The following is a 57,671-nucleotide window of genomic DNA, read 5'->3' as shown; positions in this document are numbered from 1 at the left end:
AAATGCAACATATTATGCGTTAGAAAGTATGGATGCACCAACAGTTTGGATTGTTGGAGGAACAGATAAAGGTAACGACTATACAGAGTTATTTCCGTTTATAAATGAAAAAGTAAAAGCAATAATTTGTTTGGGCATAGACAATGAAAAGCTTTTAGAAAATTTCGGGAATATGGTAGATGTTATTGTAGAAACTCAGTTTATGAGCGAGGCAGTAAAAATTGCTTATAAAATTGCCGAAGCTGGAGATAATGTATTGTTATCGCCAGCATGTGCAAGTTTCGATTTGTTTGAAAATTATGAAGATAGAGGAAGACAGTTTAAAAATGCTGTAAGAAATCTGTAATTAAAATTTCTTGAATTGCCACAAAGCTTAACGCTTTTAAAAACAAAAATATAAATAGAGTGCAACAACTTTTTAATAACATAAAAGGCGATCGATTAATATGGGCAATAGCTGCTTTATTGGCTATTTTCTCATTTCTTCCTGTGTATAGTGCGGCAAGTAATTTAGCATACGTTGGTGGTAATAGTAATACCTTTGCTTTTTTTGTAAAACACTTTATGCATTTGTTTTTAGGGTTTACCATTATGTATGGAGTACATAAAATTCCATATCGTTACTTTCGTGGTTTATCTATGGTAATGATACCAATAGTATTGGTGTTATTGGTTGTTACAATCATGCAAGGTACTACAATAGAAGGTGCAAATGCCAGTCGCTGGATTCGTATCCCATTTGTAAATATGTCGTTTCAAACCTCTACGTTGGCATCCGTTGTATTAATGGTTTATGTTGCGCGATATATGTCTAAAATAAAAGATCAAAAAGTATCTTTTAAAGAGTCTATTTTGCCATTATGGTTGCCAGTATTTTTGGTGCTTATTTTAATATTGCCTTCAAACTTTTCTACTACAGCCTTAATATTTTTAATGGTTATTGTGTTGGTTTTTTTAGGCGGTTATCCTATTCGTTATTTAGCAGTAATTATTGGTTCGGGAATATTAGCATTGGTGTTATTTATACTGGTAGCAAAAGCATTTCCAGATGCTATGCCTAACCGTGTAGATACTTGGATGAGTAGAATAGAAAACTTTTCAGATGGAGGAGATACAGAAGCAGACTATCAAATAGAAAAAGCTAAAATAGCAATTGCTTCTGGAGAATTAACCGGTGTTGGTCCTGGAAAAAGTACGCAAAAAAACTTCTTGCCACAGTCGTCTTCAGATTTTATTTTTGCAATTATTATTGAAGAATATGGCTTAATTGGTGGCTTGTTTTTAATGGTAATGTACATGTGGCTACTATTTAGAATTGTTATTGTAGCTCAAAAATCAGATACACTTTTTGGTAAACTTTTAGTGCTTGGTGTTGGTTTTCCTATTGTATTTCAAGCCATGATAAATATGGCTGTTGCAGTAGAGTTGTTTCCGGTAACAGGACAAACACTTCCATTAATAAGTAGTGGTGGAACATCAATTTGGATGACCTGTTTAGCTATAGGTATTATTTTGAGCGTAAGCGCAAAAAGAGAAGAGATAAAAGGAAGAGAAGAAACTGAAAACACAGAAGATAATCCGTTAGAGATTCTATCGGAAACAATATAATAAAGTGAGTAAAAACAAAACATATAAAATAATATTAAGCGGTGGCGGTACAGGTGGGCATATCTATCCTGCAATTGCTATTGCTAACGAATTAAAATCACGTTATCCAAGTGCAGAGTTTTTGTTTGTAGGAGCAAAAGATAGAATGGAAATGGAAAAAGTACCGCAAGCTGGCTATAAAATTAAAGGCTTATGGATAACTGGAATACAAAGACAATTAACACTTAAAAACTTAATGTTTCCGTTTAAACTTATTAATAGTTTATGGAATGCAAGAAAAATAGTAAACACTTTTAAACCAGATGTTGTTATAGGAACTGGAGGTTTTGCAAGCGGACCATTATTACAAGTAGCAGCCTCAAAAGGAGTACCTAGTTTAATACAAGAGCAAAACTCATATCCAGGAATTACTAATAAATTATTATCTAAAAAAGTGCAAAAAATATGTGTTGCATACGATGGTTTAGAGCGTTTTTTTCCTAAAGATAAAATTATAAAAACAGGAAATCCTGTACGTCAGGATTTGTTAGATATTCAATCTAAAAAAGCCGAAGCAATAAAGTACTTTAATTTAGTTGAAGGAAAAAAAACACTATTAGTACTTGGAGGAAGTTTAGGAGCAAAAGCAATAAACGAGCTTTTAAAACGCGAGTTAGATTTTTTGCAAACGCAACAAGTGCAAATTATTTGGCAAACAGGAAAACTGTATTATAGTGAGTATAAAATTAATGGTGATATAAAAGACGTGCAAGTACATCAATATATTAATAATATGGATTATGCTTATGCAGCTGCAGATATTATTATTTCAAGAGCAGGAGCAGGATCTGTAAGTGAATTATGTATTGTTGGTAAACCTGTGGTTTTTGTGCCGTCACCTTATGTGGCAGAAGATCATCAAACAAAAAATGCAAAATCTATTGTAGATGAAAATGCTGCGTTAATGATTGCTCAAGAAGATTTAGAAGTAGATTTTAAAAATAAATTTTCACAATTAATGGCTTCAGAAGAAAGGCAAAAGCAATTGGGAGAAAATATTAAAAAATTAGCATTAGTTAATGCAACAAAAGAAATAGTCGATGAAGTTGAAAAACTTCTGAAGCATAAATAAAATATTAGACGTTTCTAATAAAATGAAAATGAATTTAAACAACATACATAACATCTATTTTGTAGGTATTGGCGGTATTGGTATGAGTGCTATTGCACGTTACTTTAATGCTACTGGTAAGTATGTTGCAGGTTACGATAAAACCAAAACAGATATTACAGAAGCGTTAAAAGAAATAGGTGTTAACGTTCATTTTGAAGATGCAGTAGAAAATATCGAAAGTCAGTTTTTAGATCCAGAAAAAACCTTGGTGGTTTATACGCCGGCAATCCCAAAAAACAATAAAGAGTTAAATTATTTTAACGCTAATAAATTTACAATTTTAAAACGTTCAGAAATATTAGGACTAATAACCGAAAATACATATTGCTTGGCTGTAGCAGGTACGCACGGTAAAACAACAACAACAAGCATACTTGGTCATATTATGCGAGAATGTAATGTGCCTTTAACAGCATTTTTGGGAGGCATTAGTGAAAACTATAGCTCTAATTTAATACTAAATGGAGATGAAGTAAGTGTTGTTGAGGCAGATGAGTTTGATCGTTCATTTTTAACACTATCTCCAGATCTAGCATGTATAACATCTATGGATGCAGATCATTTAGATATTTATGGAGACGCATCAGAACTAGTGAAAACATTCGAGGATTTTGCAAAAAAACTAAAACCAAACGGCAAACTCTTTGTAAAAAATGGGTTGCCTTTAAAAGGTATAACCTATGGTATTGAAGATGATGCAGATTATGCCGTTCAAAATATAAAAATAGAAAATGGTACTTATGTGTTTGATGTGAAAATGCCAAATACAATACTAAAACAAGTTAAATTTAACCTACCTGGTAGACATAATTTGTCGAATGCTTTAATAGCCCTAGCGATGGCTGTAGAATATGGTCTCCCTAAGCCGCAGCTCGCTAAGGCACTAGCATCTTATAAAGGTGTAAAACGTCGTTTTACTTATCAAATAAAAACTAATGAACTTGTTTTTATAGACGATTATGCACATCATCCCGAAGAAATAAAGGCAGTACATCAAGCCGTTAGAGAGATGTATCCAGAAGACAAAGTGCTAGTTGTGTTTCAACCGCATTTATTTTCAAGAACAAAAGATTTTGGTGTAGAGTTTGCACAAAGCCTTTCAATGTTTGACGAAATTTTATTGTTAGATATATATCCAGCACGAGAATTGCCAATAGAAGGCATAAACTCAAAATGGTTATTAAATAAAATAAATAACCCTAAAAAACAGCTAATAGAAAAGTCGGAAATTATAAATAAAATTAAAGCAAGTAAAGCAAAAATTATACTAACTCTTGGCGCTGGAGATATAGGAGCAGAAGTTAAAATTATAAAGCAGGCATTAATTAATGAAAATTAATTGGAACTATATAAAAATCAGTCTACTACTATTTATAGTAGTGTTTTTGTATGCTTTTTCATCAATAAAAAACAGTGATAGAAAAGTAGCTAAAATAACAATTGAATTTGTAGATGACCAAAAGCCATTTATAACCCATGCAAATGTTAGTAAATTGTTAATACAAAATCAACAAGCTGTTACGAGTGTGCCTAAAGAAACTTTAGATTTGAATGCTCTAGAAACTGCATTAAATGCAAATGCAATTATTGAAAAAGCCGAAGTTTTCTTGAGTGTAAATGGTGATTTTTCAGCAAAAATTAAACAAAAACAACCTATTGCAAGAGTTTTAAAATCAAGCTCTTACTATATAGATAGTAATGGTGGGTATATGCCGTTGTCATCAAATTACACAGCGAGAGTACCATTAGTTACTGGTAATGTAAGTAAAAATAAATTAGAAAATGTTTTTGCTATTGCAAGCAAAATTAATGCAGACGACTTTTTAAAAAAGAACGTTGTTGAGATTCATGAGAATGAAGATAAGTCTATAAATTTAAAGTTAAGACAATGCAAATTTGTTGTGCAATTGGGAAAACTTGAATATTTAGATAAAAAAATAAACAACCTAAAAGCCTTTTATAAAAAAGCAATTAAGGATAAAAGTTTAGGCAAATATAGCAAAGTGAATTTGCAATTTGAAAACCAAGTTGTTTGTACTAAAGTATAAGTTATGGAACAGAATTTAGCAGTTGGATTAGACATTGGGACCACAAAAATTGTGGCGATGATTGGCCGTAAAAATGAATACGGAAAAGTCGAAATTTTAGGTATTGGTAAATCTAAAAGTTTAGGTGTACATCGTGGTGTCGTTAATAATATTACCCAAACCATACAATCTATACAATTAGCAATACAAGAAGCCGAAGCTGCAGCTGCAACAAAAATAGAAGGTGTAACAGTAGGTATTGCAGGACAACATATACGAAGCTTGCAACATAGTGATTATATAACGCGTGCAGATTCTGAAACAGTAATAGATGATGATGATATTGAGCGTTTAATTAATCAAGTGCATAAACTAGTGATGCTTCCAGGAGAAGAAATTATACATGTGTTACCACAAGAATATAAAGTTGATGGTCAAGCAGAAATAAAAGAACCAATTGGAATGTACGGTGGAAGATTAGAAGCTAATTTTCATGTTGTAGTTGGTCAAGTCTCTTCAATTAGAAATATTGGGCGTTGTGTTAAAAGCGCAGGCTTGGAGTTAGAAGGTATAACGTTAGAACCTTTAGCATCTGCAAATGCAGTATTAAGTCAAGAAGAAAAAGAAGCAGGTGTAGCCTTAATTGATATAGGTGGAGGAACAACAGATTTAGCCATCTTTAGAGACGGAATAATTAGACATACAGCTGTAATTCCTTTTGGTGGAAATGTTATTACTGAAGATATAAAAGAAGGCTGTTCTATTATAGAAAAACAAGCCGAATTATTAAAAATAAAATTTGGTTCTGCATGGCCAGGTGAAAATAAAGACAATGAAATTGTTTCAATTCCAGGATTAAGAGGTAGAGACCCAAAAGAAATTACGCTTAAAAATTTGTCTAAAATTATTCATGCACGAGTAGTAGAAATTATAGAGCAAGTTTATGTAGAAATAAAAAATTACGGGCATGAAGAACAAAAGAAAAAATTAATAGCTGGTATTGTTTTAACCGGTGGAGGAAGCCAATTAAAGCACTTAAAACAGTTAGTAGAATATATTACAGGAATGGATACCAGAGTTGGTTATCCAAATGAGCATTTAGCAGGCGATAGTGATGATGCTATTACAAGTCCATTATTCGCTACAGCAGTAGGTTTGGTAATGGATGGTTTAAAACGTCAAGAAAGAGTTAAAGCAGAAGCTGTAATAGAAGAAGTAGTTGAAGATGCTCAAATTCAAGAAGAAGAAACAGAAGAAGAGCAACCAATAGAGCAACCAAAAAAACAAAAGCGTTCATTTTTAGACGCTTTAACAGAGCGTGTTAAAGATTTTTTAGACAACGCAGAATAATAAAATATTAAAAGGTATTACAATACCTAAACAATTGATCCAAATAAATAGAATTTTATGAGCAACAAAGAATTCGAAAGTATCGCCTTTGATTTACCTAAAAATCAATCCAACGTCATCAAGGTTATTGGTGTTGGTGGTGGCGGTAGCAACGCTATTAACCATATGTTTCAACAAGGTATCAAAGGAGTAGATTTTGTAATCTGCAATACAGATGCCCAAGCACTTCAAAATAGTGGAGTACCAAATAAAATCCAACTAGGTGTTAACCTCACCGAAGGACTTGGAGCTGGAGCAAATCCAGAAGTAGGTATGCAATCTGCAGTAGAGAGTTTTGAAGATATTAAATCTATGCTTGGTACAAATACTAAAATGGTATTTATAACAGCAGGAATGGGTGGAGGAACAGGTACTGGAGCAGCACCAATAATTGCTAAAATGGCTAAAGAATTAGACGTTTTAACAGTTGGTATAGTAACAATGCCATTTCAATTTGAAGGTAAAATGCGTATACAACAAGCGCAAGAAGGTATTGAGAAACTGCGTGATGAAGTCGATTCGTTAATTGTAATTAACAATAATAAATTACGTGAAGTTTACGGTAATTTAGGGTTTAAAGCAGGTTTTTCAAAAGCAGACGAAGTTTTATCTACAGCGGCAAGAGGTATTGCAGAAGTAATAACTCACCATTATACGCAAAACATTGATTTACGTGATGCTAAAACAGTACTAAGTAATAGTGGAACAGCAATAATGGGATCATCAACATCATCTGGGCAAAACCGAGCTCAAGATGCAATTGCTAAAGCATTAGATTCTCCACTTTTAAACGATAATAAAATTACAGGAGCTAAAAACGTATTGTTGCTAATCGTTTCTGGTTCTCAAGAAATTACAATTGATGAAATTGGAGAAATAAACGATCATATTCAATCTGAAGCAGGACACGGTGCTAATATAATTATGGGTGTTGGTGAAGATGAGGCTCTAGAAGAATCTATCGCAGTTACAATTATAGCTACAGGTTTTGATATTGAGCAGCAAGATGAAATTTCTAATACCGAAACTAAAAAAGTAATTCATGCGCTAGAAGAAGACCAAAGCATAGAAAAAGATTTAACACCAAACGAAGCTTCACCAGCGATTATTACACCAGACATTGTTCTAGAAAAGCCAGAACCACCTAAAGTAGTTAAACATACTTTAAACTTAGATGAAGACACAGAAGATTCTCTAAGTAAAATGGAAATGGATTTAATAAATAAACAACGTAGTGTTTCTTTAGAAGATTTAGGCATGATTCCTACAACAGAAGTTATTAAAAATATCGATGTTGTTTATGATGAAGTTGTGGCTACATTTAACACAGATCAAGAATTCACAATTACATCAACAAACACTCAAGAAAGTAAAATTGAAGTTGAGGTTGAAGAAGACGAATCAATAGAAGATAAGAAGCAAATTACTTTAAGTTTCGATATGCCTATTAATGAAGAAACTATTGAAACTGAAGAAACAAGAACCCAAACAAATATAGTTCACGACTTAAATGACATTGAAGTAAATGAACCTGTTGAGTTAATACCAATAACAGAAGTTCGTGAAGATGAGCAAGTACGTTATACATTAGAAGATTATAATGAAGCTAACGCAACTTTAAATAAAAACTCTAAACAAGTTAAAGTAGAAGAAGTTGTAGATGAAGAAATTGTATTCGAAAAGAAAGTAGTTTCACCAGAAGAAACAACAACGGTAGCCGAAGAGGATTTAGATCCTATGAATAGTTCAATTTCAGATATTTTAAAAGAAAGAGCAGATGCTAGACGTCAAAAAATGAAGTCATTTAACCATAAATTCAATACTTCAAAAATTGATGATATAGAAAAAATTCCAGCTTACAAACGTCAAGGTTTAAATCTTGATGAAACTAAACATTCTTCATCTGAAACTAATGTGTCAAAAACAAGTTTAAGTATAGATGATAATGACGATATTCAACTAAGAAACAATAATTCGTTCTTACATGATAATGTTGATTAGATAATATTGATTAACAAAATAATTTAAGTTTAATCATCCTCAACCCAAAACGGCCCTCAACGTTTTGGGTTTTTTATTTGCTAAAGGCAATTGTATTTATAGTAACTCACAACTCTTTAATGTATACTTTTTCCTATCTTCGTATTCATTAAAATTTTCAAAAATGAGTTTATCAAAAAACATAATGACAGCCTTAAAAGAGGCAATGAAAAGTAAAGACCAAACAGCCTTAACAGCTTTACGTGCAGTAAAATCTGCTATATTATTGGCGCAAACCGAAAGCGGAGCGAAAGAAGAACTTACAGAAGAACAAGAGATGAAAATTCTTCAAAAACAAGTAAAACAACGTAAAGACAGTGCAGCTATATTTATAGAGCAAGGTAGAGAAGATTTAGCTCAACCAGAATTAGCCGAAGCAAAAGTGATTTCTCAGTTTTTACCAGAAGCTATGAGTGAAGAAGAAATTGGTAAACTTGTAGAAGATGCAATTACAAAAACAGGTGCAGAAGGCATGAAAGATATGGGCAAAGTAATGGGTGTAGTTAACCAAGCTGTTGCAGGTAGGGCAGATGGTAAAACAATATCTAATATTGTAAAAAGCAAATTAGCATAATTAATAGTTAAAATCTATTGGCTGTGTAGCTCAACTGGATAGAGTACTGGATTTCGGCTCCAGCGGTTGTAGGTTCGACTCCTATCACAGTCACAAATAAAGAATATGAGTTTAAAAATACTATATGTCGTTTATTTTTTATTTAAAGAAAAAGAAGCTCCTTTAGTATTTAAAATAATCCTTATTATTTTAGGTGTAGTTACAGCACTACTTACAATAATTGTTGTGTTTAAAAGTTTCTTTGGCTTTTTTGAAATGGCAAGAGTAGAGTTTATAACTAAAAAACAATTTTTTACTCATTTTTATATTAATAGAAAAACACTTCCAAAAGCCTATAAACCTATATTAGAACAAGAATTTTTATTTTATAAAAAATTAAATCCGTTAGAACAAAAAAACTTCGATCATCGCATTCAATATTTTATAAATAATTGGGAGTTTATAGGTAAAGACGTTGAAATTACTACAAAAATGAAAGTTTTAATTGCAGCTACTGCAACAAAGCTTACTTTTGGTTTTAGAGAATATAAAATAGATGTAGTAGAAAAAATTGTAATTTACGAGAAAGCATATTTTTCTTCTATAAATAACCAATTACATAAAGGAGAGTTTAACTTGCGTTTTAATGCCTTGGTTTTCTCATGGGAAGATTTTGAAAAAGGCTACAAAATAGAAAACGACAACATAAACCTTGGAGTTCATGAATGTATACATGCTATGCACTTTACCTTTTTAAAATCCAGACGCTATAGTACAAGTGCAGCAATTTTTTTAGATTCTTTTCAAGAGTTAACCTCGCTAATTGAAAAAGATAATAGACTAAAAAATAAAATAATAAATTCAGGATATTTTAGAAATTATGCTTTTGAAAATCAATTTGAATTTATATCTGTTTTAGTAGAAAATTTTATCGAGACGCCTTCAGAGTTTAAATCTCAATTTCCAATAATATATTTAAAGGTTAAAGAAATGCTTAACTTTAACTTTGCGGGATATTAATTGCATGTAATATGAATAAAGACACACTTTTAAACGTTTACAATAATATACAAGCTTATATACATAAAACACCTGTATTAACCTCTAGATTAATAAATGAAATAGTAGGAGCAGAGTTGTATTTTAAGTGTGAAAACTTTCAAAAAATGGGGGCATTTAAAATGCGCGGTGCAACAAATGCAATCATGCAGTTAAATGAGGCCGAAAAACAAAAAGGAGTTGTAACACATTCTTCTGGTAATTTTGCTCAAGCCTTATCATTGGCAGCAAAAAGCTTAGGTGTTACAGCCAATATAGTTATGCCTAAAAATGCACCACAAGTAAAAAAGAACGCTGTTTTAGGTTATAATGGTGTAATTACAGAGTGTGATTCTACAGTTATAGCAAGAGAACGAGAAGCTGCTAAAATCTCTAAACATACGGGCGCTACTTTTGTACATCCATCTAACGATATAAATGTTATTTTAGGAAATAGTACTGCTACTATAGAGTTGCTTGAAGATTATAATAATTTAGACATAATAGTGTCTCCAGTTGGTGGTGGCGGTTTAATAGCTGGTACAGCATTAGCTGCACATTATTTTAAAAGTGATTGTGAAGTTGTTGGTGCAGAACCAATAGAAGCAGATGATGCTTACAGATCACTTATAAGTGGTAAAATTGAAACTAATGAAACGGTAAACACTATTGCCGACGGTTTAAGAACACAATTGGGAGATATAAATTTTCCTATAATACAGCAACATGTAAAACAAATTGTAAGAGTAGAAGAAACCGAAATTATTGATGCTATGCGTTTAATTTACGAACGTTTAAAGCTTGTAGTAGAAACCTCGAGTGCAACAACATTAGCAGCTATTATTAAAGAAAAACACCAATTCTCTAATAAAAAAATTGGTGTAATATTATCTGGTGGTAATGTAGATTTAAGTGCATTACCATTTTAAAAAAACGCTTAACTATTTGCTAAAGCTTTTAAATTTTTAATAGTTTCTGGTTGGTTACTACTTTTAAAAACGTGGCTTCCAGCGACAAAAACATCTGCTCCAGCGTCTACTAATTGTTTAATATTTTTATCTGTTACACCACCATCAATTTCAATTTTAGTATCTAAACCTTGCTCGTCTATCATTTTACGTAGTTTCTTTATACGTTGGTAGGTAACGTCTTCAAATTTTTGCCCGCCAAAACCTGGGTTAATAGACATTAATAATACCATATAACATTCTGGTAAAATATCTTCTAATACAGAGACAGGTGTAGTTATGTTTAAAACAACACCAGCTTTACAACCAGCATCTTTTATTTGTCTTAACGTTCTATGTAAATGTACTGTAGATTCGTGGTGAACAGTAATAATATCTGCTCCTACTTTAGCAAACTCTTCAATATATCGTTCTGGCTTTTCAATCATTAAATGAACATCTAATGGTTTTGTAGCATGTTTTTTTATTGCTTGAATAACTGGCATACCATAAGAGATGTTTGGTACAAAATGACCATCCATCACATCAATGTGAAACCAATCGGCATCACTATTATTAACCATTTCTGTATCGCGTTGTAGATTGCCAAAATCGGCAGCAAGCATCGAAGGTGCTATTAATTTTTCAGACATTTTTTTTAGTTTTGTGTTGTTTTTTCAAAACTACAACTTATTAATTTTCATACAAAAGCGATTCAATTATTTTAAAAAAGAAATCACTATTTTCTATATTATTATCTTGTAATGTTTTTACAAAACGATGTAAACTATATAGGGTTTCAGTGTCGTTTATTACTGAGTATCCAATATCAAAAGACTTAAAACATACTTGCTTTATTGGTTTGTTTAACAGCTCTGTAATTTTTGAGTGCCTATGATCTTTTTTGATTTTTTCATAAACAGCGTCTAATAGTATAGAATCGCCTTCTAAAATTTGAAAAAAGATATCATTTTTATTTACTAAAACACCGGTAATATTATTGTTATTGTTTTTCTGTTGCGTTTGGTTAAAAAGCGCTTCAAAATCAATTAGGGTAAGTACAGGATTAGTTTGACTTTTATAACAGATAGTTTTTAACATAATGTGTTAATTAGTGTGTAAATATAAAATTTTATATTGGTAGTGGTGAATTTTTGATATATAAATGAGTGAACCCAGAGTAATCAGCTCTGGGTTCTTCATCAATCAAAAAACGAACAGTTATGAATAACTGTTAGTTATTTTTCATTTTAATAAACATAATTAATTTATTAAAAAGCGTAAATAGTTTTATTACATTTTAAAATGCTTGAAAACTATCCAAGATATGTTTTTAGTATTTTACTTCTAGAAGTGTGTTTTAATCTACGTATTGCTTTTTCTTTAATTTGTCTAACACGTTCACGAGTTAAATCAAAAGTTTCACCAATTTCTTCTAAAGTCATTGGGTGTTGGTTACCTAAACCAAAGTATAAGCGTATAACGTCTGCCTCACGAGGTGTTAAAGTCTCAAGTGCACGTTCAATTTCTGTACGTAAAGATTCGTGTAAAAGTTCACGATCTGGGTTTGGTGACTCACCAGAATTCAATACATCGTAAAGGTTAGAATCTTCACCTTCTACTAAAGGCGCATCCATAGATACGTGGCGTCCAGAATTTTTCATAGATTCTTTAACGTCATTAATAGTCATATCTAACTCTTTTGCAATTTCTTCTGCACTTGGCGGACGCTCATGTGCTTGCTCAAGAAAAGCAAAAGTTTTGTTTATTTTATTAATAGATCCAATCTTGTTAAGTGGTAAACGCACAATACGAGATTGTTCTGCTAAAGCTTGTAAGATAGATTGACGAATCCACCATACAGCATAAGAGATAAATTTAAAACCACGAGTTTCATCAAAACGTTGTGCGGCTTTAATTAAACCTAAATTACCTTCGTTTATTAAATCTGGTAACGTTAAACCTTGATTTTGGTATTGCTTAGCTACCGATACAACGAAACGTAAGTTAGCTTTAGTCAACTTTTCAAGAGCAACTTGGTCGCCTGCTTTAATACGTTGTGCTAATTCTACTTCTTCGTCTGCGGTAATTAAGTCAACTTTTCCAATTTCTTGTAGGTATTTGTCTAATGACGCGGTCTCACGGTTGGTTACCTGCTTGGTAATTTTAAGTTGTCTCATTTAAATAATTATATGATTTGTGCCCAGAAAATGAGCGTGAATATTTTGCTATCAATACTTATACGCAGAAAGGTTACATTTTGTTACAAAAAATTTATTTATTTTTTTAAAATTAATTTGTTCTTACGTGTCCATCACCAAATACATAGTACTTATTTGTTACTAATTGTTTTAGTCCTAGTGGACCACGATGGTGCAATTTATCTGTACTAATTGCAAGTTCTGCACCAACTCCCATTTGTCCGCCATCTGTAAAACGGGTTGAAGCATTATGGTAAACTGCTGCACTATCTACCTGTTGCATGAATTTTTTTGCTGTAGATTCATCTTCAGTTATAATTGATGATGAATGACCGCCAGAATACGTATTAATCATATTAATGGCAGTATCTTCATTGTCTACTTCGGCTAGTAAAATTTTCATTGCTAAAAATTCTTCATACCAAATGTCTCTGTTTTCAATTTCAGTTTCATCTAAAATTTCACTTACTTTTTTGTCAACTAAAATATCTACACCTAATTTGTTAAGCATGGTTTCGAGTTCGTTAACTTTTTTCTGGTAATCTGGTATGTTTTTATCTATTAATACTTTATCTAAAGCGTTGCAACCTGAGATCTTATCGGTTTTTGCATTAATAATAACTTTTACAGCTTTAAGCCAGTCGGCGTTTTTATCGACATATAAAAAGTTGTTTCCTCTACCACTAACTAAAACAGCACATGTAGCGTGTTCTTTAACAAAACGAATTAATCGCTCGCCACCTCTTGGTACAATTAAATCTATTTTTTCTGGTGGGTTTTTTAAATACTCTTGAGTTTCTGTACGGTTAAGGTGAAGTAGTTTAATCCAGTCTTTAGAAAGGTTATTTTCTTTTAATGCTTGATGCCAGCATTTTTCAAGAAATTTGTTACTATGTATTGCTTCTTTACCACCTTTTAAAAGTATTTTATTATTGGCTTTAAATGCAAGTACAGCTGCTTCTATTGTAACATCTGGTCTAGATTCGTAAATAATTAAAATAGTACCAAATGGTGCTGTTTTATTTTTTATTTTTAAACCACTATCTAAAGTAATGTTAGATATTGTATTGTTTACTGGATCGTCTTGATCTCTAACTTCTTTAATAGCTTTTATCATACCATCTACCTTTGTAGAGTCTACAACTAATCTATCATACAAAGCTTGATCATTATTATTGAAAGCTTCTAAGTCTTTTTTGTTTTCTTCTATAATTTGTTCTCTTTTAGCTTCAATAATAGTAATCATTGAATCTAAAACGTTATTTTTTATTTCTTTTTCTAATAATTTCATTGTGTAAATTTTTAGTGAATAAATTTTGTTCCTACTTGCTTATTGTTAATAATATCAACAATTACATTTTCTCTTTTTCCTGATGCTATATAGGTAGGAATATTTTTTTTAGCGGTTACTTTTGCGATTTTTAATTTTGAAGCCATACCGCCACGACCTTCTCCTTCTTTTTTAGAGTTGGACTGTACATATTTTTCTACATTTTGGTCTACTGTGACTTCGGAAAGTTTTCTAGAGTTTTTGTCTTCTGGGTGTCCTGTATAAAGCCCATCTGTGTCTGATAAAATAATTAAGCGGTCTGCGTCTATTAACTCTGCAACTAAACTTGCTAGCTCATCATTATCTGAAAACATAGACATACTTAGTGATACTGCATCATCTTCGTTTGCTATAGGTGTAACGCCTTCGGCTAATAAACCTTCATAGCAACTAATCATGTTTTCTCTGTGTTTTCCTGGATCGAAATCTCTTTTTGTTGCTAAAATTTGTGCACAACGCATACCGTAATCATGAAACAAACTATAATAGTGCCTCATTAATCGTGGTTGCCCGACCGAAGAATAAATTTGTCGTCTAACAGATGCTTCAGTTTCTTGAATATTTCCTAAAACTTCTTTACCGGCAATAGCAGAACCTGAAGTTACAAGTACAACTTGTATATTTCTTTCGTCTAGCACAGAGATTTGCCTTACCAATTCTCGAAGTACCGGACCTAAAATACGGTTGTCTTTATTTGTTAATACGTTTGTACCAACTTTAACTACTACTCTTTTTATACTATCGTCTTTAATACTGTCGTCCATTTTATTTTTCTTTTCCTAATTCTATTGCTCTGTCAAATGCAGCGTAAGCGGCATCTTGTATAAGTTGTTTTACATTATTATCTTCCATACTGTCTATGGCTGCTTGAGTTGTTCCTCCTTTTGAAGCTACACGGTTAATCCAAGATTCTGGTGATAAATTAGATTGGTTAAAAAGTTCTATTGCACCTTCAAATGTACTGCTTACAAGGATTTTAGAATCGTAATCTGAAAAGCCCATTTTTAAAGCAGCTTCTAACATTGATTGCATGAAATAAAACACATATGCAGGACCACTACCAGAAATTCCAGTAGAGGCATCAATAAATTTTTCTGTAGTTACATGTATTGAAGTACCTGTTGTATCTAATAGAGTTCTTACCATTATGAGCTCTACTTTAGAAACTTTGTCTGACTCTGTATAAGATGTAACACCTTTACCAACTTGTGCGGGTAAATTAGGCATAGTTCTAACAACTTTTTCGGTGCTAAGTTTTTGTTGTATAGTTTCTATTGTAACACCAGCCATTAATGATACAAATATCTGGTCGTGGCTTAACATAGATGTCATAGTACTAAATAAATCGTCGCTATGGTATGGTTTTACGGCGATAAATACAATATCCGCACTTGGTAGGCAATCTTCAAGACTGTCAAAAACCTGAAATCTTGAATCTTTTTTTAGTTTTTTAATTTTCTTAGGGTCAGTGTCATAGATTTTAAGTTTGTGCTGATTTAACACAGCGCTATTTGCCATGCCTTCGGCGTATGTTAATCCCATGTTTCCTGCGCCTATTACTAATACTTTCATGTGTTTTGTTAAAGTGTTGTTTATTAATATAATACGTGTTATTATGCACAAGGATTGTACGGTAAGCCCAAAAAAAAGATTTAATTTTAAAGAATAATGAATTTGATAATTATACGCTTATATACTAACAGTATGATAATTCTATGGCTTTTACGTTGAGGTATTTTTAATTTTGAAATACTGACTTAGGTGACAAGCTGTCGGTTTTATGAGGAAATGTCAGTATTAAATTTACTGCGTGCCAAAAAAAAGCCTATTCTTTTAAGGAATAGGCTTTTTATTTTTAAACTATTTTTTATCTGCTAAACTTCGCGTTAACCAACCTCTTCGACTTGCGGTTGCAATTGCGTAAGGTGTTATCCAGAATAAACCAAAAGTATATAAAATGCTATAAGAGTAAGCCCAAATAGATTCTGAAATAGTATAACGGTATGCATAAAATATTACAGAGAAACTAGATAATACTAAAATGCTTAAGAAAGTTGAACCTAAAAATAATAAAGGATGTGTTGCTACAAATAAAAGCATGATTATAAGAAAAGGAAAACTTAATAGCATTTCTAAAAATTGGCTTATAAATAATACTCTAGTTCCAGATTTTTTACTTTTTCTAAAATTAGTAAATACATATTGAGCCATAGAAAGGTTTTCTCTCACATTGCTTCGTCCCCATCTAATAAACATTTTATATAAACCAGTATATTCTTCTGGTACATTTGTATATGCTACAGCATTTTTTTGAAACAATACATGTTTACCTTGCTTTAAAATCATGTTTGTAATTGCTCTGTCTTCTCCTATATCTGATGGTTTTCCCATAAAGGTCTGGTTAATCCATTCTGGTAAACATTTATGCACAGCAGTGCTTCTATATGCGGCTAAGGCTCCAGGAGTGCAAAGTACAGAGTTTAAACTGCTTTCTGCAGATCTTACAAACTCAAAACTTAATACAAAACTTACGTCTAGCATTTTTGGTAAAGCAGCCTTTTTATTGTTTAAAACTCTTATGTTTCCTGCAACTGCACCACAATCTTCATTCTCTACAAACGGACTTACTAAATTACGTAAGGTGTTTTTTTCTACAATAGAATCACTATCTACAGTAACAAATATTTCTCCAATGCCTAAGTTAAAGCCTCTGTAAAGTGCATGGCGTTTTCCTTTATTTTCTGGTTGTTGTAATATCGAAATTTTATTACCTAATTTGGTTTTAGCATCTTTCATCCACTCCCATGTGTCATCTTCACTACCATCATCTATAGATAAAATTTCTATTTTTTCTTGTGGATAATCACTTTTGGCTAAACTCATTAAAGTATCCCAAACTTGTTTGCCTTCATTATAAGCAGGTACAATTACTGTTACTGTTGGTAATGCCTCGTTAGAAACAGAATCTACAGGTTTATATTTATAATATCTATACAGTTTAAAAAGAAATATAGATGCTTTAAGTGCTAGTATAGTAGTAGTTGTGGTAATAAATAATTTTCCCCAAAAAGAATTTAAGTGCTCTTCATTTATTATATATAAATCGCCACTAAATACACTAAAAAAATAAATACCAAGTACAATTAAAAGAAAGGAACTAAATATTACAGAAAGGTTTAAGCGGGTTTCTTTGTCTTTTATGTCAATAAGAAAACGATTTAATATAGATTGGAGTGTTTTTGAGAGTGTATTTTTTTTTGATTTCATGAAGTAACCTAAAGTTTTGTTTGATTGTTTTTAAAAGTTACGGTCGCGACTAGAGTTTAGATTTTTTTTAATATTTATTTATGATTTTTAAATGAAACTTTAACATTTAAGGAGTTAAAATGATGCCATAAAAAAACCTCAAATAGAAATTAATCTATTTGAGGTTTTGTGCGTTGTAAGTTTAGAAATTAATCTTCCTTCTTATCTTGTCTAGGTTTTCTGTCATCACGACGGTTATCTCTACCGCGATTATCTCTACCTTTATTGTCGCGCCCGTTAGAGCGTTTATCATCTCTTGGAGGTCTTTCAACAAAACCTTCTGGTTTAGGTAAAATAGCTTTACGAGATACTTTTTCTTTACGAGTACGTTTGTCTATACCAAAGTATTTTACATCAAAAACATCACCCATGTTTACAACATCGCTAACATTTTCAGTACGTTCCCAAGCAAGTTCAGATACGTGTAATAAAACTTCATTTCCTGGAGCTTCAGTATATTCTACAACAGCACCAAAATCTAACATTTTAATTACTTTTACTTCGTATATACTACCAACCTGAGGTTTAAATAGTAAAGCATCTATTTTTGCCATAACAGCATCAATACCTTTTCTTCCAACACCTAAAATTTCAACAATACCTTCTTCTGTAACAGGATCTTCGTTAATTACAATAGTAGTATCTGTTTCTTTTTGCATTTCCTGAATTACTTTTCCACCAGGACCAATTAAGGCTCCAATAAATTCATTAGGAATACGTCTAGAAACCATTGTTGGAGCGTGATCTTTTACATCAGCATTTGGTGTTTCTATAGTTTCGGTAATTTTATCTAAAATATGTAAACGACCATCACGCGCTTGTTTTAAGGCATTAACAAGAATTTCGTAACTTAATCCTTTTACTTTAATATCCATTTGGCAAGCTGTAATTCCATCTGCAGTACCAGTTACTTTAAAATCCATATCACCTAAGTGATCTTCATCACCTAAAATATCTGATAATACAGCGTATTTTCCAGAATCTGCATCAGATATTAATCCCATTGCAATACCAGAAACTGGTTTTTTAAGTTGTACTCCAGCATCCATCATTGCCATTGTACCAGCACAAACTGTTGCCATAGAAGAAGAACCATTAGATTCTAAAATTTCTGAAACAACACGAACTGTATATGGGCAATCTTCAGGAACCATACCTTTTAATGCACGTTGTGCTAAGTTACCGTGACCAACTTCTCTACGAGATGTTCCACGAATTGGTCTTGCTTCACCTGTAGAAAAAGGAGGGAAGTTATAGTGTAAATAGAAACGCTCTTCACCTTCGTAAGATGGCATATCTATTTGGTTTGCTTCTCTTGATGTACCTAAAGTTACTGTTGCTAAAGCTTGCGTTTCTCCACGAGTAAAGATAGAAGAACCGTGTGTTGATGGTAAGTAATCTACTTCACACCAAATTGGTCTAATTTCATCTGTTTTACGACCATCAAGACGTAAACCTTCGTTTAATGTTAAATCTCTTACTGCAGCTTTTTCTGCTTTGCTGTAATATTTAGATACTAAGCTACCAAAGTCTTCTAACTCCTCATCAGAGAAAGTGGTTTTAATTTCTTCTTTAATTTCTGCGAATGCAGCGCTACGCTCGTGTTTAGCAGAACCTGCTTGTGCTACAGCATATACTTTATCGTATGCCATATCGTGAATTTTTTGTGCTAATTCTGCATCTTCACGTTCTGGTTCGTACTCACGCGTTTCTTTTTTACCAAAAGCTTCAGCTAATTTTACTTGAGCAGCACATTGTACTTTAATAGCTTCATGTGCAAACTTTATAGCTTCGGTCATTTCTTCTTCAGAAATTTCATCCATTTCACCTTCAACCATCATAACAGAATCTGCCGAAGCTCCAATCATCATATCGATATCAGATTCTTCTAACTGCGCACGTGTTGGGTTGATAATGAATTCTCCGTTTACGCGACCAACTCTAGCTTCAGAAATTGGGCATTCGAATGGGAAATCTGATAATTGAATAGCAGCAGAAGCAGCTAAACCTGCCATTGCATCTGGCATAACTTCATCGTCATGAGACATTAACTGAATCATAACTTGAGTTTCAGAGTGGTAATCTTTTGGGAATAACGGACGCAATACTCTGTCCACTAAACGCATAGTTAATACTTCGCCATCACTTGGTCTTGCTTCTCTTTTAAAGAAACCTCCAGGATAACGACCTGCGGCTGCAAATTTTTCTCTGTAATCTACAGTTAGTGGTAAGAAATCCACATCTGCTTGTTTGTAATTGGAAACAACTGTACATAATAACATACATTTTCCAGATTGTACAACAACAGAACCATGTGCCTGTTTTGCTAATTTTCCGGTTTCGATAGAAATTTCTCTTCCATCACCTAGGTCTATGACCTCTTTAAAAACTTTTGGAATCATAAATAAGTTTTAATTCTAATTACCGATGTTTTTAACATCGGATTTTTTTGGTTAAACATTGGTAGTTGTGTTGTTGTAGTAGTTGTTGTTACCAATGAAAAACTATAATTAGCTTCTTCAATTTTGAAATTTATACTCCTTCAAAAAGAGTTGTTATATATCAAAAAACCACGCTGTTAGGCGTGGTCTTTTTATTGAGATTATTTTCTTAATCCTAATTCTTTTACTATTGCACGATATCTTAAGATATCCTTTTTAGTTAAGTAGTCTAATAAAGCACGACGCTTTCCTACTAGTTTCACTAATGAACGCTCTGTGTTATAATCTTTACGATTAGTTTTTAAGTGCTCTGTTAAGTGGTTAATTCTTTCTGTAAATAAAGCAATTTGACCTTCGGCAGAACCAGTGTCTTTAGCATTTTTACCATGCTTTGCAAAAAGCTTTTCTTTGTTTTCTTTTGTTAAATACATTCTAATATTATTGTAAATGATTGTTATGTACACGAAAGCTTGTCTTTCGAGCGGCAAATATAGTTATTTTTATTGAATTCTTGAATTTATATATCTAAAACCTTTTTTTTGAATATTTCCTCATGTATTTTGTCGTAAAACTATTTTTTTATTTGATACTTAATAGTTTCTAGTTTATATTTATATTACTGTAAGTGAGTTTGTTATGAGTGTAAAGATTGAGGATGTCCAAAAAGAACTTTTTAAAACGATATTTCATGAAGCTAAAGAAGGTATATCTATTGTTAGTTTAAAGGGTGATTGGATAAAAGTTAATGAAAGTGTATTAAATACTTTAGGTTATACTAAAGAGGAACTTTATAAAATGACGTTTAAGGAGATTACTCATAAAGATGATTTAGAATTAGACTTAAATAAAATGACGTCTTTATTATCTGGAGAGATTTCTAATTATACTATGAAAAAAAGATATTTTCATAAAAAAGGTCATGTTATTTGGGCTAGACTTAGTGTATCACTAGTAAGAGATACTGTAGGTAAGCCATTATATTTTATCTCTCAAATAACCGATATTACAAATGTTATTAAAAATGAGCTTAAACTAAAAAGCATGTTAGGTATTGTAAAAACCCAAAACGAACGTTTGACGGATTTTGCAGAAATTGTTACCCATAATCTTAAAACCCACGTCTTTAATTTATCTACATTGGTGAATTTTATAGAACAAGATGTTCCTGAAATTAAACCTAATGAAGAATTTATAATGTTAAAAGATTCTGTTTTAAATTTAAATGATACGGTAAAGCACTTAACAGAAATCTCTAATATTAAGGTAGTAAATGAAAAACAACTAGAGACTCTTAGTTTATGTGACTATATAGATAAAGCAATTTATAATGTAAGTGCATTAGCTAAAAATTTTAATTGTAAAATTATTAACGAAGTAGATTCTAATTGTAATGTTAAAGCTATTCCTGCTTATTTAGATAGTATTATACTTAATTTTTTAACAAATGCTATAAAGTATAGATCTAAAGAAAGACAGTTAGTAGTAACATTAAAAAATGAAATACAAGGCGAGTATAATGTTTTAAAAATACAAGATAATGGTTTGGGTATAGATTTAAATAAATTTGGTGATAGTTTATTTAAATTATATAAAACATTTCATTATAACAAAGATGCAACAGGTGTTGGTTTATTTATAACAAAAAATCATGTTGAATTAATGGGCGGAAAAATAGAGGTTGAAAGCGAAGTAAATAAAGGTACACTATTTAAAGTTTTTTTTAAAAAGAGTATTAATTATTTAAAATAAAAAAACCTTTCAATTTTAACATTGAAAGGTTTTATATAAAAAGTAATTAATGATTAAGCTCTTAAAGGCTGATTCATTATTAAGTCTATGTATTGATTGACTTTGTTTTTAAGTTCTTTTCTATGCATGATAAAATCTAAGAAACCATGATCTAATAAAAATTCTGATGTTTGAAAGCCTTCAGGTAATTCTTGGCCTGTAGTATCTCTTACAACTCTTGGTCCTGCAAAACCAATTAATGCACCAGGTTCTGCAATATTAATATCTCCTAACATTGCAAATGACGCTGTTGTTCCACCTGTTGTAGGATCTGTACATAACGAGATGTATGGTAAGCCTTCGTCTGCTAATTGGGCTAATTTAGATGAGGTTTTTGCTAATTGCATTAAAGATAATGCTGCTTCCATCATACGTGCGCCACCAGATTTAGAGATAATCATAAATGGTAGTTTGTTTTTTAAAGCATGATCTGCAGCACGTGCTATTTTTTCTCCAACAACACTTCCCATAGAACCACCAATAAAAGCAAAATCCATACAGGCTATTACTAAGTCTTTACCTTTAGATTTCCCTACTGCACAACGTACAGCATCTTTAAGTTGTGTTTTTTCTTGAGCAGCAACTAAACGGTCTGGGTATTTTTTTTTGTCTTCAAATTTTAAAGGATCTTTAGATGTTAGGTTTGCATCTAGTTCTTTAAATTTATTATCATCAAATAATATTTCAAAGTATTCCTTACTACCAATTCTTACGTGGTAACCATCTTCTGGACTTACATAAAAGTTTTTTGCTAATTCTTCTGAATCTACAATTTTTCCTGTTGGTGACTTATACCATAAGCCTTTAGGGATATCTTTTTTTTCTTCCGTAGAAGTTTGAATTCCTTTTGTCTTTCTTTTAAACCAAGCCATAATTTATATGTTTTGAATCCTTATTATTTTGTAAGGACAGGTTTATAATTTTAGTGTTGTTTCTAAAATTAATTAGTTAGTTTATTTTTTACAAGCGTACAAAATTACTTAAATTATTATTACTACTCAAAATTAGTTGGAGCTATCTGTAGCTTGTATTTTTTTTAATAAAAAAAATCTCATTCTATATGAGTTAGAATGAGATTTGATATAAACTGTAAGTTGTTGTTTTATAAGGTGTTTACGTTGTTTAGGTCTTCAAATGCTTTTTTAAGACGCTCAACAAAAGTAATTTCACCTTTACGTAACCAAACTCTTGGGTCGTAATATTTTTTATTTGGAGATTCTGGACCGTCTGGAGAACCTATTTGAGATTGTAAATATTCCGTTTTTTCTGCCATATAATCTCTCACACCAGACATAAATGCATATTGCATATCTGTATCGATATTCATTTTAATAACACCATAACCAATAGCTTCTTGGATTTCTTCTTCTGTAGAACCAGAACCGCCATGGAAAACAAAATCGATATGATTGTGTGGTACTCCAAATTTTTCTGAAATATATTCTTGAGAATTCTTTAAAATTTTTGGAGTTAATTTTACATTTCCTGGTTTGTATACTCCATGTACGTTTCCAAATGCTGCAGCTATTGTAAATTGGTCACTTACTTTACTTAACTCTTCATAAGCATATGCTACTTCTTCTGGTTGTGTGTATAATTTAGATTCGTCTACATCACTATTGTCAACTCCATCTTCTTCACCACCAGTAATTCCTAACTCAATTTCTAAAGTCATATCCATTTTGCTCATGCGCTCAAGATATTTTTTACAAATTTCAATGTTTTCTTCAAGAGGTTCTTCACTTAAATCAATCATATGAGAACTAAAAAGAGATTTTCCAGTTTCTTTAAAGTGTATTTCACTGGCATCAAGCAGGCCATCAATCCATGGTAATAATTTTTTAGCACAATGGTCTGTATGTAAAATTACAGGAACTCCATAGGCTTCTGCCATTAAATGTACGTGTTTTGCACCTGCAATACTACCTGCAATTGCTGCTTTTTGGTTTTCGTTACTTAAACTTTTACCTGCATTAAAAACGCCACCTCCATTAGAAAATTGAATTATTACTGGAGCATTTAACGCTTTAGCTGTTTCTAAAACACCATTTATAGAATTAGATCCTACAACATTTACAGCTGGTAAGGCAAACCCTTTTTCTTTAGCTAATTTAAAAATGGCTTGAACTTCTTTACCTGTGGCAACTCCTGGTTTTATTTGGTGTGACATTTTGTGTTTTTTTTATTAAAAATTGAATTGTAAAAGTAATCAAAATTTAAATATTTTTATAAGATAAAAGTGTATAATGCCTGATAAAGCTATCTATAAAAGGTCGAAAACGTTTTAGTAAAATGTGATATAAAATTTTAAAAAGGGTAGTTAATACCAATATTGTAAGTGGCATTGGTAAAGTTATAATCGTTAAACCAACGATTTTGGTCTCCGTAAGAAGGGTCATAGGTTTTAAAGCCAATATCTCCACGAATTACGAAAAAGTTAAAGTCGTAACGTAAACCAAATCCAGAGCCTATGGCTATATCTTTTAAAGAGGCAATAGAGTTAAAGGTAGCGGCATCAAGCTCAACATCGTCTAATACATTCCAAATATTTCCTGCATCTATAAATAGTGCACCATTTAAAGCGCCAAAAATATTAAATCTGTTTTCTACACTAAATGCTAATTTTAAATTAGCTTCGTTAAATTCGTTGGTTGTTGTAGAGCTTCCAGGTCCCAAACTGTATGCAGCCCAAGCTCTATTATCGTTGGCGCCACCAGCAAAAAAACTTTTAGAAAAAGGGATGTTTTTAGAGTTGCCATAAGGTATTGCTATGCCAACGTAAGAACGCATTGCTAAAATGCTTTTATTGCCTAAATCCCAGTATTTTATATAGTCGATTTCTGGTTTAATATATTGAGAAAAAGCAACATTAAATAATTCATATCTTCTATTATCATTTTTTTCTAACCCTAAAATGTTTGATACCGCAGAAAACATATTGCCTGCAAGTTCAAGCCTTAGTCTAAGAATAGAAAAATCTGTGTCGAATAAATTATCCCGTTTATCTTTTACATAGTTAAAGTTAGACGATAGTATTAAGTTATCTTCGGTTAATCTTTCTTTTCTTTCATTTATTGAGTTAATGGTTTGAATATTATCGTTAGATAATGTTCCAACAAAATTACCACTTGTAACATCTGCTAAGAAAGTATCGGCTTGATTTGGAATACTTAAATCTTCACCATTTGTTATATATCCAGAACTAAATGCAAGACTATTTAATGTATTGTACGAGCTTCTGTATTCTCTAAAATAATTAGAGGTATTTAAATTTTTTACAAACTGAATATTAAAAAGGTCGAAACTATTGGTGACTTCTTCATTTGGAAACCATTTGTAATTAAACAAACCAGTAAAGGTTTGCTTGTCTAAACCTACATTTGTTTGACTTGTTGTAGCGACACTAATTCGTGTACTAGGAAACATAGATTTAGGTATTATTTTTTCAGTATTAAAAGGGAAAAAAAATCGTGGAATAGTAAGGTTTAAATTGGCACCAATTTCATTAATATCAAAAAATTGATCACGTTCATTTGCTCCATCTTTTGAAGCTCCAATAGACGCTGTGCCAGAAAGTTCTAAAGTTTCTGCGCCTCTAAAAACATTACGCATTAAAATTCCTGGACTTAATGAAAACCCAATTGATTGTATGTTACTTTGTGATGCTTCGGCTCTAATATCTAAACCAAACTTTTTTAATGGTGTTAAATATATATTGGCAGTTAATGTCGTGTCTTCTGTGTTTTCTATATAATCTATTTTTGGGTATTTAAAGGTCTTTAAATTACTAATTCGCCTAGAGGTTTGTGGTCTATCTTTGTCTTTAAAAATAGTGTTTGGTGTAATAAAAACTGCATCTGATAATGTTTTTGGGTTGTAGCGCAATTTCTCCTTACTGTAAATATTAAAACCGTTATAAGTTGTAGAATCTGTAATGCTTTCGTTACGTCTATTAAAATCACTGTTTGTAAAAATATTTACGTCTTTTACTTTATAAATTTTAAATGGTTCGCGTAACGTTGTGTCTTCAAGCCTAATTGCTCTTGCGCTTATTTGTACATCTATGTTTACTTTTTTTGTTTTTCCTATAGTGTCTACTTCAAAAAATACATTGTCTTCAGAAAAATGATATACTCCAGAATTTCGCATTTGTTCTGTTATACGGTCTTTCTCTGCAACAACATCAACTGTTTTATACTGTGAGTTTAATTTTATAAAAGCATTTTTTTCTTCTATTTTATATAGAGAATCTATAATTGGGGTTGCAATTTTTGTAGATAACGAGTCTATTGTATATGCTTTTCCTGTGGTCACAGTATAATCTATAGTTGCTTTTTTATTCTCGTTTCGTGTGGTTTCAAATTTAGATTCAACATCAAACCAACCGTTATTAAAATAGTAACTGTCTAACCTTTTTAAGGTTTTGTTAGATAATGTGTCGTTTACAATAACTGGAGCTTCTCCTGTACGTTTAATCCAATTGTTAAAATCTAGTTTAGATTGTTTACGTTGTTCAAATTGTTTTAAAGAGAGAAAACGTATTTGTCTAGCTGTACGTTTGGGATGTTTTTTAATTTTAGCATTTAAAATAGAATCTAAATTTGGTCTTGCAGTATTATAAATATATAACCTTAAAGGTGTACCAAGTAAAGGAATACGACTATTTGGTTTTTGGTAGATAAGGTTGTTAATAGTTTCATTATCTTCGGTTTCGCCATTTACAATAATATTTGTTTTAGTTAATAAATGCTCACCTTCTGCAACACGCTTAACAGAATTACATGAGGTTATAAAACCAATTATTATAATAAGTAGTATTTTTGAGCGCTTTTGTTTCAAATAATAAAGAAGTTACAATGAATAATTTTTTAAGTTGTACGTTTTAATTATAAAGTGAATTACTTAAAAATCAAAAATACATTTTTTAAATGCTATCAAAAAGTCAAATAAAATTAATAACGCGTTTAAAGCAAAAAAAATATAGAGTTGCTGAAGGATTTTTTGTAGCCGAAGGTATAAAGGTAATTAATGAGCTTTTAAATTCTACTTTAAAATTGCATCATTTGTTTACAACAGAGACATTTAATATTAATAAAAATGAAACTTTAATTACTCAAGCCGAATTAAAAAAAATTAGTTTTTTAACTACTCCTAATAAAGCTTTGGCAGTTTTTAAAATACCTGAAGCAGTAAAAGTTGATACCAAAGGATTAATTGTGGCGTTAGATGATGTTAGAGATCCAGGAAATTTAGGTACAATTATTCGTTTATGCGATTGGTATGGTATTGCAAACTTAGTATGTAGTATTGGTACTGTAGATTGTTACAATCCCAAAGTAATACAAGCAACAATGGGTTCTATAACAAGAGTAAATATTAGTTATTTAAATTTAAGTGATTTCTTAAAACAAAACAATAAAACGCTAATTTTAGGTGCTTTTATGGATGGTGAAAATGTTTATAAAACAAAATTACCAAATTCTGGAATCTTGGTTATGGGAAATGAAGCAAACGGAATTTCTAAAACAATAGAAGAACAAGTAACTAAACGTATTGCAATACCTAGATTTGGAACTATACAAGCAACAGAAAGCTTAAATGTAGCAACAGCTACTGCAATTTTGTTAAGTGAATTTAAACGAAACGCTTAAACGTTTGTTATCTAAAGGTAAAGTTTATAAAAATACCACGTGTTTTCATAGAGTTAATGTTTCCTGTCCATGGACTATTTGGATCGTTATCTCTAATTAACTCATCATTTATAGCAAAAACGCCACGTATAGAAGGTGTGAATTTAAACCAGTATAAATAGAAATCGATACCAAAACCTATATCGTAAAATAAGGTGTTTTTGGTGGTTCTAAATTCACCGTTACTATTATCTTCAGGATTGTTTTCGTTACTAGACAAGTTAATAGATGTCGCTATACCTAAAGTGACAAATGGTTTAAAATTATTAAAACGTTGTGTAGATAATCGCATTATAAGCGGTACATATATGTAAGTAGATTTTACTTCACGTAGTAAATCGCTAGCATTAATTTCATCTTCAAAGTTGGCAAAAAAACTTTCTGGATAAGTTATGTTTCTAGAGGCTATCACTAAACCAGGTTCTAACCTAAAGTTTATATAATCATTTGCTCTAATATCACCTACTAAACCAACATTAAAACCATAGGTTTTTTGGGTTGTTATATCACCTAAATTATCATTATAATCAAATTTGTAATCTAGGTTGTTAACACCAAAATAATATCCCCAACTTAAAGTTTGCTTATCTAGGTTTTCGTTATTTTTTACTTTTTCCTTAGTAAATAATTGCGCATAGCTTGTTTGTGCTGCAATTAAGAAGATAAATAGGGCAAAAACTCTTTTCATTAATTAATGTTTAGATGCTGTATAAATTGTCGCCACACCAAAAGTTTGTGGCAAGTCTTTAACATTAGTAAACCCAATATTACGTAAAATATTGTTTAAAGCTTCTCCATAAGGAAATTGAGAGGCAGATTCACAAAGATATTTGTAAGCTGTTTTATCTTTAGAAAAGGTTTTTCCAATTAATGGTAAAATATTTTTAGTATAAAAGTTATAGCCTTGTTTAAAAGGTGTTTTGTCTGGCATAGAAGTTTCTAAAATTACAAAAGTGCCTTTAGGTTTAAGCACACGTAAAATTTCTTTAAGACCACTTTCTAGGTTTTCAAAATTTCTAACGCCAAAAGCAACAGTAATAGCATCAAAACTATTATCATCAAAAGGCATACTTTCTCCATCACCAAGAACCATATCTATTTTTTGGTCAAGATTTTTTTTCTTTACTTTTTCTTTTCCAATTTCAAGCATTCCTGGACTAATATCGAAACCAACTATTTTTTTTGCATTAGTTTCGGCTAAATTAATTGCTAAATCACCAGTTCCAGTAGCAATATCTAAAATGGTTTTTGGTTGTGTTTCTTTTACAATTTTCACAACTTTTTTACGCCATTTAATATCTATTCCAAAAGAAATAACGCGGTTTAAACCATCGTAATCACCAGATATGGTATCAAACATTTTTGTTACTTGCTCCTTTTTGCTAAGGTCGCTGTCTTTATAAGGTTTTATTTTCGACACACTAATTTTTTTTGCGAAGATAATATATTGTTTACCCTTTAAGAAACTTGAAAACAAATAATTAATACTGCTATCAATTGTTAATTAATTATCTTTGTATCACTTTTCAGAAAAATAACGCATGAAAATTATAATAGCAGGAGCTGGTGAGGTTGGATTTCACCTAGCAAAATTACTGTCTTACGAATCGCAAGAAATTACACTTATAGATACTAATAGAGAAAGTTTGTCTTATGCAGATAATCATTTAGATATTAAGGTTTTAAAAGGAGATGCTACTTCTATTTCTATATTAAAAGAGGCAAGAGTAAACTCCAGTGATTTGGTGATTGCAGTAACAGCATCAGAAACTACAAATATTACAGTTTGTGTATTAGCAAAACAATTGGGTTGTAAAAAAACAATTGCAAGGATTTCTAATACAGAATTTATAAAGCATAAAGATGAGGTTGGATTTACAAGGTTTGGAATAGACGAACTTATTTCTCCAGAGTCTTTAGCAGCATCAGAAATTCAATTATTATTAAATCAATCTGCATTTAAAGATAGTTATGAGTTTGAAGGTGGTGCATTAACCATGGTGAGTTTAAACTTAACAAGAACAGCATCTTTTGTTGGAAAAACGGTAAAAGAAGCTGCAGAGTTGTTTTCCGAAATTCATTTTGTACCAATTGCAGTACAGCGTTTTGGAACTCAATACACAATTATACCTAGAGGAGATACGCAATTTAAAGAAGGAGATACAGTAGTTTTTATTACTTGTTCTGGTGGTGGTGAGGAATTGTGCAGAATGACAGGAAAAACCAATACACCAATACGTGATGTAATGATTCTTGGCGGTAGTAAAATTGGTTATAAAACGTCTCGAGACCTTTGTCAAAAACAATTTAAGGTTAAGTTAATTGAAAATAACAGAGAAGCAGCTTTAGATATAGCAGACGAACTTGAAAAGGTTTTGGTTATAAACGGTGACGGTAGAAATGTAGAGCTTTTAGAGGAGGAAAATATTGGTGATATGGATGCTTTTATTTCTGTAACAGGAAATTCTGAAACTAATATAATGTCTTGTCTTGTAGCAAAATCTAAAGGTGTGAAAAAAACAATCGCACTTGTAGAGAATATGGATTATTTTGAGCTGTCTCAATCTATTGGTATAGACACCTTAATTAATAAAAAGTTATTGGCTGCAAACAATATTTTTAGATATATAAGAAAAGGTGAAGTTGTAGCAATGACTAAGCTAAACAACATGAATGCCGAGTTGCTAGAGTTTAGAGTAAAGAGTGACTCTAAAATTTGTAATAAACAAATAAAGGATGTCGAGTTTCCAAGATCTGCCATAATTGGTGGTGTAATAAGAGATGGTAAAGGTTTAATTGCTTTAGGAAGTTTTAAAATTAAAGAAGGTGATTACATAGTTGTTTGCTGTTTACCACGATCTATTAAACAGGTAGAAAAATTGTTTTTATAATCTATTATGGGTAAAAGTTTAAAACTTAATTATAAGATTATATTCCATTTTTTCGGTTTATTATTTCTTTTTAATGGAGGTTTCATGCTCCTTTCTACTTTAGTAAGCCTTATTTATAAAGATGGTGTTACTATAGAGCTTTTAATCTCTGGTGTAGTTACCATGCTAATTGGTGTGGTGAGTATGGTTTATACTCGTAACCATAAAAAAGAAATGAATAAGCGAGAAGGTTATATAGTAGTAGCCTTTGGCTGGATTGTAATGACGCTTTCGGGATCTATACCTTATGTTTTAACCGAGTCTATTCCAAGTTTTACAGATGCTTTTTTTGAAACCATGTCTGGTTTTACCACTACAGGAGCTTCAATTTTAGATGATATTGAAGCTGTTCCAGAAGGTGTTTTATTTTGGCGAAGCTTAACACATTGGATTGGTGGAATGGGAATAATTGTACTTGCAGTTGCTATTCTTCCATTATTAGGTATTGGTGGTATGCAGTTATTTGCAGCAGAAGCTCCAGGACCAAGTGCCGATAAATTACACCCAAGAATAACAGATACAGCTAAGCGATTATGGCTTATATACTTTGGTTATACAGCAGCCGAAACTATTTTGCTTAAAGCAGCAGGAATGTCGTTTTTTGATGCTATAAATCATTCTTTAAGTACATTGTCTACAGGTGGATTTTCAACTAAAAATGCAAGTGTAGCATACTGGAACGATAAACCTTTAATACAATACATAATTATTCTGTTTATGTTTTTAGCAGGTACAAACTTTGTATTGAGTTATTTTGCTTTTAAAGGTAGAGTTCAAAAAGTTTTTAAAGATGAAGAGTTTAAACTTTATTTTAGATTTATAGTAATTTTTACAGCCATAGCGGCCATTTTAATTTATTGTAATGCAGATGTAAGTAAATCTTCAATTAATCATCCTATGGTTTATGGCGAAGGTGAAAGTGCAATTAGGCATTCTCTATTTCAGGTGCTCGCCATTGTAACTACTACAGGATTTGTTTCTGCAGATTATACGTTATGGACACCATTTTTAACTGTTTTCTTTTTTGGTTTAATGTTTTTAGGTGGTTCTGCAGGAAGTACTTCTGGAGGAATAAAAGTGGTACGACACTTAATTACTATTAAAAATGGATTTCTAGAATTTAAACGCGCATTACACCCAAATGCAATTTTGCCAGTACGCTATAATAAGCGATCGGTGTCTGGAGATATTGTATTTAATATTTTAGGTTTCTTTATTCTATATCTTTTAGCGTTTATAGTAGGTGCTTTAGGCTTTTCTATGATGCAAATAGATTTTACTTCTGCAATAGGTTTAGCAGCTTCTAGTTTAGGTAATGTTGGTCCAGCATTAGGTGACTTTGGGCCAGTAGATAACTATAATGCATTACCAGCAATAGGAAAATGGTGGTCATCATTTTTAATGCTTATTGGTAGATTAGAGTTATTTACCGTATTAATATTGCTTACACCTTTTTTCTGGAGAAATCGATAATAAATTAAATATTCAATTTTATACATATAAAAAAAGCCACTAAATATTTTAGTGGCTTTTTTTATTTTGAGTTTAGTTATGTATTAAACTAAAGCTTCTTTTATACGTTTAATCGCTTCTTTAATCTGTTCCTGCGATGCAGCATAGCTTATTCTTATACAATCTGGATTACCAAATGCTTCACCAGTAACTGTTGCAACAAGAGCTTCTTCTAATAAAAATAAAGAAAAATCTGTAGCATTATTTATAGTCTTTCCTTTTAAAGTTTTACCAAAGAAATAAGAAATATTTGGAAACACATAAAAAGCACCTTCTGGTGTATTTGTTTTAAAACCTTCAATACCGTTTAAAGATTCTAAAATCATATCACGACGCTCTTTAAATTCATCAATCATATAATCTACAACACTAGCATCTGCATTTAAGGCAGTAATTACAGCGCGTTGTGCAATACAGTTTGCACCACTTGTTATTTGACCTTGAATTTTATTACAGGCACGTGCAATCCAATCTGGTGCACCTATATAACCTATACGCCATCCAGTCATAGCAAAAGCTTTAGAGACTCCATTTATTGTTACGGTACGTTCAAACATACCATCTACACCAGCCATACTAGCGTGAGGTTTTCCTGTGTAGTTTATATGTTCGTAAATTTCATCTGAAACTACATAAATATTTGGATGCTTTTTTAATACGGTAGCTAAAGCTTCTAATTCTTCATGGCTGTAAAGAGATCCACTTGGGTTACAAGGCGAGCTAAACCAAAGCATTTTTGTTTTAGGTGTAATAGCTGCTTCTAGTTGGTCTGCAGTCATTTTAAAATCTGTAGTGATAGCTGTTTTAACTTCTACAGGTACGCCGCCAGCAACCTTAACAATATCGCTATAACTTACCCAGTATGGGCAAGGTAAAATAACTTCATCACCATCATTTAACATAACTTGTGCTACATTATAAAGTGATTGTTTTGCTCCTGTTGAAACTACTATTTGTGGTAATGTGTAAGTTAAATTATTATCACGTTTAAATTTAGTGATTACAGCTTCTTTTAATTCTACATAACCATCAACTGGTGTGTAAGAATTATAATCTTCGTTAATTGCTTGAATTGCGGCACCTTTAATAAAATCTGGAGTATTAAAGTCTGGTTCGCCCAAACTTAAACCGATGATATCTTTGCCTTCAGCTCTTAATTCTCTTGCTTTTGCTGCCATTGCTAAAGTGGCAGAAGTAGCCATATTTTTAATACGGTTAGAAAGTGGTTGGCTCATTAAATTTGTGATTACGCTTGTAAAGCTGGTTTCATTCCCATTTCTCGTAAATATCTAAAATGCGCAGCAATTGCTTTACGAGTGGTTTTATATTCGTTATAAGGTAAATTAAATTCTTGCGCAGTTTCTCTTACTATTTCTGCAATTTTACCATAGTGAATATGGCTAATATGTGGAAATATATGATGCTCTACTTGGTGATTTAAACCACCAGTAAACCAATTTATAATTCGGCTTTTTGCACCAAAATTTACAGTTGTTCTTAATTGGTGTATTGCCCAAGTATTTTTCATGGTGCCGTTTTTTTCTGGTAAAGGCATTTCTGCATCTTCAATAACATGTGCTAATTGAAAAACAACACTTAATATTAATCCTGCTGTATAATGCATGATAAAGAAACCTAATAAAATTTTCCACCAAGCTGCATCTAAAATAAGCATTGGTAATACAATCCACATAGCAATGTATATAATTTTAGAAATCACTAATTTACTCCAGTTTGCTACAGGATTAGGGAATTCTCCATAAGACAATTTACGTTTCATATAACGTTTCATTTGTTGCCAGTCTGTAGTGATTGCCCAGTTTATAGTTAATAAACCGTATAATAAAATAGAGTAGTAGTGTTGAAATTTATGATGCCATCTCCATTCAGAATGTTTAGAAAAACGTAAAATACGTCCCGCTTCTAAATCTTCATCATGTCCATGGATATTTGTATAAGTATGGTGTAATACATTATGTTGTACTTTCCAGTTGTAAACATTTCCAGCTAAAATATAGATGCTACTTCCCATTAAACGGTTAACCCATTCTTTATTTGAAAACGAACCGTGGTTACCATCGTGCATAACGTTCATACCAACGCCAGCCATACCTATTCCCATGACTATGGTAAGTAATAATTGCGCCCAACCAGGAATATTAAGGGTTAATATTAAAAAGTAAGGAGCTAAAAATATGGTAAACATAATTACAGTTTTTAGCCATAATTTCCAGTTACCGGTACGTTTAATGTTGTTGTCTTTAAAGTAAGAGTTAACTCGCTTGTTTAGAGTTCTAAAGAACTTCGCAGAATCTGTTCTAGAGAAAGATAAAGTTTGCTTTGTCATTTTTTTTAATTTTATATAATAACGCACAAAACGTGCCAATCATATTTGTGTCAAAGATAATTAATAAAAACGTTTGAACTTAAAAAGAATTTGATAAAAATATGGATATAAAATTTCTATTTTTGCAAAAAATATAATAATGGAGCTTATTTTAAAATACTTCCCAAATCTTACTGAAGATCAAATAGATAAATTTGAAAAACTTTCTCATTTGTATCAAGATTGGAATCTTAAAATTAATGTAGTATCGAGAAAAGATATTGACGAATTGTATATGCGCCATGTCTTGCATTCTCTTGCTATTGCTAAGGTTATTGAGTTTAAAGACGACTCAGATATTATGGATGTTGGCACTGGTGGCGGTTTTCCTGGTATTCCATTAGCCATATTATTTCCAGAATGTAATTTTCATTTAGTAGATAGTATTGCAAAAAAACTTAAAGTAGTAAATGAAGTTGCTCAAGGTTTGGGCTTAGAGAATGTTAAAACAACACATACCCGAGTTGAAGAAATTAAAGAAACTTACGATTTTATTGTAAGTCGAGCAGTAGCGGCAATGCCAACATTTGTTCATTGGGTAAAAGGAAAAATTAAAAAAGAACAAAATCACGAATTAAAAAACGGGATTTTGTATTTAAAAGGTGGAGATTTAACCGAAGAACTTAAAGATTATAAAACGACTACAATATATAATTTAAGTGATTTTTATTCAGAAGATTTTTACGAAACTAAAAAAGTAGTACACTTGCCATTAAAATGGGGTGGCTAATAAAATTTAAAGATTATAAATAAAAAAAACCAAAGCATTATGCTTTGGTTTTTTTGTGTTTAAAAAATAGATTATTCTATTCTCCTAAAAAAGGATATCTATAATCTGTTGGTGTAACAAATGTTTCTTTAATCATTCTAGGTGAAACCCAACGTTGTAAGTTTAAAATACTTCCAGCTTTATCATTGGTACCAGAACTTCTTGCGCCACCAAATGGTTGTTGTCCTACAACAGCTCCAGTTGGTTTGTCATTTATATAAAAGTTACCTGCACAGTTTTGTAATGCTTTTGTAGCTTCAACAATAGCATATCTATCTTGTGCTAAAATAGCACCAGTTAATGCATATTCTGATGTTTCATCAACCAGTTTTAAAGTTTTAGAGAAATCTTTGTCTTCAAAAACATATATAGTAATTACAGGACCAAATAACTCATCACACATTGTTGTGTATTTTGGGTCTTCAGTTACAATTACAGTAGGTTCAATAAAGTAACCTTTGCTCTTGTCGTAATTTCCACCAACAATAATTTCGGCTTTTTTATCTTTTTTAGCTTGGTCAATATATTTTGCTAACTTATCAAAAGAAGCTTCATGAATAACTGCCGTAATAAAGTTTTCCATATCCGCAGGAGAACCCATTTTAAAAGATTTTACATCTTCTATTACTTGAGCTTTTACTTCACTCCATATACTTTTAGAAATATAAGCACGAGAAGCAGCACTACATTTTTGACCTTGAAACTCAAAAGCACCACGAGAAATAGCTGTTGCAACTTGAATTGGGTTAGCCGTTTTATGAGCAACAATAAAATCTTTACCACCAGTTTCTCCTACAATTTTTGGGTAAGTTTTATAGTTGTGTATATTGTTTCCTATTTGTTTCCATAACTCTTTAAAAATGTATGTAGAACCTGTAAAGTGTAAGCCAGAAAAATCTGGACTTGCTAAAACAGTATCAGTAATCATTTTTGGATCACCAAATACAACATTAATAACTCCAGCAGGAACACCAGCTTCTTCAAATACATCCATAATTACTTTTGCAGAGTATATTTGAGAATCACTTGGTTTCCATACTACAACATTACCCATTAATGCCATACAAGATGGTAAGTTTCCTGCAATAGCTGTAAAGTTAAAAGGCGATACTGCGTAAGTAAATCCTTCAAGAGGTCTGTATTCTAAACGATTCCATGCGCCACTTGTACTCTCTGGTTGCTCATGGTACATATCTGTCATGTACTGTACGTTAAAACGTAAAAAATCTATTAACTCACAAGCAGCATCAATTTCTGCTTGGTGTATTGTTTTAGATTGCGCCATCATAGTAGCAGCATTAATTCTAGCTCTATATGGTCCGGCAATTAATTCGGCAGCTTTTAAAAAGATGCCAGCTCTATGTTCCCAAGGTGTATTTGCCCAAGATTCTCTTGCTTCTAAAGCAGTAGAAATAGCTTCTTCAACGTGAGATTTTTTTGCTAAATGATAGTGTCCAACAACATGTTGATGGTCGTGCGGTGGAGACATTGGTTTAGTGTCACCAGTTTTAACATCTTTTCCATTAATGTACATTGGCACGTCTATAACGCTACTGTACATTTCTTGATATGCTTTAGAAATAGCTTCACGATGTTCGCATCCTGGCTCGTAAGCTCTTACAGGTTCGTTAACTGCAATTGGCACATTAAAAAATCCTTTTCCCATATAAAATTAATTTTTTGTTTCCACGAAAGTGAAAATCTAGTTGTTTTTAGTTGTCTAAAATTTTAAAGCATCAAAGTTAAGGAATTTTAAACGATTTCTTTCTCAGGCAAATGCCAAAGAATTCTTATTTTTTTGTAAGTTGCTACATCAATTTAGGACTATACTATTTATGTGTACAGTAAGTATTTTTTATAAAGGTAATGATGATTTTGTGCTAACTTCTAATAGAGACGAAGCACCAAGTCGAGTTGCTTTGTCTCCAGATTTTTATTCTATTAATAATACAGAGTTATTAATGCCAAAAGACCAGGAGTCTGGTGGAAGTTGGATTGGTGCAAGTGATAAAAACAGAGTTGTTTGTTTGCTTAATGGTGGTTTTAAATTACATAAAAGAAAACCAACATATAGGCAAAGTAGAGGTGTTGTGGTAACAGATTTATTAACAACAGATGCCATAGAGGCAACAATAGCATCATATAATTTTAATGGTATTGAGCCATTTACAATTGTGATTGCCGACTGGAATACCAATTTAAAATTTTATGAACTGGTTTGGGATGAAACTCAAAAGCATTTTCAGCAACTACCACTAGCAACAAAAATATGGTCTTCAACAACGTTGTATACCGAAGATAAAAAACAAGCTAGACGCGATTGGTTTAATGTTTTTAAAGCTGAAAATGAATTAGAAGCATCTACATTATTAAAATTTCATAAAACAGCAGGAAAAGGAAACAATGATTTTGGTGTTGTAATGGATCGCGGTTTTGTTAAAACAACAAGTATAACACAAATTGAAAAAACCAATACTAAACTTGAAATGTGTTTTAATAATTTAAACACAAAAGAGGTTGCAGTTAAAAATTTTAATTTATCTGAAACTATAAATGGGTAACGCTAAAGAGAATACTGGAATAATTCTAACCTTAGCCTATCCAGATACAATTGTATCGCATGCTGAAGAATGGTACTCACCATATTTAAGGTTTCTTGGAATAGGAAGTAAAACAAGTGTTCGTGCAGGTCATGCAGCCTTAGTTTTAATAGATAAAGAAACAGGTGTTTTGGAATATCATGATTTTGGTAGATATATTACGCCAGAACCAAACGGAAGAGTTAGAGGACGATTTACAGATAACGAACTGCATTTTCCATTTAAAGCAGCAATTAAAAACGATAAGATTGAAAATTTAGATGCTATTTTAAAGTTTCTAGCTACAAAACCTAAAATCACACATGGTGAAGGAAGATTAATAGCTTCAGTTTGCGACCAAATAAATTATAAAAAGGCAAGGCTTCATATTACAAAAATGCAAAATCGAGGTTTTATTTATTATGCTGCTTTTAAAAAAGAAGCTTGTAATTGTGCTCGTTTTGTAACCGATAGTTTAATTGCTTCTGTAACACATTCAAAAATTAAAAAAGCTTTACAACAGTCAAAATGGTTTACACCAAGTACTGTTGGTAATGTTTTATTAGCAAATACAGGAGATTGTGTTTTTGAGGTTTCAGAGATTGGAGAAATTACAGAGTATAAAGGTTCTCAAAAAAGTGAAAATTTAAAAAACTTTTTAGATAGGTTGCAAGATTATACTCCAAACCATGAAGGTACTTTAAAGCCAAGAAAAATTGATGGTCTTCATAAAAATGCGCAATGGTTGTCTGGAATAGCAGCTGGTGCATGGTATGAAATATATAAAACAGCTATAGAAAACGAATACCGGTACCGCCGTATTTCTCCATATGGAAATATAGATTGCGATGCAATTTTTTTAGCTGAAGACTCTCAATTTAATTATGAAAAACCTTACCAAATTATTCACTATTCTAACTGTAGTTTTTTCCACGTAGAACAAAACGGAAAGACATATAGGTTTAATAGAAAAGCTGAAAAATAAAGAAACAGAAATTTAATTAATTGCAAAAGGCGCGCTTAATTTAAAAGTTGGTATAGCAACATCAAACTTTTTAGTTGTTGTAAAGTTTATCATGCTGTAATGGCCTTGCATAGCACCAAAAGGAGATGTAAGTAAACAGCCAGAATTGTAAGTGTGAGATTCGCCTGGTTTTAAAACTGGTTTTTTGCCAATAACACCTTCGCCACTTACAGTTTCGATATTGTTTAAAGCATCAAGTATAGTCCAATGTCTGGCATTAAGTTGTACAGAGTCTTTACTCTGGTTTTCAATTGTAACTTTATATCCAAAGGCATAATGTATTTTATAATTTTTATAAAAAGTGCCTTCAAAATTAGTTTCTACTGAAATTTTTATGCCTTTTGTAACTTGTTGTACCATTTTTTTATTTACAAATACTTTTGCTAAAATACTAAATTTTAAAACTTAATTGCTTATATGTCTTAATATTAACAGTTTGTCGCTATTAATTTGTAATGTTTACAGAGTTGCCTTGTCCAACTCCAATTAATCTATCATAGCGAGCACCAAGGTCTCTATAATAAACTAAAACTTTGTAATCGTTTTCGGTTTGATAAAAGTTTCCAGAAAAAGCATTTTCATCAATTGTACCATCTGGTTTTTTAATAACAAATTTATAACTGTAAAAGCCTTGTTTTAGTATAAGTGGTAATTGGTAAGTTTGAGACTCGGTTTCATAAGTCATTTGTGTGCTACCATCTACCGCATAATTATTAAAATTCCCAAAAACATGCACTGTGTCTCCGTTTAGCAATTCGTTTGTTTTAAGTCCAAAATGCACCTTTGCATAATCGGCGTGAGTTTCTGGAGTATCTGTATCTAAAGCAGTAATTAAAAAGTTTCCATTAATGTCTGGGTTATAAGTATATGGTTGGTTTTTACGTGGCACATTAAAATAGAGATAACTGTTGTAAAGCTCTTTTAGTCTAATAAATTGTACGCCTGTATTGGCACCTCTTAAGTCTTTGTTTTCAAAATAGAAATATTCATTACCAGCATAAAAACTTGAGGCTTTTGTATAGCGGTATTGTAGTTCGTTTCCTAAAATGTATTGCGGTTTTAAATTAGTAATCGCAGTGTTTAGATTGTTATTTTGAATTACTACAGTTTTAATATTTTCTTTAGGGTTGTTAAAGTTGATTTTATTGGTATTAATTACAAAATCTACCGATTGTTTGTTTTCAATTTCTGAAACATCACGAGAACGTTTTATAGATACGCCAACATCTGCAAGTTCTTCGTAAATCATAAATTTTCTTGTAAACTCAATTTCATCATCTTCGTTATAAATGGTAATAAGGTAGTTTCCAGATTTTGTTAAGCCTCTAGTTTGTTCGTTTGGGATTGTTAATGTGTAGTGTGAGTAAATTTGATAGGTATTAAACGAGTTGTCCCATTGTCTAATGCGCTGTTCATTAAATCCTTTAAGGTACTCAGCTTGCATTAAAACAGAAGGTGTCCAGTCAAAATTATAATGTTTAATTTCATAATAATAATCATCTTCATTACCATTTAAAACATCAAATTCTAGTATTAAATATTCTCCTAGTTTTAATATTGGTAATTGGCTTTCTGGTGTGTCACCTTTAAAAGTGATGCTTTTTATCTCTTGGCTAGGATTTATTTCCTGAACCTGAGAAAAAGTAATAGTAGTAATAAATAAAATTACTAGAGAAATATTAAATTTAAGTGCCATTTATAAGGGTTTTCAAGTGGTAAATATAATCAAAATCTATGCCTTAAAGTAAATCCTTATTTAGAATAATTATAAATAGATTATCTGTATGCTATAATGGGAAGAAATTTTATTATTAATTCGTATTTTTGCACCGATTTTTTACCATCATAAAATCATATAGCTAAACTATTAACAAATAGATTTATACGCATGTCAAAAGACATTAAGATTAAAAAAGGTCTTGATATAAAACTTAAAGGAGCTGCAGAAAAAGCGACAGAAAACGCTATAGTAAGCAACTTTTATACAGTTAGACCAGAAGATTTTCACAGTGTAATTCCAAAATTATCTGTTAAAGTTGGAGCAAAAGTTAAAGCCGGAGAAGCTTTATTTTTTGATAAATCCAATGAAGACGTAAAATTTGCTTCGCCAGTTTCTGGAGAAGTTATCGAGATAGCACGTGGAGAAAAACGTAAAATTCTTTCAATAAAAATTCAAGCAGACAAAGAACAATCTTTTGAAGATTTTGGAGCTTTAAACGTAGATTCTGCAAAAGCAGAAGATATTAAAGCGAAATTATTAGCTTCAGGATGTTGGGCTTTTGTAAAGCAGCGTCCTTATGATGTTGTTGCAAATCCAGGTGTTGCTCCAAAAGCAATTTTTATTTCTGGTTATGCAAGTGCGCCATTGGCTGCAGATTTGGATTATACTTTAGCAGGAAAAGAAGCAGAATTGCAGGCAGCAGTTACAGCTTTAGCTAAATTAACGGAAGGTAATGTACACATTGGTGTAGGTAAAAACGGTAATTCGCCATTAGTAGGATTATCTGGAGTTACTGTACATAAAGTGTCTGGTCCTCATCCAGCAGGAAATGTTGGGACGTTAATAAATAAAGTTAGCCCAATAAATAAAGGAGAAACAGTTTGGACTGTGGCTGCTCAAGATTTAGTTATTATTGGGGAGTTATTATTAACAGGTAAATTTAACGCAGAGCGTATTGTTGCATTAGCAGGATCAGCGGTTAAAAAGCCACGTTATTTTAAAACTAAAATAGGAAGCGAAATCGCAACTATGGTTTATGATAATGGTGTTGATAAAGACGGAAACGATAGAATTATTTCAGGAAACGTTTTAACCGGAAAAAAAGTAAAACCAGACGGTAATTTAGACTATTACAGTAATGTAATATCTGTAATCCCAGAAGGAGATGATTATGAATTTTTTGGATGGAACAAACCAATTTTTAATAAAGTGTCTACCTCTAGAGCATTAACTTTTTCATGGTTAACACCTAAAAAAGAATTTGCTTTAAATACAAATACAAACGGTGAGCATCGTGCATTTGTAACTACAGGAACTTACGAAGAAGTTTTTCCTTTAGATATATATCCATTGCAAATATTAAAAGCATGTATGTATCAAGATTTAGATGAAATGGAAGCTTTAGGTATGTACGAAGTTGCACCAGAAGATTTCGCCTTAACAGAATTTGTTTGTGTGTCTAAGCAACCACATCAAGATATAATTAGAAAAGGTTTAGACTTAATGCTTAAAGAGATAGGATAATGGGTTTAAAAAGTAATTTACACAACTTAAAAGAAAAGTATAAAGGCACTAAAATGGCGCCTGCGTTTAACGCAATTCATACTTTTTTGTATTTGCCAAATGAGACAACACATAATGGAACTCATATTAAGGCAGCCGATGATTTAAAACGTACAATGAACATAGTAATTATGGCATTAGTACCATGTTTAATCTTTGGTATATTTAACGCTGGTTACCAACATTATGCTGCTATAGATGCTGCTGCTGGAATTACTAGAGAGGCTTCTTTATTTGGAAATTTCCTTACATGGGATAATTTTGTAATAGGAGCCTGGACGGTTTTACCTTTAGTAATAGTTTCTTACGGTGTAGGTTTAATTGTAGAATTTATTTTTGCAGTTATAAAAGGTCACGAAGTAGAAGAAGGTTACCTTGTAACAGGAATGTTAGTGCCATTAATTGTACCTGTAGATATCCCATTATGGATGTTAGCAGTAGCAGTTATTTTTGGTGTAGTTATAGGTAAAGAAGTGTTTGGAGGAACAGGAATGAATATTCTTAATCCTGCATTAACCATTCGTGCATTTTTATTCTTTGCATATCCAACTTGGATGTCTGGAGATAAAGTATGGGTTCACAAAGCAACAGAATTAGCAGGAACTCCAGATGCGATTTCAGGAGAAACATTATTAGGAGCTTATGCGCAAGGCACAACATTACCTAATATAGATATCATGGATATGTTTTTTGGTTTTATACCAGGATCAATAGGTGAAACTTCAAAACTATTAATAATTATTGGAGCTTTATTTTTAATCTTCACAAAAGTAGGAAGCTGGAGAATTATAGTGTCAACATTAATAGGTGCATTAACTATGGGCTTAATATTTAATGGTGTTGTATCAGCAGAGTGGATTGGAGAATCAAGTAAATTCTATGGTTTAATGAATGTACCATTTTGGCAACATTTAATAATTGGTAGTATTTTATTTGGTGCAGTATACATGGCAACAGATCCAGTTACAGCTTCACAAACAAATAAAGGAAAATGGATTTACGGCTTTTTAATTGGGTTTATTTCAATCATGATTAGAGTATTTAATCCAGCGTATCCAGAAGGAGTGTTTTTAGCGATTTTATTAATGAACGTCTTCGCACCAACTATTGATCATTATGTGATTCAAGGAAACGTAAAACGTAGAATGAAACGTTTAAAAGTTAAAACAGCATAATTATGGCAGTTAACACAGAAAAAAATTCGTACACTATCATATTTGCAATAGCAATGGTAGTTGTAGTAGGTTCTTTATTAGCTTTTACAGCAGCGTCTTTAAAACCTAATATTGATGAAAATAAAAGAATGGAAAAGCAGCAGAATATACTGTATGCTATGGGAATAAATGGAAATGAAGGTGATGGTGATATCACATTTGTTTCTACAGATAAGGTAGCTCAAGAATTTACAGCTAAAGTATCAGAGCAAATAGTTTTAGAAGTTAAAGATGGTAAAATTTTAAATGAAATTACTGGTGAAGACTTCAAAAATTCAACAGATGCAGATAAAGGTATTGAGCCTTACTTAATAGATGTTAAAAAACAACAAACCAGAGTAAAAGAAGGTAAATCTAGATACTTACCTTTATTTATTGGAGAAAACAACGGAAAAAAATTATACGTTGCACCAATTAGAGGAAAAGGACTTTGGGATGCTATTTGGGGCTATGTAGCACTAGATAAAGATATGGTTGTGCAAGGTACATTTTTTGACCACGCAGGAGAAACTCCAGGATTAGGAGCAAACATTAAGCAACGTTACTTTATGGATGATTTTTATGGAGAAAAATTACTTACAGACGCAGGAGTATTTAAAGGTATTACTGTAGCAAAAGGTAATAACGACCCTAAAAATGAAATTAAAGACGATTACGAAGTTGATGCCTTAGCAGGAGCAACTATTACAGGAGATGGCGTATCTGCAATGATAAAGAAAGATTTAAAATTGTATTTGCCATACTTTATGAACTTAAAAAACAATAACGAGTAACATGGGACTACTTTCAAAAAAAGACGCAAAGTTAATCACAGATCCGTTAGCAGATAATAACCCAATTACTATTCAAGTATTAGGTATTTGTTCTGCATTAGCAATTACTGCAGAGCTAAAAGCTTCTTTAGTAATGGGAATCGCTGTGTTATTTGTATTAGGTGTTGGTAACGTAGTAATTTCTTTAATGCGTAATATTATACCATCAAAAATTAGAATTATTGTACAACTTATTGTTGTAGCAGCTTTAGTAATTATTGTTGACCAAGTATTAAAAGCTTTTGCTTTTGAGTTAAGTAAAACACTTTCTGTATTTATTGGTTTAATAATTACCAACTGTATTATTATGGGACGTTTTGAAGCATTTGCTTTAGGTAACGGTCCTTGGAAATCATTTTTAGATGGTATTGGTAATGCTTTAGGTTATGCCGTAATTTTAATTATTGTAGGATTCTTTAGAGAACTTTTAGGTTCAGGAACTTTATTTGGTATTCCGGTATTAGGAGACCCAATCGAAAAAACTGGAGTATATTCTATAGGTTATGAAAACAATGGATTTATGTTAATGCCTCCAATGGCATTAATAATTGTAGGATTAATTATCTGGGTACAACGTAGTAGAAACAAAGACTTAATCGAGGATTAATATCCTTTTTAGTTATAAAAAATAAAAGACAATGATAGAGCACATCGAATTATTTTTCAAGTCAATTTTTATTGACAATATGGTGTTTGCGGTTTTCTTAGGTATGTGTTCATACTTAGCCGTATCTAAAAAAGTAGCTACAGCAGTTGGACTTGGTGCAGCAGTAATATTTGTATTAGCTATAACAGTACCATTAAACTGGTTATTAGATCAATACTTATTACAACCTGGAGCATTAAAATGGTTAGGCGCAGAATTTGCAGATTACGATTTAAGTTTCCTTTCATTTATTATGTTTATTGCTACCATTGCAACAATGGTTCAGTTAGTAGAAATAGTAGTAGAGAAATTTTCACCATCATTATATAACTCACTTGGTATTTTCTTACCTCTAATTGCAGTAAACTGTGCCATTTTAGGTGGTTCTTTATTTATGCAATCTCGTGAGATAGAAACTTTTGGTTTAGCTGTAAACTATGGTGTATCTTCTGGTATAGGATGGTTTTTAGCAATATTAGCTATTGCTGCAATTCGTGAAAAAATTAGATATTCTAACGTTCCAGCTCCTTTAAGAGGATTAGGAATTACTTTCATCATTACAGGTTTAATGGGAATAGGATTTTTAAGTTTTGGAGGAATGTTAACTGGAGGAGATGAAGAAGGAGAACCTTCTACAGAACCTACAACAGAAGTTGAGCAAGTAAAAACTGAAGACGCTAAGAAATTAGCCGAAAACACTAAAATAGTTAAGTAATATGATTTTAGCAGCAGGAACATTAGGAACAGTAATTACAACTGTAGTAGCGTTTTTAATTATCGCATTAATACTAGTAAGTTTATTACTATTCGTTAAACAAAAATTATCACCGTCTGGTCCAGTAAAGATCATGATTAATGGTGAAAGAGAAATAGAAGTAGCTTCTGGTGGTACATTACTATCTACTTTAGGAAGTAACAAAATATTTTTACCATCTGCTTGTGGTGGTGGTGGAACTTGTATACAATGTGAGTGTCACGTATTATCTGGTGGAGGAGAAGCTTTACCAACAGAAACACCTCACTTTTCTAGAAAAGAATTAGCACATGGAGCTCGTTTATCTTGCCAAGTTAAAGTAAAGCAAGACATGGAAATTACAATTCCAGAAGAAGTATTTGGAATTAAAAAATGGGAAGCAACCGTTGTACGTAATTATAATGTTGCCTCTTTTATTAAAGAATTTGTAGTTGAAATCCCAGAAGATATGGGATATAAAGCTGGTGGATATATTCAAATTGAAATTCCAGAGTGTACTGTAAAGTTCGAAGATATGGACATTACTGCACACCCAGAAGAGCATGAAACACCAGATAAATTTCAAGCTGAATGGGATAAGTTTAAACTATGGCCATTAGTAATGAAAAACACAGAAACTGTAGAAAGAGCTTATTCAATGGCTTCTTATCCTGCAGAAGGTCGTGAGATTATGTTAAATGTACGTATTGCAACACCACCTTTTGATCGTGCTAAAGGCGGTTGGATGGATGTAAATCCAGGTGTAGCTTCATCTTACATATTTAACCAAAAACCAGGAGATAAAGTAACTATTTCTGGTCCTTACGGTGAATTCTTTATCAACGAAAGTGATGCAGAAATGCTTTATGTTGGTGGTGGAGCAGGTATGGCGCCAATGCGTTCTCACTTATACCACTTATTCAAAACTTTAAAAACAGGAAGAAAAGTAACTTATTGGTACGGTGGTCGTTCTAAACGAGAATTATTCTATTTAGATCACTTCTATCAATTAGAAAAAGATTTCCCTAACTTCAAGTTTTATTTAGCATTATCTGAACCTTTACCAGAAGATAACTGGAAAGTAAAAGAAAATATTGATGCACCTGGAGATGGTTTTGTAGGTTTCGTTCACAATTGTGTTATTGATAACTACTTAAATCACCATGAAACACCAGAGGATATAGAATTATATTTCTGTGGTCCACCATTAATGAACCAAGCAGTTCAAAAAATGGGAGAAGACTTCGGTATTCCAGATGAGAATATTAGATTTGATGACTTTGGAGGTTAATCTTCAATTAAAATAATAAAACCCAATACGAAAGTGTTGGGTTTTTTCGTTTTAATAAACGTATGAAGAAATATTTATTCGCTATTATTCTAGTTCTTGTGTTTATACTATTAGGTTTTTACTTTAAACCTGTAAAGCAGACTGTAACATATATTTCAAAATCTATAGTTAGTCATGCAGATTTAATTAATAAAGATAGTTCAACTATAAAGTCTAGAGTTAAATTGCCAAACGGTTATAAACGTATTTTATATAAAAAAGGCTCTTTTCAAGAGTATCTTCAAAATTATAATTTAAAACCCTTTGGGAGTAAAATTATTAATTTTGATGATAGCGAATATTATTGGCAACGTGGACATATTGGTATTCTAGATTTACCAGTTCCTAAAAACGGTTTGCAGCAATGCGCAGATGCTTTAATAAGAATTAGAAGCGAATACCTATGGGATGCAAATAGGCAAGACGAAATAGGCTTTAATTTCACTTCAGGACATTATTGCTCTTGGATTGAATATGCTAAAGGATACAGACCAAAAGTTAGTGGTAATAAAGTAACATTTAGCAAAACAGCAACAGCTAATTACTCTAAAAGTAACTTCTATAAGTACCTAAATTTAATTTATATGTATTCGGGAACGCTATCATTATCGCAGGAATTAGAGCCTATAACTAATATTAAAGAACTAAAGATAGGAGATATGCTTATTATTGGTGGAAGTCCAGGACATATTGTTATGTTGGCAGATGAAGCTATAAATAATAAAAACGAAAAGCTTTTTTTGCTAATTCAAGGTAATACACCTGCACAAAGTGTTCATCTTGTTAAAAACCTAGAAGACTCTAAAATTTCGCCTTGGTATAATTTAAAAATGAATGCTGTTATACCAGTTTCAAATTATACGTTTTATAATTCTAAATTTGTAAGATTTAAATAATTTACATTCTGGGTTTTCTTCCGCGAAAGCGAAATATATTATATTTTTGCATTTATGAGTAAAGCTTTAACACCACAAGAACTCCATAATTTAGCAATGAATCACGTTGGAAAAGATCTTGAAAAACGTGGATTCGAATTTATAGCTATAAATAGTAAATTAAAAAAGCATCCACAATTTGTATGTATGGATGCTAATAAACAGTATTTTTTTGTAATTGTAAAAGCTGTTATGCTACCAGATAACGCAAATAATTATGATGTTGTTTGGATGGAGTCTTTTAAAGAACATGCCAGAGAGCATAATGCTAAAGTTTTATATGCAGGTGTTGGTTTAGGCAACCCTAATGGTGAAGATTTACCAGTATATTTAAACGAAGAATATTTAATTGAGTATAATGGTATTCAAGTTCTAGAAACTAATTTTAATTAAAAATTAGTCTTAACTTAAAACACTAAATTGCATTATTACTATGAAAAGAGCATTACTTATAACGCTTATTATCACCTCTTTTTTCTCTTGTAAAAAAGAACTTACAAATACTAAATTATCTGGTTCTGTTTTTGGCACTTTTTACGATGTTACTTACGCTACTAATACCAGCAAAGATTTTAGCAAACAGTTTGATAGCATTTTTAATATTATAAATAAGTCTATGTCTAATTATCAGGCAGATTCAGATATTTCTAAAATTAACAGAAACGAATCTGTAACTGTAGATCATCATTTTACTAAGGTCTTTAAAGCATCAAAAAAACTATATATAGAAACTGAAGGTATTTTAGATCCTACTATTGGTAAATTGGTTAATGCTTGGGATTTTGGTTCAGAAAAACCAACAACTAAGCTAGATAGTATTAAAATAGACAGCCTAAAACAATTTGTTGGTTTTAATAGAATGGGACTTGTAGACCAGAAAATTGTAAAAAGAAAAGGTGCATTTATAGATTTTAATGCCATTGCAAAAGGCTACGCTGTAGATGTAATTGGTATGTTTTTAGAAAGTAAAAACATTAAAAACTATATGGTTAATATAGGTGGCGAACTTAGAACAAAAGGTGTAAATATAAAGAAACAAAGCGGTTGGACAGTTGGAATAGAAAATCCTAATTTTGATGGTTCGCAAAGTTACGATGTAGTTTTTGAGTTAAAAGATAAAGCTATGGCAACCTCTGGAACTTATAGAAAATTTAAAACAGACTCTTTAGGGAATCGTTATGCTCATATTTTAAACCCTAAAACAGGATACCCAACTAAAACAAATATTTTAAGCGTTTCTGTAATTACAGATACTTGTATGATGGCCGATGGTTACGCAACAGCTTTTCAAGCTATGGGAATTGATAAATTAAGTTATTTTTTGGCAAGACACCCGGAATTACAAGTGTATGTGATTTTTATTAATGAAAATAAGGAAATGCAAACAAAAGCTTTTAACGGCTTTAAAACCAAATAACTTTAAAAACTATTTAGTAATAATAGTAACCATCCTATTACTAATAATAAACCTCCAATAGGAGTAATTGGTCCTAAAATCTTTATCTTTTTTCCTTTAGCATCACTTAATACTAAACCATAAATACTAAAAGAGAATAATATAATTCCTAAAGTAAAGCACCAATAAATAGCACGTGTTTGAGGACCTTGGCCAAAACCTAAAACCAGCAATACTATAGCATGGTACATTTGGTATTTTACACCAGTTTCAAAGCTTTGTAGTTGGTTTGTAGATAATGTTTTTTTTAAAGCATGAGCTCCAAAAGCACCAAAAATTACAGATAACATACCAAATAATGCACCAGTTACAATAAGTATTTGCGAGCTCATAATATTAAGATTTTAAATTATTGTTTTTTGTAAACTACGGGAATAATTTCTCCTTTAGCCAAACAGTATTTTTCTATCGCTTTCGCGGAAAGGCTTGCGGTATAATCAACCTCATTAACCATAAAACCAATACTTCTAAGTTTATTAAAATAATCAAGACCATAAACGCGCACATGATCATATTGTCCAAAAATTTTTGCACGTTCTTTTTTATCTGTTATCGTATTATCTTCAAAAGTTGTGGTTCTTGATAAATCCTGCGGAATTTGAAAAATACCATAACCACCAGGTTTCATAACACGATACAGTTCTTGCATTGCTTTAGTATCGTCTGGAATATGTTCTAAAACGTGATTACATAAAATTATATCATAACTATTATCTTCAAAAGGAAGGTTGCATATATCTGCTTTAACATCTGCAATTGGCGACAATAAATCTGTAGTTGTATAATCTATTGTATTTAAAGCCTTAAAGCGTTTTAAAAAACATTGCTCTGGCGCAAAATGAAGTACTTTTTTTTTATATGCCGAATTAGTTTCAGTATTTAAAAAAAAATTGGTTTCATTTTTTAAGTATAACCATAACAACCTGTGGCGCTCTAGAGATAGAGTAGATGGTGATAGTACATTATTTCTTTGCTTACCATAGCCGTATGGTAAAAAGCTTTTAAAACTTTTACCATCTATAGGATCTGTAAAAGTATTTCCTTTTAAAAAGAAAGCTAAAACAGGACGTATAATATAACTAAGCCTTATTAATAAAGGTCTAGGGATTATGTTTAAAATTAATTTGAAGAGTTTCTTCATATAAAATTTAAAGCACTAAAGCTTTCTGGCGAAATTCATCTTCTTCATTAGATGTAATGCCTAAAGCGTCGTAGATATAAGCAAATGTTGATAGTATTTCTGGTTTTCCATCTAAAATTGCAACATCATGCTCGAAATGAGCACTTGGTTTACCATCTTGAGTTGTAATTGTCCAGCCATCTCTGTGTTGTTTTATGCGCTGTGTTCCCATATTAATCATAGGCTCAATAGCTACAACCATTCCTTCTACAAACTTTTTACCACGACCACGTCTACCGTAATTTGGCATTTCTGGATCTTCGTGCATAACACGACCTAAACCATGACCTACTAACTCTCTTACAACACCGTAACCGTGGTTTTCGCAATACTTTTGTATTGCATAACCAACATCACCAACGCGGTTTCCTAATTTTAATTCTTTGATGCCTACATATAAAGATTCTTTAGTAACTTGTAATAGTTTTTTAGTTTCTTCATCTATTTCTCCAACAGGAAAAGTATAAGCGTGGTCGCCATAAAAACCATGTTTTATTGCGCCACAATCTATAGAAATAATATCGCCTTCTTCTAATGGTGTATTATTTGGAATGCCGTGTACAACTTGAGAATTAGGACTCATACATAAGGTATTAGGAAAATCGTACAATCCTAAAAATCCTGGTACAGCACCTTGGTCACGAATACATGTTTCTGCAATTTTGTCTAATTCTAATGTTGTTACTCCTGGTTTTACTGCTTTAGCAACTTCACCTAAAGTTTTTGAAACTACAAGAGCAGCTTCGCGCATTAATTCTATTTCTTCTCTTGTTTTTACTATAATCATATTATTCTAGAATCTAAAAAATCCTTTTTTCTTTTTTTGTTTTACTTTAGGTTGTTCGTTGGTAAGCATCTGGTATATTTCTCCCCAACCAAGTATTCCTCCTATATTTCTATCGTCTATAAATAAGTCTGCATGAATTTTTCTGCTAACATTTTCTGGCGTTTGCTCTTCTGGAAAACTTTTATTTACAGCATAAAATTCTATGCCATTTGCTTTACAATACTCAACGGCTTCTTCTAATTTCTTACCATGACGATAGGTCCATAAAATTAGTCGGTGTCCATCTGCTTGTAATCGTTTTAAAGTATCGAAAGCAAATAATCTTTCGTCTCCAATACTAGGATAAGCATCTTCAACAATTGTACCATCAAAATCTACAGCAATAATAAGTCCTTTAGAGATTTTCATTTAACTTTTAAATAGTGTACAAAAATACAATTTATAATTCTACTTTATTTCAAGTAGTTAAAGCTATTTTATACTAAAGGTTCTTGAGTCATAGCATTTGGTTGTTCTATACCCATTAATTTTAAAATGGTTGGTGCAATATCTCCAAGTATACCATCTTTAATATTTTTTATGTCTTTATCTACTAAAATTAAAGGTACAGGATTTGTGGTATGTGCAGTATTAGGTGAACCGTCTGGATTAATCATGGTTTCACAATTACCATGATCTGCAATAACTAAAACTGTATAATCATGTTCTACAGCGGTACTAATAACTTTGTCTACACATTTATCTACAGCTTCGCAAGCTTTTATTGCTGCTTCCATAGAGCCTGTGTGACCAACCATATCTCCATTTGCGAAATTTAAACATACAAAATCAACCTCTCCTTTTTGTAGTTCTGGTATTAAAGCATCGGTTAGCTCAAAAGCACTCATTTCTGGTTGTAAATCGTATGTTGCTACTTTAGGAGAGTTTTTTAATATTCGTGTTTCTCCTTGAAAAGGTTTTTCTCTACCGCCAGAGAAGAAAAATGTTACGTGAGGATATTTTTCTGTTTCAGCTATTCTTATTTGGGTTTTATTGTTTTTTTCTAAAACTTCACCTAACGTTTCGGTTATGTTGTCTTTATTAAAAACAACGTGTAATCCTTTAAAATTCTCATCATAATTTGTCATTGTTACATAATACAAATTAAGTTTCTTCATTTTAAATTCTGGAAAATCTTGCTGAGATAAAGCATCGGTTAATTGGCGACCTCTATCTGTTCTAAAATTAAAGAATATTACAACATCATCTTCTTTTATAGTTGTTAATGGAAGACCATAACCATCTACTTTAATGATAGGTTTTATAAACTCGTCTGTAATATTATTGTTATAATTATTTTGAATACTTTCTTGAATATTTCTAGATAACTCGCCTTTGCCATTTACTAAAGCATTGTATGCTAATTGTACTCGTTCCCAACGTTTATCTCTATCCATTGCGTAATAACGACCAGTGATTGATGCGATTTGTGTGTTTTTATCTTGGATGTATTGTTCTATATCTGCAATAAAACCTTTTCCAGATTGTGGATCTACATCTCTACCATCTGTAAAACCGTGGATGTAAGATTTTGTGATGCCTAAATCTTGGGCAACATCAATTAACCCTTTTAAATGGTTTATATGAGAATGAACACCTCCATTACTTAATAATCCTAAAAAATGAACTGCTTTGTTATTTTTTTTAGCGTATTGAAATGCGTTTTCTAAAACAGGTTCTTTTGCTAAAGATTTGTTTTCTACAGCTAAATTAATTTTAGCTAAGTCTTGATAAACAATACGTCCTGCACCCAAATTCATGTGTCCAACTTCACTATTTCCCATTTGGCCTTCTGGTAAGCCTACATGTAAGCCGTCTGTTCTAAGTTGTGCATGTGGAAATTTTGTATATAAACTATCAATAAATTGTGTGTTGGCATTATCTATTGCAGAAACTTTTGGGTCTGGGCTTTTTCCCCAACCATCAAGAATCATTAGTATGACTTTTTTATTCATTTTTTTTGCTTTAGAATACAAATATAAAATTTTAAGATGCGACCTAAAAAAATATAGTTAATTAAACAATGGTTAACTTTATTTTGAGTTTTTGTTAATTGTCTTTATAATTTTAAGAATACCTTAACATATTTGTAGTCAAATGATTACGTGTATGTTAATATTTGATTTTTATTGTAACAAATTGTTTTTTTTGTCGTCTCTTTAGTGTAATAAAAAAACAAATCATTAATCAATCAAAATTTAAATCATGAAAAAAACATTAATTATTTCGGCAATTGCATTAAGTTTCTCTGTTGCAACTTTAAATGCAGACACAGTAAAAGTTAGTACTACAAATGAAGTAGAACTAACAGAAAAAAATGAAGTTAATTCTTTTTGCAGAGCTATCGTTAAAGGTGATATTGAAACTGTAAAAACATTAATTAATTTAGGAGAAAATATTAATAAAAAATCTAGAGGTATGACACCATCAATGTTTGCTGCTAGATATAATAGAGTTGAAATTTTAAAATTATTAATTTCTAATGGAGCAGATTTAAAAACTAAATGCAAAAAAGGGATGACTGCGTTAAAATATGCAGAATTATCTAATGCTTCAGAATCTTATAAATTAATTAAAAACACACTTAAGAAAAAAGCTTAAATGTTTAAAAATTTATAAAAAAAAAGCCTTGTTTTAAACAAGGCTTTTTTTTGAGTTATCTTCTGTATTTTTCAATAGATTCTCTAATTTTTTCCATTCTATTATCTGGATCTGGATGAGTACTTGAAAACTCTGGTTGGCGATTTGGTCCTGCAGCAGCTTTTAAAATTTGCATTACTCCAATCATTTCTTGTGGATCATAACCAGCGCGCATCATGAAGCGTACACCTAAATCGTCACTTTCTAATTCGTCTCCTCTACCATTTTTTAATAAAGTTCCATTTCCTATTTGTGCTACAACGCCACCCATATCTGCTCCAACAGAGCCAGCTGTAGATAAACCTTTCCATAGCTCTGAATTTGCAATTCGTTCAGCAGAGTGTTTTCCTAATACATGCCCAATTTCATGACCTAATACGCCAGCAAGCTGGTCTTCATTTTTTAATTGAGAAAATAAGGCATAGGTTATAAATATTTGTCCTCCAGGTAGAGCAAAAGCATTTATGGTATTTTGGTCTGCTAATAAATGAAACTCATATTGGTAAGGTGTTTCTTTTGCAATACTATTATTTACTAATTTATGGCCTACATTATCAACCAATGCTTGGTATTGCTCATTTGGATGTAAACCACCATGCCGTGCTGCCATTTGATTTCGACTGGCCAATCCCATTTGAATTTCTTCTTGAGGAGTCATTGATATAGCTTGTTTTTTTCCGGTATATGGATTGACTTCTTGTTGGCTACAATATTTAAAGCCAAAAAATGCGGCAATAACTAAACCTATAAGTAGTCTGCCTTTAAGTCCGCCTTGTTTCATAATATTTTAATGGTTTTAGTTCTGTTTTAAAGTTACAAAAGTTCAGGATTAATATCTAAAATATTTTGTGTAATGTATTGGTTTATAAATTCTTTTGTAAAATAATTACTCCCTAATAGATTGTCATTTTGTAATATTTTAGATATGTCTATTTTTTTATAGGCTTTAAGGAAGTTTTGGGACAAAGGTTTGTAACTATAATGCCAAGGTTCGTACTTAAACCCTTTTCTGTTTGAAATATCTGTATATACTAAATGAAAGCCAAAATAAGATGCATTAGTATCCATCCATTCTTTTAATTTGCAATATGAACCATTATCATGATAATTTTTTGGTTGCAAAATACTATTTGGTTGTTTAACATTTGTTTGATAGATGTCTATATCTGTTCCCCAATGGTGTCTAGATGTTCCTGGAATGGTTGAGTATTCTATTATTTTTTTTATGTTAGCTTTTGGAGTTAAGCCTTTAGTATTATTACTTTTATATTTGCGTTCCCAAATACGTTTTTGATGACTGTAACTTCTATAACTAGAAACTGCAGCTATTTTTATATTACTTTTTAAAGCTTCTTTTTGTAATTTTTTAAAAGCAATATGTGCCTCTTCTAAAAGTTTATAGCCATTTCCTAATAAAACAGGTTGGCCTTTACCAATAAGTTGATTTATAGTAATAGAATCATCTTGATTAAAAAATGTTTTTGGTAAAGTAACAATCGCAGCTGTTGTTAGGCTAGTTTTTTTTAAAAAGTGGCGTCTATTCATATTTTAGATTAAAGTGTTTCAAATTTATTTAAATTTACTAAAAAAAATGATGGATTTTAGCTTTAAACTTATTGAAAAAGATGATATATTTTCTATTATTCCTTTAGTTCAAAAATTAAGTAAAAATGCAAATTCTGATGATGTTTTGAAAGCACGTTTTGCTGAAATGGTAAAAGAAAATTATGAATGTGCAGGGATTTATTTAAATGAAAAATTAATTGGAATTTGTGGCATGTGGTTTCAAACTAGACATTATGCAGGAAAATCTATGGAAGTAGACCATGTTTATATTGAAGCAGAATATCAAGGTAAAGGCTTGGGTAAATTGTTTTTTAAATGGATATATAAATATGCTAAATCTAAGGGTTGTAACACATCTGAGTTAAATACTTACGTTCAAAATTATCCTTCGCATAAATTTTATTATAACGAAGGATATGAAATTTATGGTTACCACTTTTATAAAACACTATAATTAATAGTTAAGATAAATCCAACCTGAATAGGTTTTGTTATCTTGAGGTAGATCTAATACATAGAAATAGGTGCCAACAGGTAGTTTGTTTCCTTGGCTACCAACAACTTTTTTATTAGAAATGCCATTAAAAGTGTTTTTGTAATTTTTTGCATCGTAGACTGTACGTCCCCAACGGTTAAATATTTTTAATTCGCTATTAAATAATTCTACACCTTCAATTACAAAAAAATCATTTAATCCATCTCCATTAGGACTTACGCCATTATATACCGTTAATCCGTTACTTCCAATGAGTCCACCAAAAGTTATAATTTCAAAGTTGTTTGGAATAAACTCAAAGGAATTAATAGTTCCATTATTTATATCTCCTGTGACATTAGTATTGCCTAAATCTACCCATTTGCTTTCAGTTTTACTCCAACCTACAACTCTTAAGTTCATAAGGTCATCTGTTAAATTCGAAATTTGACTTTCTTGATTCCAAGTAAGTGTTATAAATGTAGATTCATCTCCATTAAAATCCCAAAATTCTTCTGTGCTAATTGAATTTAAAATATTTTCAGAGTTATTGGTATCAAAATTAATAGAAAATGTAGATGGAAAATTTGGATCTTCATTAAAATATGCAGCTTTAAACTTTGAGCTATTAACTTGAGCAGGAAGAATTATTGGTCTTAATTTATTATCATCTCCTATAGGAAATCTAAATGAATTATTTCCTGTATACGATGCATAACCATCGGTTAATCTTAAATCATCTTCAGCAACAAAAAGAGCATCATTTAAATAATCCAAAGAGTTTAATAAATTTTCTCTAGGCGTTATAATATCTCCAATGATATAGCTTAAAGTATTGCTAACTTGAGTATTTATTTCAAGATATAAATCATTATCTACCGCAACTTCCATATTATAAAATAAAGGCGCTTGCGTTCCAGAAATGGTCAACGAATTATTTAAGTTATAGAATCCTGCTAAACCTAAGTTTTCATTAAAAGTCCCATTGTTTTCTAAATTGATATGAAAACCAACTTGACCTTGATTGTGTATTTGAACATTTCCAAAATTATTAAAAGCACTTTGAGCATTTAATAGTACGAAAGAACAAGTAGCTATAGACGATAGTATTAAACGAATGTAATTATTCATAAGCTGTAAATATTACGACTATGTTTTCAGTTTTATTATCCACATTTAATGTAAATCCATTAGTGTTAAATGAAACAAGTCTAGCAGTAGTTAAACCTAAATTATCACCATTATTATTAGAATATCTAATTCCTATACAATGAGAACTAGAAGCGTAACGTGAAATATCATTAATAGAAGAGCCACTACCACCAACATAAATTACTTGTTGTGTTGTTCCTCTTGCATAACCAGTCATTCCACCAAAAGCATTATTAAATCCATTATTATTATTTCCTACGCCATTATCAGCGTTTAAATTTTCACTTTCAATATTTGCATAAGCTTGAAATGTTACTTGAGATGGTTCAAAAGGAACATTTATTGTAATATTTCCAGTGTTGGTAATTATAAAATGACCAACATATGCATTAGAAGGTCCAACTTCACCTTGAATACCTTGTTCACCTTGCGGACCTTGCGCACCATCAACACCATCAGTTCCGTCTGCACCAGCAGGCCCTTGCGGACCTTGTGGACCAGTTTCACCTTGAATACCTTGTTCGCCTTGCGGACCTTGCGCGCCATCAACACCATTAGCTCCATCTGCACCAGCAGGACCTTGCGGTCCTTGTGGACCAGTTTCACCTTGAATACCTTGTTCGCCTTGCGGGCCTTGTGCGCCATCAGCACCATTAGCTCCGTCTATACCAGCAGGACCTTGCGGTCCTTGTGGACCAGTTTCACCTTGAAT

General features: G+C 31.5%; 55 protein-coding genes, 1 tRNA gene and 1 pseudogene (1 of these 57 running past the window's edge). 29 read left to right on the top strand and 28 right to left on the bottom strand.

The genetic code is table 11. From position 1 onward, the window contains the following. From murD to BM549_RS12170, 11 genes are all read left to right on the top strand, one after another. Window positions 1–346 carry the end of a UDP-N-acetylmuramoyl-L-alanine--D-glutamate ligase gene (gene murD / locus BM549_RS12220; RefSeq protein ID WP_290470531.1) on the top strand. It extends 992 nt beyond the left edge of the window, so the window shows 346 of its 1,338 coding nt (coding positions 993–1,338); the start codon falls outside the window, past its left edge; it ends in the stop codon at window positions 344–346. A 59-nt stretch (window positions 347–405) separates the two neighbouring features. After that, window positions 406–1,608 carry an FtsW/RodA/SpoVE family cell cycle protein gene (locus BM549_RS12215; RefSeq protein WP_290470530.1) on the top strand — a complete coding sequence of 401 codons (1,203 nt, stop codon included), beginning with the start codon at window positions 406–408 and terminating at the stop codon, window positions 1,606–1,608. Window positions 1,609–1,612: 4 nt separating this feature from the next. Next, window positions 1,613–2,719, top strand: coding sequence for an undecaprenyldiphospho-muramoylpentapeptide beta-N-acetylglucosaminyltransferase (gene murG, locus BM549_RS12210; protein ID WP_290470529.1), 1,107 nt, complete (start codon window positions 1,613–1,615; stop codon window positions 2,717–2,719). Window positions 2,720–2,747: 28 nt separating this feature from the next. Next, window positions 2,748–4,100, top strand: a complete 1,353-nt coding sequence (gene murC / locus BM549_RS12205; protein ID WP_290470563.1) for a UDP-N-acetylmuramate--L-alanine ligase — start codon at window positions 2,748–2,750, stop codon at window positions 4,098–4,100. Then, on the top strand, window positions 4,090–4,809 hold the full coding sequence (locus tag BM549_RS12200; protein ID WP_290470528.1) for a cell division protein FtsQ/DivIB: 720 nt from the start codon (window positions 4,090–4,092) through the stop codon (window positions 4,807–4,809). Before murC ends, BM549_RS12200 begins: the two co-directional genes overlap by 11 nt. Before the next feature lie 3 nt (window positions 4,810–4,812). Then, the gene (gene ftsA / locus BM549_RS12195) at window positions 4,813–6,138 is read left to right on the top strand and encodes a cell division protein FtsA (RefSeq protein WP_290470527.1); all 1,326 of its coding nucleotides are present in this window, start codon (window positions 4,813–4,815) and stop codon (window positions 6,136–6,138) included. Between the two features lie 57 nt (window positions 6,139–6,195). Further along, window positions 6,196–8,178 (top strand): cell division protein FtsZ, encoded by a 1,983-nt coding sequence (gene ftsZ, locus BM549_RS12190; RefSeq protein ID WP_290470526.1) that lies wholly within the window; start codon window positions 6,196–6,198, stop codon window positions 8,176–8,178. A 163-nt stretch (window positions 8,179–8,341) separates the two neighbouring features. Then, window positions 8,342–8,791: a GatB/YqeY domain-containing protein gene (locus BM549_RS12185; protein ID WP_290470525.1), complete on the top strand. Its 450-nt coding sequence runs from the start codon at window positions 8,342–8,344 to the stop codon at window positions 8,789–8,791. Between the two features lie 19 nt (window positions 8,792–8,810). After that, a tRNA-Arg gene (locus tag BM549_RS12180) sits at window positions 8,811–8,884 on the top strand. Window positions 8,885–8,896: 12 nt separating this feature from the next. Further along, window positions 8,897–9,790: a zinc-dependent peptidase gene (locus BM549_RS12175; protein WP_290470524.1), complete on the top strand. Its 894-nt coding sequence runs from the start codon at window positions 8,897–8,899 to the stop codon at window positions 9,788–9,790. Window positions 9,791–9,801: 11 nt separating this feature from the next. Further along, the gene (locus BM549_RS12170) at window positions 9,802–10,737 is read left to right on the top strand and encodes a pyridoxal-phosphate dependent enzyme (protein ID WP_290470523.1); all 936 of its coding nucleotides are present in this window, start codon (window positions 9,802–9,804) and stop codon (window positions 10,735–10,737) included. Window positions 10,738–10,745: 8 nt separating this feature from the next. On the opposite strand, the gene rpe is transcribed toward BM549_RS12170, so the two are convergent. The 9 genes from rpe to rpsO form a co-directional block, all read right to left on the bottom strand. Further along, window positions 10,746–11,408: a ribulose-phosphate 3-epimerase gene (gene rpe, locus BM549_RS12165; RefSeq protein WP_290470522.1), complete on the bottom strand. Its 663-nt coding sequence runs from the start codon at window positions 11,406–11,408 to the stop codon at window positions 10,746–10,748. Between the two features lie 40 nt (window positions 11,409–11,448). Continuing rightward, the gene (locus BM549_RS12160; protein WP_290470521.1) at window positions 11,449–11,856 is read right to left on the bottom strand and encodes a BLUF domain-containing protein; all 408 of its coding nucleotides are present in this window, start codon (window positions 11,854–11,856) and stop codon (window positions 11,449–11,451) included. A gap of 215 nt (window positions 11,857–12,071) precedes the next feature. Continuing rightward, the gene (locus tag BM549_RS12155) at window positions 12,072–12,935 is read right to left on the bottom strand and encodes a sigma-70 family RNA polymerase sigma factor (RefSeq protein WP_013869172.1); all 864 of its coding nucleotides are present in this window, start codon (window positions 12,933–12,935) and stop codon (window positions 12,072–12,074) included. A 112-nt stretch (window positions 12,936–13,047) separates the two neighbouring features. Continuing rightward, entirely contained in the window at window positions 13,048–14,247 is a 1,200-nt protein-coding gene (locus BM549_RS12150; RefSeq protein ID WP_290470520.1) for a glutamate-5-semialdehyde dehydrogenase, read from the bottom strand. An 11-nt stretch (window positions 14,248–14,258) separates the two neighbouring features. Next, window positions 14,259–15,050, bottom strand: coding sequence for a glutamate 5-kinase (gene proB, locus BM549_RS12145; protein WP_290470519.1), 792 nt, complete (start codon window positions 15,048–15,050; stop codon window positions 14,259–14,261). Window position 15,051: 1 nt separating this feature from the next. Next, window positions 15,052–15,858 carry a pyrroline-5-carboxylate reductase gene (gene proC, locus BM549_RS12140; protein ID WP_290470518.1) on the bottom strand — a complete coding sequence of 269 codons (807 nt, stop codon included), beginning with the start codon at window positions 15,856–15,858 and terminating at the stop codon, window positions 15,052–15,054. Window positions 15,859–16,146: 288 nt separating this feature from the next. Beyond that, entirely contained in the window at window positions 16,147–17,553 is a 1,407-nt protein-coding gene (locus BM549_RS12135; protein WP_290470517.1) for a glycosyltransferase family 2 protein, read from the bottom strand. A gap of 188 nt (window positions 17,554–17,741) precedes the next feature. Then, window positions 17,742–19,994, bottom strand: a complete 2,253-nt coding sequence (locus BM549_RS12130) for a polyribonucleotide nucleotidyltransferase (protein WP_290470516.1) — start codon at window positions 19,992–19,994, stop codon at window positions 17,742–17,744. Window positions 19,995–20,194: 200 nt separating this feature from the next. After that, on the bottom strand, window positions 20,195–20,464 hold the full coding sequence (gene rpsO, locus BM549_RS12125) for a 30S ribosomal protein S15 (RefSeq protein ID WP_290470562.1): 270 nt from the start codon (window positions 20,462–20,464) through the stop codon (window positions 20,195–20,197). A 205-nt stretch (window positions 20,465–20,669) separates the two neighbouring features. Between rpsO and BM549_RS12120 the strand changes: the two genes are divergently transcribed. Further along, window positions 20,670–21,782 (top strand): PAS domain S-box protein, encoded by a 1,113-nt coding sequence (locus BM549_RS12120; RefSeq protein ID WP_290470515.1) that lies wholly within the window; start codon window positions 20,670–20,672, stop codon window positions 21,780–21,782. 53 nt (window positions 21,783–21,835) lie between these two features. Here the strand turns inward: BM549_RS12120 and accD are convergent, their stop codons facing one another. The 3 genes from accD to BM549_RS12105 all read right to left on the bottom strand — a co-directional run bounded on the left by accD (window position 21,836) and on the right by BM549_RS12105 (window position 26,660). Continuing rightward, a complete protein-coding gene (gene accD, locus BM549_RS12115) occupies window positions 21,836–22,693 on the bottom strand; it encodes an acetyl-CoA carboxylase, carboxyltransferase subunit beta (protein WP_290470514.1) in 858 nt (285 codons plus the stop codon). Between the two features lie 230 nt (window positions 22,694–22,923). Beyond that, on the bottom strand, window positions 22,924–23,991 hold the full coding sequence (fbaA, locus tag BM549_RS12110) for a class II fructose-bisphosphate aldolase (protein WP_290470513.1): 1,068 nt from the start codon (window positions 23,989–23,991) through the stop codon (window positions 22,924–22,926). A 137-nt stretch (window positions 23,992–24,128) separates the two neighbouring features. Beyond that, entirely contained in the window at window positions 24,129–26,660 is a 2,532-nt protein-coding gene (locus BM549_RS12105) for a BamA/TamA family outer membrane protein (protein WP_290470512.1), read from the bottom strand. Between the two features lie 89 nt (window positions 26,661–26,749). Between BM549_RS12105 and BM549_RS12100 the strand changes: the two genes are divergently transcribed. Then, a complete protein-coding gene (locus tag BM549_RS12100) occupies window positions 26,750–27,472 on the top strand; it encodes an RNA methyltransferase (protein WP_290470511.1) in 723 nt (240 codons plus the stop codon). A gap of 7 nt (window positions 27,473–27,479) precedes the next feature. On the opposite strand, the gene BM549_RS12095 is transcribed toward BM549_RS12100, so the two are convergent. After that, a complete protein-coding gene (locus tag BM549_RS12095; RefSeq protein WP_290470510.1) occupies window positions 27,480–28,199 on the bottom strand; it encodes a porin family protein in 720 nt (239 codons plus the stop codon). Between the two features lie 3 nt (window positions 28,200–28,202). Beyond that, a complete protein-coding gene (gene ubiE, locus BM549_RS12090) occupies window positions 28,203–28,931 on the bottom strand; it encodes a bifunctional demethylmenaquinone methyltransferase/2-methoxy-6-polyprenyl-1,4-benzoquinol methylase UbiE (RefSeq protein WP_290470509.1) in 729 nt (242 codons plus the stop codon). A 121-nt stretch (window positions 28,932–29,052) separates the two neighbouring features. On the opposite strand from ubiE, the gene trkA reads away from it, so the two are divergent. Beyond that, complete coding sequence (gene trkA / locus BM549_RS12085; RefSeq protein ID WP_013869153.1) at window positions 29,053–30,402, top strand: Trk system potassium transporter TrkA; 1,350 nt, start codon at window positions 29,053–29,055, stop codon at window positions 30,400–30,402. Between the two features lie 6 nt (window positions 30,403–30,408). Beyond that, window positions 30,409–31,914, top strand: coding sequence for a TrkH family potassium uptake protein (locus BM549_RS12080; protein WP_290470508.1), 1,506 nt, complete (start codon window positions 30,409–30,411; stop codon window positions 31,912–31,914). Window positions 31,915–31,997: 83 nt separating this feature from the next. Here the strand turns inward: BM549_RS12080 and BM549_RS12075 are convergent, their stop codons facing one another. Together BM549_RS12075 and BM549_RS12070 are read right to left on the bottom strand one after the other, a co-directional pair. Continuing rightward, on the bottom strand, window positions 31,998–33,188 hold the full coding sequence (locus BM549_RS12075) for a pyridoxal phosphate-dependent aminotransferase (protein WP_290470507.1): 1,191 nt from the start codon (window positions 33,186–33,188) through the stop codon (window positions 31,998–32,000). A gap of 11 nt (window positions 33,189–33,199) precedes the next feature. Beyond that, entirely contained in the window at window positions 33,200–34,300 is a 1,101-nt protein-coding gene (locus tag BM549_RS12070; protein WP_290470506.1) for an acyl-CoA desaturase, read from the bottom strand. 139 nt (window positions 34,301–34,439) lie between these two features. On the opposite strand from BM549_RS12070, the gene rsmG reads away from it, so the two are divergent. Beyond that, on the top strand, window positions 34,440–35,069 hold the full coding sequence (rsmG, locus tag BM549_RS12065) for a 16S rRNA (guanine(527)-N(7))-methyltransferase RsmG (protein WP_290470505.1): 630 nt from the start codon (window positions 34,440–34,442) through the stop codon (window positions 35,067–35,069). A gap of 76 nt (window positions 35,070–35,145) precedes the next feature. Here the strand turns inward: rsmG and pruA are convergent, their stop codons facing one another. Then, window positions 35,146–36,774 carry an L-glutamate gamma-semialdehyde dehydrogenase gene (gene pruA / locus BM549_RS12060; protein ID WP_290470504.1) on the bottom strand — a complete coding sequence of 543 codons (1,629 nt, stop codon included), beginning with the start codon at window positions 36,772–36,774 and terminating at the stop codon, window positions 35,146–35,148. A 169-nt stretch (window positions 36,775–36,943) separates the two neighbouring features. Here pruA and BM549_RS12055 point away from each other — a divergent pair, with 169 nt between their 5' ends. Both BM549_RS12055 and BM549_RS12050 read left to right on the top strand, forming a co-directional pair. Further along, complete coding sequence (locus BM549_RS12055; protein WP_290470503.1) at window positions 36,944–37,669, top strand: NRDE family protein; 726 nt, start codon at window positions 36,944–36,946, stop codon at window positions 37,667–37,669. After that, window positions 37,662–38,672, top strand: a complete 1,011-nt coding sequence (locus BM549_RS12050; protein WP_290470502.1) for a DUF6695 family protein — start codon at window positions 37,662–37,664, stop codon at window positions 38,670–38,672. The genes BM549_RS12055 and BM549_RS12050 overlap by 8 nt, the downstream gene beginning before the upstream one ends. A 12-nt stretch (window positions 38,673–38,684) precedes the next feature. Here the strand turns inward: BM549_RS12050 and apaG are convergent, their stop codons facing one another. Continuing rightward, entirely contained in the window at window positions 38,685–39,071 is a 387-nt protein-coding gene (apaG, locus tag BM549_RS12045; protein ID WP_290470501.1) for a Co2+/Mg2+ efflux protein ApaG, read from the bottom strand. An 85-nt stretch (window positions 39,072–39,156) separates the two neighbouring features. Beyond that, a complete protein-coding gene (locus BM549_RS12040) occupies window positions 39,157–40,407 on the bottom strand; it encodes a DUF5103 domain-containing protein (RefSeq protein WP_290470500.1) in 1,251 nt (416 codons plus the stop codon). Window positions 40,408–40,599: 192 nt separating this feature from the next. Here BM549_RS12040 and BM549_RS12035 point away from each other — a divergent pair, with 192 nt between their 5' ends. The 9 genes from BM549_RS12035 (at window position 40,600) to BM549_RS11995 (ending at window position 49,081) form a co-directional block, all read left to right on the top strand. Continuing rightward, the gene (locus BM549_RS12035) at window positions 40,600–41,955 is read left to right on the top strand and encodes a Na(+)-translocating NADH-quinone reductase subunit A (protein ID WP_290470499.1); all 1,356 of its coding nucleotides are present in this window, start codon (window positions 40,600–40,602) and stop codon (window positions 41,953–41,955) included. Next, entirely contained in the window at window positions 41,955–43,169 is a 1,215-nt protein-coding gene (locus BM549_RS12030) for an NADH:ubiquinone reductase (Na(+)-transporting) subunit B (protein ID WP_290470498.1), read from the top strand. The genes BM549_RS12035 and BM549_RS12030 overlap by 1 nt, the downstream gene beginning before the upstream one ends. 2 nt (window positions 43,170–43,171) lie before the next feature. Further along, the gene (locus tag BM549_RS12025; protein WP_013869140.1) at window positions 43,172–43,981 is read left to right on the top strand and encodes a Na(+)-translocating NADH-quinone reductase subunit C; all 810 of its coding nucleotides are present in this window, start codon (window positions 43,172–43,174) and stop codon (window positions 43,979–43,981) included. Between the two features lies 1 nt (window position 43,982). Continuing rightward, window positions 43,983–44,627 (top strand): NADH:ubiquinone reductase (Na(+)-transporting) subunit D, encoded by a 645-nt coding sequence (locus BM549_RS12020; RefSeq protein WP_013869139.1) that lies wholly within the window; start codon window positions 43,983–43,985, stop codon window positions 44,625–44,627. A 31-nt stretch (window positions 44,628–44,658) separates the two neighbouring features. Beyond that, complete coding sequence (nqrE, locus tag BM549_RS12015; protein ID WP_290470497.1) at window positions 44,659–45,381, top strand: NADH:ubiquinone reductase (Na(+)-transporting) subunit E; 723 nt, start codon at window positions 44,659–44,661, stop codon at window positions 45,379–45,381. 1 nt (window position 45,382) lies between these two features. Next, entirely contained in the window at window positions 45,383–46,690 is a 1,308-nt protein-coding gene (nqrF, locus tag BM549_RS12010) for an NADH:ubiquinone reductase (Na(+)-transporting) subunit F (RefSeq protein ID WP_013869137.1), read from the top strand. A gap of 62 nt (window positions 46,691–46,752) precedes the next feature. Beyond that, the gene (locus tag BM549_RS12005; protein ID WP_290470496.1) at window positions 46,753–47,625 is read left to right on the top strand and encodes a DUF4846 domain-containing protein; all 873 of its coding nucleotides are present in this window, start codon (window positions 46,753–46,755) and stop codon (window positions 47,623–47,625) included. Window positions 47,626–47,679: 54 nt separating this feature from the next. Further along, entirely contained in the window at window positions 47,680–48,057 is a 378-nt protein-coding gene (locus tag BM549_RS12000) for a Na(+)-translocating NADH-quinone reductase subunit F (RefSeq protein WP_290470495.1), read from the top strand. Between the two features lie 40 nt (window positions 48,058–48,097). Then, entirely contained in the window at window positions 48,098–49,081 is a 984-nt protein-coding gene (locus BM549_RS11995) for an FAD:protein FMN transferase (RefSeq protein ID WP_290470494.1), read from the top strand. Window positions 49,082–49,083: 2 nt separating this feature from the next. Here BM549_RS11995 and BM549_RS11990 read toward each other — a convergent pair whose 3' ends face one another. The 5 genes from BM549_RS11990 to gpmI form a co-directional block, all read right to left on the bottom strand. Next, complete coding sequence (locus tag BM549_RS11990) at window positions 49,084–49,452, bottom strand: DUF423 domain-containing protein (RefSeq protein ID WP_290470493.1); 369 nt, start codon at window positions 49,450–49,452, stop codon at window positions 49,084–49,086. A gap of 17 nt (window positions 49,453–49,469) precedes the next feature. Next, window positions 49,470–50,261: a class I SAM-dependent methyltransferase gene (locus BM549_RS11985; protein ID WP_290470492.1), complete on the bottom strand. Its 792-nt coding sequence runs from the start codon at window positions 50,259–50,261 to the stop codon at window positions 49,470–49,472. Between the two features lie 7 nt (window positions 50,262–50,268). Next, window positions 50,269–51,087, bottom strand: a complete 819-nt coding sequence (map, locus tag BM549_RS11980) for a type I methionyl aminopeptidase (protein WP_290470491.1) — start codon at window positions 51,085–51,087, stop codon at window positions 50,269–50,271. A 6-nt stretch (window positions 51,088–51,093) separates the two neighbouring features. Then, window positions 51,094–51,495 (bottom strand): BT0820 family HAD-type phosphatase, encoded by a 402-nt coding sequence (locus BM549_RS11975; RefSeq protein ID WP_290470490.1) that lies wholly within the window; start codon window positions 51,493–51,495, stop codon window positions 51,094–51,096. 68 nt (window positions 51,496–51,563) lie between these two features. After that, complete coding sequence (gene gpmI / locus BM549_RS11970) at window positions 51,564–53,081, bottom strand: 2,3-bisphosphoglycerate-independent phosphoglycerate mutase (protein ID WP_290470489.1); 1,518 nt, start codon at window positions 53,079–53,081, stop codon at window positions 51,564–51,566. A gap of 250 nt (window positions 53,082–53,331) precedes the next feature. Here gpmI and BM549_RS11965 point away from each other — a divergent pair, with 250 nt between their 5' ends. After that, window positions 53,332–53,727, top strand: coding sequence for an ankyrin repeat domain-containing protein (locus BM549_RS11965; RefSeq protein ID WP_290470488.1), 396 nt, complete (start codon window positions 53,332–53,334; stop codon window positions 53,725–53,727). Window positions 53,728–53,782: 55 nt separating this feature from the next. Here BM549_RS11965 and BM549_RS11960 read toward each other — a convergent pair whose 3' ends face one another. Both BM549_RS11960 and BM549_RS11955 read right to left on the bottom strand, forming a co-directional pair. After that, window positions 53,783–54,547: a M48 family metalloprotease gene (locus BM549_RS11960; protein ID WP_290470487.1), complete on the bottom strand. Its 765-nt coding sequence runs from the start codon at window positions 54,545–54,547 to the stop codon at window positions 53,783–53,785. Window positions 54,548–54,579: 32 nt separating this feature from the next. Beyond that, window positions 54,580–55,311 (bottom strand): M15 family metallopeptidase, encoded by a 732-nt coding sequence (locus BM549_RS11955; RefSeq protein ID WP_290470486.1) that lies wholly within the window; start codon window positions 55,309–55,311, stop codon window positions 54,580–54,582. A gap of 49 nt (window positions 55,312–55,360) precedes the next feature. On the opposite strand from BM549_RS11955, the gene BM549_RS11950 reads away from it, so the two are divergent. Continuing rightward, complete coding sequence (locus BM549_RS11950; protein ID WP_290470561.1) at window positions 55,361–55,786, top strand: GNAT family N-acetyltransferase; 426 nt, start codon at window positions 55,361–55,363, stop codon at window positions 55,784–55,786. Here BM549_RS11950 and BM549_RS11945 read toward each other — a convergent pair whose 3' ends face one another. Further along, window positions 55,787–56,938, bottom strand: a complete 1,152-nt coding sequence (locus BM549_RS11945) for a gliding motility-associated C-terminal domain-containing protein (RefSeq protein ID WP_290470485.1) — start codon at window positions 56,936–56,938, stop codon at window positions 55,787–55,789. Then, a pseudogene (locus tag BM549_RS11940) lies at window positions 56,931–57,671 on the bottom strand (hypothetical protein); the annotation flags it as partial. The pseudogene BM549_RS11940 and the gene BM549_RS11945, both read right to left, overlap by 8 nt.

The sequence above is a fragment of the Lacinutrix sp. MedPE-SW genome (genome assembly GCF_001874145.1).
Classification (GTDB): domain Bacteria; phylum Bacteroidota; class Bacteroidia; order Flavobacteriales; family Flavobacteriaceae; genus Lacinutrix.
The sequence above is the reverse complement of the archived record's forward strand: the minus strand, read 5'-3'. Positions and strand labels throughout refer to the sequence as shown.

Bases quoted from the DNA above. Each gene is read 5' to 3' on its own strand.
- murC (WP_290470563.1), top strand. From the start codon at position 2,748: ATGAATTTAAACAACATACATAACATCTATTTTGTAGGTATTGGCGGT.
- BM549_RS12200 (WP_290470528.1), top strand. From the start codon at position 4,090: ATGAAAATTAATTGGAACTATATAAAAATCAGTCTACTACTATTTATA.
- ftsA (WP_290470527.1), top strand. From the start codon at position 4,813: ATGGAACAGAATTTAGCAGTTGGATTAGACATTGGGACCACAAAAATT.
- ftsZ (WP_290470526.1), top strand. From the start codon at position 6,196: ATGAGCAACAAAGAATTCGAAAGTATCGCCTTTGATTTACCTAAAAAT.
- BM549_RS12185 (WP_290470525.1), top strand. From the start codon at position 8,342: ATGAGTTTATCAAAAAACATAATGACAGCCTTAAAAGAGGCAATGAAA.
- BM549_RS12175 (WP_290470524.1), top strand. From the start codon at position 8,897: ATGAGTTTAAAAATACTATATGTCGTTTATTTTTTATTTAAAGAAAAA.
- BM549_RS12170 (WP_290470523.1), top strand. From the start codon at position 9,802: ATGAATAAAGACACACTTTTAAACGTTTACAATAATATACAAGCTTAT.
- rpe (WP_290470522.1), bottom strand. From the start codon at position 11,408: ATGTCTGAAAAATTAATAGCACCTTCGATGCTTGCTGCCGATTTTGGC.
- BM549_RS12160 (WP_290470521.1), bottom strand. From the start codon at position 11,856: ATGTTAAAAACTATCTGTTATAAAAGTCAAACTAATCCTGTACTTACC.
- BM549_RS12155 (WP_013869172.1), bottom strand. From the start codon at position 12,935: ATGAGACAACTTAAAATTACCAAGCAGGTAACCAACCGTGAGACCGCG.
- BM549_RS12150 (WP_290470520.1), bottom strand. From the start codon at position 14,247: ATGAAATTATTAGAAAAAGAAATAAAAAATAACGTTTTAGATTCAATG.
- proB (WP_290470519.1), bottom strand. From the start codon at position 15,050: ATGGACGACAGTATTAAAGACGATAGTATAAAAAGAGTAGTAGTTAAA.
- proC (WP_290470518.1), bottom strand. From the start codon at position 15,858: ATGAAAGTATTAGTAATAGGCGCAGGAAACATGGGATTAACATACGCC.
- BM549_RS12135 (WP_290470517.1), bottom strand. From the start codon at position 17,553: ATGAAATCAAAAAAAAATACACTCTCAAAAACACTCCAATCTATATTA.
- BM549_RS12130 (WP_290470516.1), bottom strand. From the start codon at position 19,994: ATGATTCCAAAAGTTTTTAAAGAGGTCATAGACCTAGGTGATGGAAGA.
- rpsO (WP_290470562.1), bottom strand. From the start codon at position 20,464: ATGTATTTAACAAAAGAAAACAAAGAAAAGCTTTTTGCAAAGCATGGT.
- BM549_RS12120 (WP_290470515.1), top strand. From the start codon at position 20,670: ATGAGTGTAAAGATTGAGGATGTCCAAAAAGAACTTTTTAAAACGATA.
- accD (WP_290470514.1), bottom strand. From the start codon at position 22,693: ATGGCTTGGTTTAAAAGAAAGACAAAAGGAATTCAAACTTCTACGGAA.
- fbaA (WP_290470513.1), bottom strand. From the start codon at position 23,991: ATGTCACACCAAATAAAACCAGGAGTTGCCACAGGTAAAGAAGTTCAA.
- BM549_RS12100 (WP_290470511.1), top strand. From the start codon at position 26,750: ATGCTATCAAAAAGTCAAATAAAATTAATAACGCGTTTAAAGCAAAAA.
- BM549_RS12095 (WP_290470510.1), bottom strand. From the start codon at position 28,199: ATGAAAAGAGTTTTTGCCCTATTTATCTTCTTAATTGCAGCACAAACA.
- trkA (WP_013869153.1), top strand. From the start codon at position 29,053: ATGAAAATTATAATAGCAGGAGCTGGTGAGGTTGGATTTCACCTAGCA.
- BM549_RS12080 (WP_290470508.1), top strand. From the start codon at position 30,409: ATGGGTAAAAGTTTAAAACTTAATTATAAGATTATATTCCATTTTTTC.
- BM549_RS12075 (WP_290470507.1), bottom strand. From the start codon at position 33,188: ATGAGCCAACCACTTTCTAACCGTATTAAAAATATGGCTACTTCTGCC.
- BM549_RS12070 (WP_290470506.1), bottom strand. From the start codon at position 34,300: ATGACAAAGCAAACTTTATCTTTCTCTAGAACAGATTCTGCGAAGTTC.
- rsmG (WP_290470505.1), top strand. From the start codon at position 34,440: ATGGAGCTTATTTTAAAATACTTCCCAAATCTTACTGAAGATCAAATA.
- pruA (WP_290470504.1), bottom strand. From the start codon at position 36,774: ATGGGAAAAGGATTTTTTAATGTGCCAATTGCAGTTAACGAACCTGTA.
- BM549_RS12055 (WP_290470503.1), top strand. From the start codon at position 36,944: ATGTGTACAGTAAGTATTTTTTATAAAGGTAATGATGATTTTGTGCTA.
- BM549_RS12050 (WP_290470502.1), top strand. From the start codon at position 37,662: ATGGGTAACGCTAAAGAGAATACTGGAATAATTCTAACCTTAGCCTAT.
- apaG (WP_290470501.1), bottom strand. From the start codon at position 39,071: ATGGTACAACAAGTTACAAAAGGCATAAAAATTTCAGTAGAAACTAAT.
- BM549_RS12040 (WP_290470500.1), bottom strand. From the start codon at position 40,407: ATGGCACTTAAATTTAATATTTCTCTAGTAATTTTATTTATTACTACT.
- BM549_RS12035 (WP_290470499.1), top strand. From the start codon at position 40,600: ATGTCAAAAGACATTAAGATTAAAAAAGGTCTTGATATAAAACTTAAA.
- BM549_RS12030 (WP_290470498.1), top strand. From the start codon at position 41,955: ATGGGTTTAAAAAGTAATTTACACAACTTAAAAGAAAAGTATAAAGGC.
- BM549_RS12025 (WP_013869140.1), top strand. From the start codon at position 43,172: ATGGCAGTTAACACAGAAAAAAATTCGTACACTATCATATTTGCAATA.
- BM549_RS12020 (WP_013869139.1), top strand. From the start codon at position 43,983: ATGGGACTACTTTCAAAAAAAGACGCAAAGTTAATCACAGATCCGTTA.
- nqrE (WP_290470497.1), top strand. From the start codon at position 44,659: ATGATAGAGCACATCGAATTATTTTTCAAGTCAATTTTTATTGACAAT.
- nqrF (WP_013869137.1), top strand. From the start codon at position 45,383: ATGATTTTAGCAGCAGGAACATTAGGAACAGTAATTACAACTGTAGTA.
- BM549_RS12005 (WP_290470496.1), top strand. From the start codon at position 46,753: ATGAAGAAATATTTATTCGCTATTATTCTAGTTCTTGTGTTTATACTA.
- BM549_RS12000 (WP_290470495.1), top strand. From the start codon at position 47,680: ATGAGTAAAGCTTTAACACCACAAGAACTCCATAATTTAGCAATGAAT.
- BM549_RS11995 (WP_290470494.1), top strand. From the start codon at position 48,098: ATGAAAAGAGCATTACTTATAACGCTTATTATCACCTCTTTTTTCTCT.
- BM549_RS11990 (WP_290470493.1), bottom strand. From the start codon at position 49,452: ATGAGCTCGCAAATACTTATTGTAACTGGTGCATTATTTGGTATGTTA.
- BM549_RS11985 (WP_290470492.1), bottom strand. From the start codon at position 50,261: ATGAAGAAACTCTTCAAATTAATTTTAAACATAATCCCTAGACCTTTA.
- map (WP_290470491.1), bottom strand. From the start codon at position 51,087: ATGATTATAGTAAAAACAAGAGAAGAAATAGAATTAATGCGCGAAGCT.
- BM549_RS11975 (WP_290470490.1), bottom strand. From the start codon at position 51,495: ATGAAAATCTCTAAAGGACTTATTATTGCTGTAGATTTTGATGGTACA.
- gpmI (WP_290470489.1), bottom strand. From the start codon at position 53,081: ATGAATAAAAAAGTCATACTAATGATTCTTGATGGTTGGGGAAAAAGC.
- BM549_RS11965 (WP_290470488.1), top strand. From the start codon at position 53,332: ATGAAAAAAACATTAATTATTTCGGCAATTGCATTAAGTTTCTCTGTT.
- BM549_RS11960 (WP_290470487.1), bottom strand. From the start codon at position 54,547: ATGAAACAAGGCGGACTTAAAGGCAGACTACTTATAGGTTTAGTTATT.
- BM549_RS11955 (WP_290470486.1), bottom strand. From the start codon at position 55,311: ATGAATAGACGCCACTTTTTAAAAAAAACTAGCCTAACAACAGCTGCG.
- BM549_RS11950 (WP_290470561.1), top strand. From the start codon at position 55,361: ATGGATTTTAGCTTTAAACTTATTGAAAAAGATGATATATTTTCTATT.
- BM549_RS11945 (WP_290470485.1), bottom strand. From the start codon at position 56,938: ATGAATAATTACATTCGTTTAATACTATCGTCTATAGCTACTTGTTCT.